Origin of the sequence: Cellulomonas sp. CW35, assembly GCF_052378485.1 — a bacterium.
GTDB lineage: Bacteria > Actinomycetota > Actinomycetes > Actinomycetales > Cellulomonadaceae > Cellulomonas > Cellulomonas uda.
In genome coordinates, this window is the sequence record NZ_CP199000.1 from 2,283,749 (window position 1) to 2,341,419 (window position 57,671).

Below are 57,671 nucleotides of genomic sequence, written 5' to 3' on the forward strand. Positions count from 1 at the left end.
GCAGGGCAGCCGGCCAGGCCGCGGGCGTCGGACGTCGGGGTCGGCTCGGGAACCCGCGGCGCCGTGGCATCAGCTCGGGTCGGACTCGGGCCGGGCGTCGAGGGCGTCCTTCCAGCCCTGGGCGTAGGCCTCGGCGCTGCCCTGGCGGAACATGTCCTGCTCCCCCGTGCGCACGAGCACCCGGGCGCCGGAGCCGTCGTCGTCGAGCACGTGCGCGGCCAGGCCGCGGACGATCGCGAGCGGGCGGCCCGCCGCCTTGCCCTTGACGAGCTCGGCGGCGGCCGCGACCTCGTCGGCCACAGCCGTCACGGTCATGGTCAGCGGACGGCCGAACGAGTCGGACTCGCCCCGCAGGTCGTCCAGGACCCGCACGCCGGCGGCGCCGATCGTGATGTCGGTGACGCCGTCGCGCCACGGCCGCCCGGCGGTGTCGGTCATGAGCACCCCGACCCGCACGCCGAACGCCGCCGCGATCCCGGCGCGCAGCGTGCGGGCGCTCGCGTCGGGGTCGAGGGGCAGCAGCAGGACCGTGCCCTCGGGGGTGTTGCTCGCGTCCACCCCGGCGGCGGCCATGACGAGCCCGAGCCGGTTCTCGACGATGCGCGTGACGCCCGTGGCGTGCTCGCGCGTCGCGACCACCCGCACGGTCTCGGCCGTGATCGCCTGCTCGCGGTCGTCGGCCGCGACGACGCGCCCCTCGGCCTTGGAGACGACCTTCGAGGTCAGCACCAGCAGGTCCCCGTCCGCGAGCGCACGGTCGGGGTGGGCGGCGGCGTCGTCGCGCAGGAGGCCGACGAGCAGGCCGACGAGGTCGTCGCCCGGGACGATCTCACGCAGGCCCGCGGGAGCCCACACCCGCAGCTCGTCCATGGTCACCGCGGGTTCACCGCACCAGCTTCGGCAGCACGTGCTCACCGAACACGTCGATCCACTCGCGCTGGTTGCGGCCCACGTTGTGCAGGTAGATGCGGTCGAAGCCGAGGTCGACGTACTTCTGGATCGCCGCGCGGTGCACGTCGGGGTCGGCGGAGATGACCATGCGGCCCTCGAAGTCCTCGGGACGCACGAGCCGCGCCATCTGCTCGAGCTCGAACGGCGAGCGGATGTCAGCCTTGGGGAACTTCATGCCCCCGTTGGGCCACTCGTGCATCGCGTTGGCGAGCGCCTCCTCGTCGGTCGGTGCCCACGACAGGTGCACCTGCAGGACCTTGGGCAGGTCCTCGGGGTTGCGGCCGGACTCGCGCACGCCGTCGTGGAAGCGCGAGAACAGGCCCTCGATCTTCTCGAGCGGCGCACCGACCGTGATGAGGCCGTCGGCGTGGCGACCCGCGCGCTTGGCGGTGATCGGGCCCGCGGTCGCGACGAGGATCGGCGGGGCCTCCTCGGGCATCGTCCACAGCCGCGTGGACTCCATCTTGTAGAACTCGCCGGAGTGCTTGACGTCCTTGCCCGCGAGCGACGCGTTGAACAGCTTCTTGATGATGTCGATGGCCTCGAACATGCGGTTGATCCGCTCGGGGGCCTCGGGCCAGTACTGCGCGGTGATGTGCTCGTTGAGCGCCTCGCCGGAGCCCAGGCCCAGCCAGTGCCGCCCCGGGTACATCGCCGCGAGCGTCGCGCTCGCCTGCGCGACCATCGCGGGGTGCCAGCGGAACGTCGGCGCGGTCACGCCGGGCCCCATGTCGCCGCTGGTCCGCTCGCCGATCGCCGTGAGCACGTTCCACACGAACGCGGCCTGCCCCTGCGCGGGGACCCACGGCTGGAAGTGGTCCGCGGCCATGACGCCCGAGAAGCCGTGCTCCTCGGCGTACGCCGACAGCGCGACCGCCTCGGTGGGGTGGAACTGCTCGAGCATCGCCGCGTACCCGACCGTCAGGCCGGATGCCGTCACACCAGTCACGTCGTCCTCGTTCTCGTCTCGCGGGTGGTCCGCAGCAGGTGCGTCCGTCCGCGCTCGACCCTAGTCCGCCGGTGTGACGATCGTGCGACGGTGGTCGCCGGCGACGCCCGTCGCGAGCCTCTACCGCGGCCCGGCCAGCGCACCCACCGGGACGTCCTGCGTCGACTCGGCGGCGTCGGCCGGCGCACCGCGGGTCGCCTCGTCCGACATCGGCGCCGGCGAGCCGGCGCGCAGCTCGCCGTCCGCCGCGGCGCCCGACCGCACGAGCGCGACCCCGCCGACGACGAGCACCGCGCCGACGAGCTGGATCACGAGCGGTGCCTCGTCGAGCAGCAGCCACGCGAGCAGGACGGCGAACAGCACCTCCATGAGCGCGAGGAACGACGCGAGCCGCTCGCCGAGCAGCCGCACGGACACCGCGCTCACGCCGTACGCGAAGGCGGTGGGCACGGCGCCGACGACCAGCAGCGGCACGAACCACTCGACGTGCGCGCCGAGCACGTCGACCTGCACGCGCGGCGCCTCGACCGGCAGGATCCCGACGAGCGCTACCACGCTGACGGTGAGCGCGCCGACGAGCATCGCGGAGCCGGCCAGGCTCACGGGCGGCAGCGCGATGGGCCGGGCGGTCAGCGCGAAGTACGCGGCGTTGCCGATCGCCGCGGCGAACGCGAACACCAGGCCGAGCGCATCGAGCTCGAGCGAGCCGGTCACGTCCAGCACGAGCACGAGCCCGCCCATCGCGAGCGCCGCGCCGGCCAGCGTCGCGCGTGACGGCATGCGCCGCGTGCGGGACCACGACCAGCCCAGCAGGAGCAGCGGTCCCGTGTACTCGACGAGCAGCGCGACGGCGACGGGTAGCCGGTCCACCGCGAGGAAGTAGAGCGTCGACGCCCCGGCCACACCCAGCAGGCCGAGCGCGACGACCGTGCGCCACTCACGGCGCAACGCCGTGCGACGCCCGCGCAGCGCCCACGCGGCGGGTCCCGCCAGGAGCACCGTCCCGAGCCACAGACGCACCAGGATCGCCGCGCCGGGCGTCCACCCCGCGGCGAGCAAGGGCTTGACGACGGGCCCGCTGGTGGCGAACGCGAGAGCGGCGACGAGGCCCGCGACGATCCCGGCGCTGCGCGCGCGTGTGCCCTGCATGACGTGCTCCTCGCGGTGAACTGTGGGCTGCGCCCTGCGCGTTGCCCGACGCGCGCGGCCTCCCGCATGCTCGGGTGCCCACGCACGCGACATGTCAGGGGTCAAAGGCTTCTATGCTCGTGACAGTAGGACCCGCGACCGTCAGGAGTCAATATGGTTTTCGCTCGTGACACCGAGGCCAACCTCCAGGCCGCGGTCGAGCTGGTCAACAGCGCACGGCGCCGCGACGGCCAGGACGCCCTCGCGAGCGTCGACGACCTCGACGCGTTCTACCGCCGCTGGGCCTACTCGGTCCGCCACGACGGCGACGACGCCGAGCTCGCACAGGTGCACGACGCGCGTGCCGTCCTGGGCAGGCTCTGGGACGTCGACCGCGACGAGGCCGCCGCGCTGGTCAACACGATCCTGCGCGATGCGTCCGCAGTGCCGTTCCTGACCCGGCACGACGGCATGGACTGGCACCTGCACGCGACCGTCCCGGACGCGCCGCTCGCGACCGTCATGCTCGTCGAGACCGCGATGGGCGTCGCCGACGTCATCCGGTCCGACGAGTACGACCGCCTGCGGCGGTGTGCGGGTGAGGACTGCACCGCGGTGCTCGTCGACCTGTCACGCAACCGCTCGCGCCGGTTCTGCGACGTCAACAACTGCGGCAACCGCGCGCACGTGGCCGCCTACCGCGCGCGGCAGAGCACCGACTGAGCCGGCGTTCAGTCGGGCAACGGGCCTCCGAGCGACGGCAGCGCGGCGGGGGTCCCGACCCACCGCAGCCCGGCACCCGGTGCGGGCTCGCCCAGGCACGTCGCGAGATCGACCGCGACCTGCGGGGCGCCGTCACGCACCGCGGCAGGCAGCAGGGCGGGGTCGTGCACGTCCTGCGGCGCGGCCGCGACGACCGCGACCCCCACGACCGTGGTGCCGCGCGCCGCGGGCAGGCCGAGCTCGTCGACGACCTCGCCGGTCACGGTCGCAGTGGCGGGCACGCCGTCGAGGACCTCGCGCACGAGGTCGACGCGCACCGAGTCCCGCGGGCCCGCGCACTGCGCGTAGACCGGCCTCCACCCGGCGGCGACGGCCGCGTCGACCTCGGCACCGACCGCGCGCCACGGCACGTCGTCGGACTCGACGCGCCCCGACGCCCGCGGTCGCTCGTACCGGCCGCCGCCGGGGTCCTTGCCGACCTCGACCTGCGCGCCGGCGGGCCACGGCTGGGCGCGCAGCGCGTCCAGCACGTCCCCCCGGCTCAGGTCGCGCGCGCAGGCACCCAGCCCGACGACGACGAGCGCGACACCCGCGAGCGCACCCACGACGAGCACGACCCCGCTGCGCGCACCCGTCCCCGCACGGACGCCGAGGGCGCCCGAGCCGCGACGACCCGTCACCGGTCGCCCCCGTCGCCGCCCTGCACGGCCGCGAGCAGGTCGTCGGGACCCACGCCCGCTCCCCCGGACCCGCCGAGGCAGCTCAGGGACTCGTACGCGACCGGCTCGGGGGGCACGTCGATCGTCAGGTCGTTCGTGTGATGCGGCGCGAACGCGGCCACGAGCACGCGGCGCGGCACCTCGCGCGCCGCGCGGTCGACCGCTGACCCGTCTGCTGACCCCTCTGCGGGCCCGTCTGCGGGACCTGCGGCGGACTGGTCCTGCTCGAGGCGCAGCTCACCCACCGCCACGGACCCGTCGGACAGCTCGCGCACGAGCTCGACGGTCACGGCGTCGGCCGCGGCGTCGTCGCACCGCGCCGCCGCGACGACCCAGCCCTGGTCGGCCGCCGCGGCGGTCTCACCCGCGAGCACGTGCGCCGCGGTGCCTGTCGTCGTGCGTGCGCTGCGTCCCGAGCCCGCCTCGAACTGCCGGTTCGTGCCGAACGCGTACCGCCCGACCGTCAGCGAGGTCGCCGCGAGCCACGGGTCGGCGGCCAGGTCCTGGTAGCGCGCGACGTCGACGCTCGTCGTCTGGTCGTCCGGCACGTCCGGCGTGCACGCGGCGAGCACGACGAGCGCCGCACAGCCCGCCGCGGCACGCGGCAGGGCGCGGTGCCATGCAGCGGGGGCGAGCGCGGCTCGCGGGACGGGACGCGTCACGGCGTGACGACGGCCCACGGCTTGGCCCACCCGCCCACGGAGAACTCACCGTTCACGAACTGCTCCTGCGTCACGACCACGCGCTCGCCGTGCCCGGGCTCGTAGATCTCGATCGTCCCGTCGCCGTGCGCGTAGACCAGCACGACGTGCCGGGGCGAGGTCTCGTCGCCCACGTACAGCACCGCGGGGTTGCCCTGGTCGGTGGCCTCGACGAGCTGCTGGTACGCGTCCTGCTTGTCGTCCGGCGAGGCCGGGTCGACCATGTCGACCTGGTAGCGCACGCCCTCGGGCGCCATCGCGTCGAGCTCCTCGGCGGCGGCCCACGGCGACGTGCCGAGCGCCGGGATCCACGGCATCGAGACGTTGCCGGGCCGCCAGCCGCGGTCCGGGTCGATGCGCGGGTCGTCGGTGCGGCGCTTCATCTCCGTCTCGAGCTCGGTGAACCGGTCTGCGGGCGTGCGCTGGGGGTCGTCGGACTGTCCCGTCGTCGCGTCGTAGCCGGTCAGGACGCGCAGCGCGAGGACCGGGTCGCGCAGCATGCTCGCGTAGACCAGGGACGACGAGCCGCACGTCGTCCCGGTGGTCTGCGTGAACGGCCCGTCGCGCCGCAGCGCGGACTCGGGGTCGAGCAGCGCGTCGGGGTCGGGCGCGCGGTTGATCCGCTCGGCGAACCGGCGCAGCGTCGAGATCGAGCTCCCGGCCGCGAGCGCGGCGAGCAGCCACGCCCGGTGCCGCTGCGAGGCGGCGCCGTCCATGAGCGCGTCGAACGCGGCCCGGTCCTGCGGCGACAGCGCGTCGTACGCGGCTCGGGCGCGTTCGAGCACACCGTCGACGAGCGGCGGTCGGCCCGAGCCGGGCGCGTGCTGCCCGAGCGTGTCGAGCGCGCGCATGCCGGGCGCCGCGCCGTCGGGGAACGGCATCGCGGCCTCGACCGCGGCGAGCTCGTTCGCGCACGCCTTCGCGGCGGCAGCCGCGTCGCGCCAGGACTCGAGCGCCGCGGTCACGGCGTCGCGCAGGTGACGCACCACGTCGTCGAGCTGGTCGAGCTCGCCGGGGTGCCGCGGGATGTCGTCGCGCGCACGGCGCAGCGACGCGCCGACGTCCGCGTGCCGACGCTGCGCGCGGGTGAGCGCCTCCGCGTGGTCCTCGAGCGCGACGACCGCGCGGCGGGCCGCGGCTGCGGCATCCGTGAGACGCGAGTCGAGCTCGCGCGCGGTCGCGTCGAACGCCGGCGCGGCTGTGCCCGTCCAGACCGTGCGCCGGTGCACGCGGTCGGCGTCCACCTTGTCGGTCGTCACGGTCAGGGCGCGCGCGAGCGTCGACCAGGCCTGCGCGGCGCGCGCGCTCGCCGCCGGGTCGCCCGGTGGCGGATCGGTCGCGATCGCGACGATCCGCTCGATGAGCCGGCGCGCCGCCGCCACGTTCTGCACGATGTCGAGCGGGTTGAGCGAGAACCCCGCCTCGTCGAGCGCGTCCATCGCGCGCCACAAGGACTGGATGACCTTGTCGAAGTCGACGTCCACGACGCCACGCCCGGTCACGGCCGGATCCCGCGAAACGTGGCGGCCGTCTGCTCGTCGCCGTCGGTCGTCGCGCGCACGCACGCGTCCAGCTCGGTCCCCACCTCGACGAGCGCCGCCGCCGCGACCCGCAGCCCCTCGGTCCACCGGTGCACCGCGCGCGCGTGCGCGCTCGCGACCGGGTCCACGGCCTCGTCGGCCGCTGCTGCGTGCGCGTCGCGTGCGCGCCCCAGCTCCATGCCGGAAGCCCGGAACCGCACGGCCATGGCGCTCACCGCCGCGGGCTGCAGCTCGACGTCGCTCACGCGTCCCCCCACCTCGTCGTCCTGTGCGCCTCGCCGCGCACCGGCCCGGGTCATCGTGGCAGACGACGGCCGACCGCGGCACCCGGACGACCATGCGTCGAGCTGCCCACGGGCTGCGCTCGGACGTGCCACGATCAGCGCGCCAACCCTCGCGCAGAAGGAGCGTCGTGGACACCCTCGGATACCAGGCACTCGTCCAGGAGCGGCTCGTCGCAGCGGGCTACACGTTGCGGATGACACCGCCGGCGGGCCTCGTCGGCCACCGCCGGAACTTCCGGCTGCGCTGGATGGCGACGACCGTGCACACGGTCGTCCACGTGACCACGACGCCCCACGTCACCGCGGACGGGCTCGCCGGCTTCACCCGGTCCGCGCTGAGCCACGCCGAGGTCGCGCACGGGCAGATGCGCGGGCTGCAGTCGGGCGTCGCGGTCGTCGCCGCCGTCATCGCGGAGTCGGCGGACGACGAGGCGCACGCCTACGCGATGCGCACGATCCCGAAGGACTTCGCCGCGTTCGCCTGGCCGGTCGTCGTCGACCTCGGCGCCGAGCTGCGGTCGAGCCACGCGGGCAGCCCGCTGGTCGGGGCGGTGTACTCGTCCTGGATGCGCCAGCAGATCGAGGCGCTCCTGCCACAGCCCGACGCGGTCGCGGCGACCGCCCGCGACTGAGCCGTCCGGCGCGCGAAAGCGGTGCAGGAACACCCTCGGAGTCTGGGAAGATGGGCGGTCATGAGCGACCTGACCTCCCGTACCGACGTCCCGACGACCTCCACCGGCCGCCGTGTACCGGACAAGGTCGGCCTCGAGGGGCTCGAGGAGTCGTGGTCGCAGCGCTGGGCCGAGCTCGGGACGTACTCGTTCGACCGCACGCGCTCGCGCGAGGAGATCTACTCGATCGACACCCCGCCGCCCACCGTCTCGGGCTCGCTGCACGTGGGGCACGTGTTCTCGTACACGCACACCGACGTCGTCGCGCGGTACCGCCGCATGCGCGGCGCGGAGGTGTTCTACCCGATGGGCTGGGACGACAACGGCCTGCCCACCGAACGTCGCGTGCAGAACTACTACGGCGTGCGCTGCGACCCGTCGCTGCCGTACGACCCGGACTTCACGCCGCCGCACGAGGGCACGGACAAGACCGTGAAGGCCGCCGACCAGGTGCCGGTCAGCCGACGCAACTTCGTCGAGCTGTGCGAGCGGCTCACGGTCGAGGACGAGCGGCAGTTCGAGGCGCTGTGGCGCCGCCTCGGACTCTCGGTCGACTGGTCGATGACCTACCAGACCATCTCGGCGGAGTCGCGCGCCGTCGCGCAGCAGGCGTTCCTGCGCAACCTCGCGCGCGGTGAGGCGTACCAGGCCGAGGCGCCGGGCCTGTGGGACGTGACGTTCCAGACCGCCGTCGCGCAGGCCGAGCTCGAGGCGCGCGACTACCCGGGCGCGTTCCACCGGGTCGCGTTCCACGGCGCCGACGGCCCGGTCCACATCGAGACGACGCGACCGGAGCTGCTGCCGGCGTGCGTCGCGCTCATCGCGCACCCCGACGACGAGCGCTACCAGCACCTGTTCGGCACGACGGTCACGACCCCGCTGTTCGGCGTCGAGGTCCCGGTGCTCGCGCACCCGGCCGCCGAGCCCGACAAGGGCGCGGGCATCGCGATGTGCTGCACGTTCGGCGACCTGACCGACGTGCAGTGGTGGCGCGAGCTGCAGCTCCCGACACGCTCGGTGGTGCAGCGCGACGGCCGCCTGCTGCGCGAGACGCCGGAGTGGATCACGTCGCAGCAGGGCCGTGAGGTGTTCGCACAGCTCGCGGGCAAGACGACGTTCTCGGCACGCGAGGCGGTCGTCGCCGGTCTGCGCGCCTCCGGTGACCTCGACGGCGAGCCGACGCCCACGCAGCGCAAGGCGAACTTCTACGAGAAGGGCGACAAGCCCCTCGAGATCGTCACGTCGCGCCAGTGGTACATCCGCAACGGCGGCCGCGACACGGACCTTCGCGCGGCGCTGCTCGCGCGCGGTGCCGAGCTCGACTTCCACCCCGAGTTCATGCAGGTCCGCTACGAGAACTGGGTCGGCGGCCTGAACGGCGACTGGCTCATCAGCCGCCAGCGGTTCTTCGGCGTGCCGCTGCCGGTCTGGTACGCGCTCGACGCCGACGGCGAGCCCGACTACGACAACCCGCTCGTCCCGTCCGAGGACCAGCTTCCCGTCGACCCGTCGTCGGACGTGCCCGCGGGCTACACCGCGGACCAGCGCGGTGTGCCGGGCGGCTTCGTCGGGGACCCCGACATCATGGACACCTGGGCCACGTCGTCGCTGACCCCGCAGATCGCCGGCGGCTGGCGCTCCGACCCGGACCTGTTCGCGCGCGTCTTCCCGATGGACCTGCGGCCGCAGGGCCAGGACATCATCCGCACGTGGCTGTTCTCGACGGTGGTGCGCTCGCACCTCGAGCACGGCTCGCTGCCGTGGACCGACGCCGCCATCAGCGGGTGGATCCTCGACCCGGACCGCAAGAAGATGTCGAAGTCCAAGGGCAACGTCGTCACGCCCATGGGCCTGCTCGAGGAGCACGGGTCGGACGCGGTCCGGTACTGGGCGGCCTCCGCGCGGCTCGGCACCGACGCGGCGTTCGAGGTCGGCCAGATGAAGATCGGCCGACGCCTGGCGATCAAGGTGCTCAACGCCTCCAAGTTCGCGCTGTCGTTCGGCGGCACCGACGAGGCTCCGTCGCTCGACCCGGCGCTCGTCACGGTCGCGCTCGACCGGGCGATGCTCGCCGGCCTGGCCGACGTGGTCGACCAGGCGACCGCCGCGCTCGAGTCGTACGACCACACGCGCGCGCTCGAGCTCACGGAGACGTTCTTCTGGACGTTCTGCGACGACTACCTCGAGCTCGTGAAGGACCGCGCGTACGGCGAGGGTGCGGGGGCGCGAAGCGCCCGCACCGCGCTGTGCCTCGCGCTCGACGTGCTGCTGCGCCTGCTCGCGCCGGTGCTGCCGTTCGCGACCGAGGAGGTCTGGTCGTGGTGGCGCGAGGGCTCGGTGCACCGCGCCGCGTGGCCGCAGTCCGCGCCGCTGCGCTCGGCGACGGGTGACGCGTCGTTCGCGACCGTGACCGCGGCCGGTGCCGCGCTCGCGGCGCTGCGCAAGGTCAAGTCCGAGGCGAAGGTGTCGATGCGCACGGAGATCCTCGCCGCGCGCCTCGAGGTCCCGGCCGCGCAGCTCGCCGACGTCGAGGTCGCGCTCGACGACGTGCGCGCCGCGGGCCGCGCCACCGGCACGCTGGAGCTCGTCGCGGGCGAGGTCGAGCAGGCCGTCGCGCACGACGCGCAGCTGGGCGAGCCGGTCAAGCGCGGCGCCTGACGCCCGACGGTGGGAGGCGAGCACCGACGTGCCCGTCTCCCACCTGCGGGCGTAGCGTGCTGGGCATGACCTCGACCTCGCCGAGCCGGCCGACCGCCCCCGAGGACGTCCCCACCCGCACGCTGGCCGACGGCCTGGTGCTGCCCGCCATCGGCTTCGGCACCTACCCGCTCAAGGGCTTCGCGGGCCGGGACGCGGTGGCCGACGCGATCGGCGCCGGGTACCGCCTGATCGACACCGCGTACAACTACGAGAACGAGGGTGCGGTCGGCGCGGGCGTGCGCCAGTCCGGTGTGCCGCGCGACGAGCTCGTGCTGCAGACCAAGCTGCCGGGCCGCTACCACCGGCACGACGACGCGGTCACGGCCGTGCAGGAGTCCCTGCTGCGCGCGGGGCTCGACCACTGGGACCTGGTCCTCATCCACTGGCCGAACCCCGGCCGCGGGCTGTACGCCGAGGCGTTCGCGGCGCTGCTCTCGCTCCGGGACGCCGGTCTGGTCCGGTCGGTCGGCGTCTCGAACTTCCTGCCCGAGCACCTCGACTCGCTGAAGCGCGTCACGGGTGAGCTGCCGACCGTGAACCAGGTGGAGCTGCACCCGCACTTCGCGCAGCCGGAGCAGCGGGGCGCCGACGAGGCGCGCGGCGTGCTCACGCAGTCGTGGAGCCCGCTGGCCCGCGGACCGCTGCTCGAGGAGCCGGTGATCCAGGAGGTCGCCCGCGCGCACGGCCGCACACCCGGCCAGGTGGTGCTGCGCTGGCACGTCGAGCTCGGTGCGGTGCCGCTGCCGAAGTCGGGCTCGGCCGAGCGCCGCAGGGAGAACCTCGCGGTGTTCGACTTCACGCTGTCGCCCGACGAGGTCGCGGCGATCAGCGGGCTGTCGCGGCCGGACGGTCGCACCAACGACCAGGACCCGGCGGTCTACGAGGAGCTCTGAGCGACGGCCGGCGGCACACCGCGGGCCGACGAGCGCGCGAGGCTACCGCCCGGTAACCGAGCGGTAGGGTCTCGTCGTACCCCCACGGAGAGAGACATGTCCCCCAGCACCTCGCCGTCGACGCTGCCCGCCGACGCCCCTCGTTCCATCCCCGGCATGCTCGCGCAGCGACTCGCGCGCGATCCCGACGGCACGTTCGCCGAGCGCTCGTCGGGCCTGGGCTCCGCGTGGACGCCCGTGACGGTCCGCGGGTTCGTCGCGGAGGTCACCGCGGTGGCCAAGGGCCTCGTGGCCCGCGGCATCGCACCGGGCGACCGGGTCGGCATCATGTCGCGCACCCGGTACGAGTGGACGGTGCTCGACTTCGCGGTGTGGTCCGCGGGCGCGGTCGGCGTGCCGGTGTACGAGACCGACTCCGCGGAGCAGGTGCGCTGGATCTGCGCGGACGCGGGCATCCGCCTGCTCGTCGCGGAGACCGAGGCGCACGCCGCCGTCGTCGAGAGCGTGCGTGACGACCTGCCCGGGCTGCGCGAGGTCCTCGTGATCGACGCCGGCGCGCTCGAGCAGCTCGTCGTGTCCGGCCACGACGTGCCCGACGCCGAGATCGAGCGGCGCAGCGCGCTCGCCGGCCGCGACGACCTCGCGACCGTGATCTACACCTCCGGCACCACCGGCCGCCCGAAGGGTGTCGAGCTCACGCACGGCAACTTCGTCGCGGTCTGCCTGCTCGGCATCGACGACCTCGGCGAGGTGTACGCGCAGCCGCACTCGCGCACGCTGCTGTTCCTGCCGCTCGCGCACGTGTTCGCGCGGTTCATCCAGGTGCTGTGCGTCCCGTCCGGCGCGGTGCTCGGGCACACGCCCGACACGCGCAACCTCCTGCCCGACCTCGCGTCGTTCCGTCCCACGTTCCTGCTGGCCGTGCCGCGCGTGTTCGAGAAGGTCTACAACTCGGCCGAGCAGAAGGCCGGCTCGGGCGCCGCGCTGCGGGTGTTCCGCTGGGCGGCGAAGGTCGCGATCCAGTACTCACGCGCCCTCGACACGCCCGCAGGACCGAGCGCCGCGCTGCGCACGCAGCACCGGCTCGCGGGGCGCCTCGTGCACGCGAAGCTCCGCGCGGCGCTGGGCGGCCATGTCGAGTGGGCCATCTCCGGTGGTGCGCCGCTCGGCGACCGGCTGGGGCACTTCTTCCGGGGGATCGGCGTGCGGGTCCTCGAGGGCTACGGGCTCACGGAGACGACCGCGCCCACCGCGGTCAACCTGCCGCGTCTCACCAAGGTCGGCACGGTGGGTCCCGCGTTCCCGGGGACCCGGGTGCGCGTCGACGAGGCGGGTGAGATCTGGGTCGCAGGTCCGCACGTCTTCCGCGGGTACCGGCACGACGAGGAGGCGACGAAGGCCGCGCTCGTCGACGGCTGGTTCCGCACGGGCGACCTCGGCTCGCTCGACGAGGACGGGTACCTGCGCATCACCGGCCGCTCCAAGGAGATCATCGTGACCGCGGGCGGCAAGAACGTGGCCCCGGCGGTGCTCGAGGACCGCCTGCGCGGGCACCCGATCGTCAGCCAGGTCGTGGTCGTCGGCGACCAGCGGCCGTTCATCGGGGCGCTCGTGACGCTGGACGCCGAGATGCTGCCCGGGTGGCTCGCGAACCACGGCCTGCCGGCCATGGACGTCGTCACCGCCGGTGAGCACCCCGCCGTGCTGGAGGCGCTCGACCGCGCGGTGGCCCGGGCCAACGAGGCGGTCTCGCGTGCCGAGTCCATCCGCAAGATCGCCGTGCTGCCGACCGACCTCACGGAGGCGAACGGCTACCTCACGCCGTCGCTCAAGGTGAAGCGCACCCGCGTGCTCGCGGACTTCGCCCCGCAGGTCGAGGAGCTCTACACGGACACCCGCGGGACCGCGCGGGACTGAGACGGCTCGGGCCGCGCGCCCTCGATGGGGACGCGCGGCCCGTGACGCCGCAGCCGAGCGCCTGCGCTACGGGATCGCGCGCACGCGCCGCGCGTCGGCCGACTGCGTGAGCAGCTGCTCGCTCGGTGTGGACTCGTCCGACCACCGCAGGAGCGCCCCGACGCCGTCCGCCAGCTCGGCCGCCCCGTCCGGGGCGAACGTCACGCCCGCGTCCTGCGCGAGCGCAGCCCGCACGAGCGCGACGACCGCCGGGTACCGTCGACCGTCCGCGACGCCCAGCGTGTCGAGGTCGGCCTGGTTGGTCGCGAGCTCGAGCGGCTGCAGGCCGACGAGCACCTCACGCTCCTGCAACGCGCCGAGCGCCCCGTCACCGAGCACCAGCTCGGCGACCTGTCCCCGGCGCAGCACCTCGACGACGTCGTCGAGGGAGGTCACCGCGGCCTCGCCGCGCCCCAGCGCCTGCCCGAACCGGTCCAGCACCGCGTGACGGCGACGCGCGCGCAGCTCGTCCACCGCGGCCCGCACGCGCTGTGCGAACGCGTCCGGCTTCGCCCCGGCGCCGCGCGCCCCGCCGGGCACCTCGACGACGAGCTCGCGGACCTGCTGGCCCACCTTCTCGCACACGAGCGCGACCGCACGCACGTCACCGGTGAGCACGACGAGCTCGGGGGTGCGTTCCGCGACGCGCTTGTCCAGGAACGCCGCCACCTCCTCGGCGTTGCGCTGCCACGAGTCCTCGGCCCGCGACTGGTTGCGCCGCGACAGCCCGTTCTCCCGGGTCTTGTGCACGTCGTCGTGACCGCCCTCGACGCTCTCGTGCAGCGGTTCGCCGTCCTCGCCCACGCCGGGGCGGGCACCGCCCGCGGACTTCCACACGAGGTCCGCACCCGTGCGGTCGACCGCGACGACGAGCAGCTCGACCGCCTCGTCGGCGGCCCGCACCGCGGGCAGCAGGTCGGGCACCGGTCCGAACGTCGCGATCGTCCGAGCGGGCGGCTCGCCCACGACGCGGTCGACCAGCACGCCCTGGCCGTCCGCCACGATCACGCGCCCGTGCGGTCCTCGCACGCCCGTCGGCACCGCGACCAGGTCGGCGATCTCGTCGAGCACGGCACCCGGCGCGCCCTCGCGCTCGAGCTCCCGCCGTGCCGCCTTCCAGCGGTCCGCCGCCTCCGACTCCCCCGCCGACTCTGCTCTCGTCGCGTCGAGGAACACGGTGACGAACGGCGACGTCCGGCCGAGCAGCGGCTTGAGCCAGTGCAGGTCCATGCGGCAACCTCCTTCGGCCCACGAGGTGGGCCGTGCAGTGGACGGTGCCCGGGACGCGGACGTCAGCGGTCGCGCGTCTCGAGCCTCGCTGACCACTCCTAACCAACCGCAGGTTGGCGCCCCACGCCACCCCTGGCGACGGCCCCACGGGAGGGCGCCGCGGGACGGTCACCCGGAGGCGTCACCACCTGCGGGTTCGCGCCCGCCGTCCTGCGCGATCGCCTCGTGGTGGCGGATGACCTCCTCGACGATGAACGCCAGGAACTTCTCCGCGAACACCGGGTCCAGGTCCGCCTGGTCCGCGAGCTCACGCAGTCGCGCGACCTGCCGGACCTCGCGACCCGGGTCCGACGGGGGCAGTCCGCGCTGCGCCTTCAGGACCCCGACCTGCTTGGTCGCCTTGAACCGCTCCGCGAGCAGGTAGACCAGCGCGGCGTCGATGTTGTCGATGCTGTGCCGCAGCCGGGCGAGCTCGGGCGGGATGTCCGTCGACTGCGCCGCCCCGGACGCTCCCCCGTGCTCGGGAGCGGGTTCGGCGGGGCGGATCGCGTCGGTCACGCCCGCGATCCTAGGCCGCGAACCGCGCGGTCAGGCGCTCTTCTCGCGGGGCGGGCGCTTCTCGCGCGGCACGAGGGTCGGGTTCACGTTCTCGAGCACCACGTCGCGCGTGATGAGCACGCGTGCGACGTCGTCGCGGCTCGGGACGTCGAACATCACCTGCTGGAGGACCTCCTCCATGATGGCGCGCAGACCGCGTGCGCCCGTCCCGCGCAGGAGCGCCTGGTCCGCGATCGCCGCGACGGCCTCCTCGTCGAACTCGAGCTCGACGCCGTCGATCTCGAACATCCGCTGGTACTGCTTGACGAGCGCGTTGCGCGGCTCCGTGAGGATCCGCACGAGCGCGTCCTGGTCGAGCCGCCCGACAGCCGCGACGACCGGCAGACGCCCGATGAACTCGGGGATGAGCCCGTACTTCTGCAGGTCCTCGGGGCGGACCTCGGAGAACAGGTCGCCCTCCTCGTGGTTGTCCACGAGCGGCGCGCCGAACCCGACGACACGCTTGCGTGCGCGGGCGGCGATGATGTCGTCGAGCCCTGCGAACGCCCCCGCCACGATGAACAGGACGTTCGACGTGTCGATCTGGATGAACTCCTGGTGCGGGTGCTTGCGACCGCCCTGCGGCGGGACCGAGGCCGTCGTGCCCTCGATGATCTTCAGCAGCGCCTGCTGGACGCCCTCGCCCGAGACGTCACGCGTGATCGACGGGTTCTCGCTCTTGCGGGCGATCTTGTCGATCTCGTCGATGTAGATGATGCCCTGCTCGGCCTTCTTGACGTCGTAGTCGGCGGCCTGGATGAGCTTGAGCAGGATGTTCTCGACGTCCTCGCCGACGTAGCCGGCCTCCGTCAGCGCGGTGGCGTCGGCCAGGGCGAACGGCACGTTGAGCATGCGCGCGAGCGTCTGGGCCAGGTACGTCTTGCCCGTGCCCGTGGGGCCGACGAGCAGGATGTTGGACTTGGCGATCTCGACCTGGTCGTCGGCGTTGCGCACGCCCTCGCCGGCCTGGATCCGCTTGTAGTGGTTGTACACCGCGACCGACAGGGCACGCTTGGCCGACTCCTGGCCGATGATGTACTGCTCGAGGAACGCGAAGATCTCGCGCGGCTTCGGCAGCTCGACCAGGCCCGTCTCGTTGGCCTCGGCGAGCTCCTCCTCGATGATCTCGTTGCACAGCTCGATGCACTCGTCGCAGATGTACACGCCGGGCCCGGCGATGAGCTTCTTGACCTGCTTCTGGGACTTGCCGCAGAAGGAGCACTTGAGCAGGTCGGCACCGTCCCCGATCCGAGCCACGTCTCGTCCCTTCCTCGCGCTGCGCCGCCCCTCGCGGCCTGCGTCCTTGCGATCGTCGGCTGCTGCCGACTGCGTGCTGTCGTGCTGCGGGCGTCGCCGCCGGTGTCCCATTGGACACTACGCCGCGCGCCGTGTCCCGCGTACCCCGCATCGTGTCGCGGCGTGTCCTCGCTCGTCCGGGCGGTCCGGGCCGTCTGAACCGTTTCGGCGTCCCGGATCTGGGATATGGGACGCGTCGGCGGCCCGGCCGCACCCGCCGTCAGGAGCGACGACGGCGGGTGCGGCCGGGCAGGATCACCCGTCCGCACCCGCCGAGGTCGTCACGCGCGGTACGTCGTCAGGACGGCTCGATGACCGTCGGGCGCGCGCCCTTGCGGCTCGCGAGCACCTGGTCGACGAGTCCGTACTCCAGCGCCTGCTGCGCCGTGAGGATCTTGTCGCGCTCGATGTCCTGACGGACCGCCTCGACGTCCCGCCCCGTGTGGTGGGCGATCGTCTCCTCGAGCCACTCGCGCATGCGGATGAGCTCGTTGGCGTGGATCTCGATGTCGGACGCCTGCGCGTACCCGCCGCCCTCCATCGCGGGCTGGTGGATCAGCACGCGCGCGTTGGGCAGCGCCAGGCGCTTGCCCGGCGTGCCCGCCGCGAGCAGCACGGCCGCCGCGGAGGCGGCCTGCCCGAGGCAGACGGTCGCGATCTGCGGCTTGATGTACTGCATCGTGTCGTAGATCGCCGTCAGCGCGGTGAACGAGCCACCGGGCGAGTTGATGTACAGCGTGATGTCGCGGTCCGGGTCGGTGCTCTCCAGCACCAGGAGCTGCGCCATGACGTCGTCGGCCGAGGCGTCGTCCACCTGCACGCCGAGGAAGATGATGCGGTCCTCGAACAGCTTGGTGTACGGGTCCTGCCGCTTGAAGCCGTAGGCCGTGCGCTCCTCGAACTGGGGCAGCACGTAACGGGCGGACGGCGCGGCGGCCGCCGGACGGCCGAAGCCGCCGGCCAGCGCGCCCGCGCGGGCGATGAACTGGGACTCGGTGCTCACTGGATCTCCTCGCGGTCTCGAAGGCTCAGGCGGTCCCGCCGCGGCCCGTGACGGAGCTCGCGGCCTCGACCACGTGGTCGATGAACCCGTACTCGAGCGCCTCCGGGGCGGTGAACCAGCGGTCACGGTCGGCGTCCGCGCTGATCTGCTCGACGCTCTTGCCCGTCTGCGCGGCGGTCAGCTCGGCGAGCACCGTCTTCATGTGCAGGATCAGCTGCGCGTTGATGCGCACGTCCGTCGCGGTACCGCCGATGCCGCCCGAGGGCTGGTGCATCATCACCCGCGCGTGGGGCGTCGCGTAGCGCTTGCCCTTGGCGCCCGACGAGAGCAGGAACTGCCCCATCGAGGCCGCCATGCCCATCGCGATCGTCGCCACGTCCGGCTTGATGTACTGCATGGTGTCGTAGATCGCCATGCCGGCCGTGATCGAGCCGCCGGGCGAGTTGATGTACAGCCAGATGTCCTTGTCCGGGTCCTCCGCGGCCAGGAGCATCATCTGCGCGCAGATCGCGTTCGCGTTCTCGTCGCGCACCTCGGAACCGAGCCAGATGATCCGCTCGCGCAGCAGCCGGTTGTAGATGTGGTCGTTCAGGCCGAGTCCGGGAGAGTCGGCCCGGGCCATGGCCGGGAAGTCGTTCACGAAGGCTCCTTGGTCGAAGCGGCATCCTTGCGTCGCAGTGACACTAACGCCCGGCCGCCGCAGATCCGGCCCGGCCACGGCCCGTTTCGCTGTCGGCGCAGCACGCGCGCGGCGGGTGCGGGCCGGGACGACGAGAGCCCCGTCACCGGCGTGCGGCGACGGGGCTCCCGGTGGAGCGGGGCGACCTCAGGCGGTCGCGTCCACGGCCGCGTCGGCGACCGCGGCGGCAGCGGCGGCGTCGTCCTGCGACTCGGCCGCGTCGTCCTCGTCGGTGCCGATGAAGTCGGACAGGTCCACCGCGGCACCCGACGGGTCCGTGACCGTCACCTGGCGCAGCGCGACGGCGATCGACTTGGAGCGCGCGACCTCGGCCACCATCGCCGGGATCTGGCCGCCCTCGTCGAGGGTCTTGATGAACGTGTTCGGGTCCATGCCGTACTGACGCGACGCCTGCACGAGGTACTCGACGAGCTCCTGCTGCGAGACCTTCACCTCGAGCTTCTCGGCGAGCGTGTCCAGCAGGATCTGGTTGCGCAGCGCGGTCTGCGCCTGCTCCGTGACCTCGGTGCGGTGCTCGTAGTCGTCCAGGCGGCCCTCGGACTCGAGGTGACGGTGCACCTCGGCCTCGACGACGCCCGACGGCACGGGGATCTCGATGCTCTCCACGAGCTTCTCGACGAGCAGGTCACGCGCCTGCACCGCCTGGTTGGAGACCTTGATGCGCGCGGCCTGCTCGCGCAGGTCCGCCTTCAGCTCGTCCAGCGTGTCGAACTCGGACGCGAGCTGCGCGAAGTCGTCGTCGGCGTCGGGCAGCTGACGCTCCTTGACGGTCGTCGCCGTCACCGTGACCTGGGCCTTCTCGCCCGCGTGCTCGCCACCGGCCAGCTCGGTCTCGAACGTCGTCGTCTCGCCCGCCGACAGGCCCGTCAGCGCCTCGTCCAGACCCTCGAGCATGTTGCCCGAGCCGATCTGGTAGCTCACGCCGGACACCGAGTCGACCTCGGCGTCGTCGATCTTCGCGACCAGGTCGATCACGACGAAGTTGCCGGCCTCCGCCGGGGCGTCCACGCCCACGAGCGTGCCGAAGCGCTCACGCAGCGCGTCGAGACGGCCCTCGACGTCCGCGTCCTCGACCTCGACGCCCTCGACCTCGATGGCCAGGCCGTCCAGCGCGGGGAGCTCGAGCTCGGGGCGCACCTCGACCTCGGCGGAGAAGTGCAGCTCGCCCTCCTCCTCGCCGGCCACGAGGCCGGGGACCTTGGTGACCTCGACCTCGGGCTGACCGAGGGGACGCAGCTTGTTCTCGCGCACCGCCTCGGCGTAGAAGCCGCCCAGACCCTCGTTCACCGCGTGCTCGATGACCGCCGGACGGCCGACGCGCTGGTCGATGATGCGCGGCGGCACCTTGCCCTTGCGGAAGCCCGGCACCGTCACCTGCTCCGCGATGTGCTGGTACGCGTGCTCGATGCTCGGGCGGAGCTCGTCGTACGTCACCTCGACGGTCAGCTTGACCTTCGTCGGCTCCAGGGTCTCGACGGCGCTCTTCACTTCGATGCTCTCCAACTGATCGGGGTGGTTTCGCCGTTCCCGGCGGCGGTGCGAGGGCGCGGGCGCGGCGACAGGCTCGAGGCCAGGTCCATGAGGTCGGGCTCAAGGGCTGAGGCGCTCAAGGGCTGAGGCGCGCACGGGCGACCCTCGATGGTACGTCACGCGCCGGAGCACGGACGAATCACAGCCCGGCCGCCACCTCGCGGCGGCCGGCCCCCGAGCGGTCGCCCCGGGACCTGACCCGGGGCGGTTCGGACGGACCGGAACGAGCCGGTACCCTTGACGCCGCCGGTCGCACCTGTGCGGCCTGTGCGGACGTAGCTCAATGGTAGAGCCCCAGTCTTCCAAACTGGCTACGCGGGTTCGATTCCCGTCGTCCGCTCCCCCGCCCGTCCACGCACGTCCTCCGGGCCTGCGCCGATCCACCCGCCCCGACCCGTCGAGCGGGCCCATGCGTCGTTCACGTGCTCGTCGTCGCCGCGCGCGTCGAGGAACGCGTGCACGGCGGAGCCGCGGTAGTGGCGCTCGGGGCGCTCACGGACCATGACCATGCGGAACCAGTACTGCTCGACCTCGGCGAGGTGGCGCACGATGCCGGGCAGGGACATGTCCGACGGCGGGACGGAGCGGCGCGCGAGCGTCGCGCAGTGCCTGTCGAACAACCAGATCGGCCGTCGGCTGTTCATCTCCGGCACGACCGTCTCGGTGCACGTGTCGAACGTGCTCGCGAAGCTCGGCGCGTCCGGCCGCGCGGAGGCGGTCGACGTCGCGCACCGTCGCGGCCTGATCGGCGCCCGGTGACCTGGTCGGGGTGGTCGGATTCGAACCGGCGACCTTCCGCTCCCAAAGCGGACGCGCTACCAACCTGCGCCACACCCCGTCGCGCGAGGGGGCCCGCGCGACGCCCAGCCTAGGGGACGCGTCGCTGTCACCCGTTCGGGTCAGGCTGTGGTGGGATGTGCGCGTGCCGACGTTCTTCACCCACGCCGACCGCGTCCTGTTCCAGGGCGACTCGATCACCGACTGGGGCCGGGACCGCCAGGACCCGCTGAGCCTGGGCCACGGGTGGGTGGCGATCGCCGCGGCGCTGGCCGGCGCGCGACGGCCGGACCTGGGACTCACGTTCCTCAACCGCGGCGTGGGCGGTGACACGGCCGCGATGGTGCGGGACCGCTGGGAGCGGGACACCCTCGCGCTCGAGCCGACGGTGATCTCGCTGCTCGTCGGGGTCAACGACACGTGGCGGCGCTACGACAGCGGGCAGCCGACGAGCACGCGCGAGTTCGAGGAGCACTACCGCGCGATGCTCGACTCGGCGCGCGAGCGCCTGGACGTGCGGTTCGTGCTCGTCGAGCCGTTCCTGCTCCCGCTCACGCCGGAGCAGGAGGCGTGGCGCGAGGACCTGGACCCGCGCATCGCGGTCGTACGGTCGCTCGCCCAGGAGTACGGCACGAGCCTGCTCGCGGCGGACCTGCTGTTCGCGGAGGCGATCGAGGCCGCGGGCGCGGCGCACTGGACGACGGACGGCGTGCACCTGACCGCCGCGGGCAACGGGCTGCTCGCCGAGGCGTGGCTCGACGAGCTCGGCATGCCCGCCTGAGCGCGCACGGACCGGCCGGCCCGGGGGGACGGCGCGGCGCGCGGGCACCTCGGGCGTGGGAGGCGTGCGGCAGGCTGCAGACGTGATCGTCGTCGTCGCCCGGCCGGCGGGCTCGTCCGCGTCGCCGGGCCCCGTGGTCGCGGTCCGTGAGAGCGACGCCGCGGTGCTCGGCCCCGAGCGCGCGGTGCGCTGGGCGTGGGCGGACACGCACGCGTGGTACCCGCGCCTGCTGGCGGACGGCGTGCGCGTCGAGCGGTGCCTGGACCTGCGCCTCACGCACCGGCTGCTGCGCGGCTCGGCGTCGTGCGCCGGGTCCGACCTCGCGCACGCGCCCGCGGGTCCGTTCGACGCGGCGGGGCCCGCCGACCCGGCGTCCGCGCGGCCCGCCTCGAGCGACCAGACGCTGTTCGACGCGATGCGCGACGACGACGCGGCCGCGTCCGACACCGCCGACCCGCACCCCGACGAGCGGGGCCCGGCGGGCACGCCCGACCTGGCCGCGTGCCTCGCGGAGCTGGACGCGCAGCACGCCGCGGTGGCGGGCAGCCCGTCCGCGGGGCGCCTGCGGCTGCTCGTGGCGGGCGAGTCGGCGGGCGCGCTCGTCGCGACGGAGATGCGTCACACGGGCCTGCCGTGGGACGCCGACGTGCACGACGAGGTGCTGCGCGACCTGCTGGGCGAGCGTCCTGCGCGCGGCGAGCGCCCGCCCGAGCTCGCGCGGCTCGCGGCGCGGGTTCGCGCCGAGCTCGACGCCCCCGGCCTCAACCCGGACTCCCTGCCCGACGTGCTGCGCGCGCTGCGCCGCGTGGGCCTCGCGGTGTCCTCGACCCGGCAGTGGGAACTCGAGGGCGTCGACCACCCGGCGGTCGCACCGCTGCTCGCCTACAAGAAGCTGTCGCGTCTGCACTCCGCGAACGGCTGGGCGTGGCTCGACCAGTGGGTGCCGGACGGCCGGTTCCGGCCGGAGTACGTGGTGGGCGGTGTGGTCACGGGCCGCTGGGGGTCGAGCGGTGGTGGCGCGCTGCAGATCCCCCGCCGCCTGCGCACCGCGGTGCGCGCGGACCCGGGGTGGCGGCTCGTCGTCGCGGACGCCGCACAGCTCGAGCCGAGGGTGCTCGCGGGGATGGCGCACGACGAGCGGATGGCGGCGGCCGGCGCGGGACGTGACCTGTACGGCGGCATCGTGGACGCGGGCGTGGTGCCCGAGCGCGCGCTCGCGAAGGTCGGGATGCTGGGCGCGCTGTACGGCGGGACGACGGGTGCGAGCGCGGCCGTGCTCCCGCGGCTCCTGCAGGCGTTCCCCGCGGCGGTGGGGCTCGTCGAGGACGCCGCGCGCGCGGGCGAGCGCGGCGAGGTCGTCTCCACGCTGCTGGGCCGCAGCTCCCCGCGTCCGGGCGAGACGTGGGCGCAGGCCCAGGCGGACGCGCTCGACCCGGACGCGACCGAGCGCGCGCAGTCGCGCGCACGGTCGGCGACGCGGTCGTGGGGCCGCTTCACGCGCAACTTCGTCGTACAGGGCACCGCGGCCGAGTGGGCGCTGTGCTGGCTCGCCGAGCTGCGCCGCCGGCTGTGGGCGCTGGGTGCCGACGAGGCCGCGCCGGGCCGGGTGCGTGCCCCGTTCGTGGGGCGTCCGCACCTCGTGTACTTCCTGCACGACGAGGTCGTGGTGCACACCCCCGCGTCGTGCGCGGACGAGGTCGCGGCGCAGGTCGCGGGCGCGGCGACGGCGGCGGGACGTCTGCTGTTCGGCGACTTCCCGGTCGACTTCCCGCTCTCGGTGGGCGTCGCGTCGACGTACGCGGACGCGAAAGAGGCGGCGCGCCTCGTCGTCGGCGTCCCGGGCGCGACCCGCCACCTCGGGTGAGTCGACGCCGGCGCGTGCGCCGCGAGCCCGTCCCGCAGGGCGGGAACCTTTGCGCGGGGCGTCGCGTTGGCGATAACGTCACCTGCGACTGCGGCCGTCCTGGCCGCCTCTGGAGGAGAGCGATGAGCGAGCGGACGTCCGCCCCCGCCTCCTTCCGCCGTGCCCTCGTGGCGCGGTGTTGTCGCTGTCGGTAGAGCGCTGGCTCCCGCGCGCGACGGCACCGTGACCCGGACGGGCCGTGCCAGGTCCGCCAGCGCTCGCCCCGGCGGCCCGCCCCTACCCGGGCGCCGACCGCACCCACCCCGCACCCACCCCGCACCGTCAGCCGGGGTGGCCGCAGCACCCGCAAGGCACGTCCCCCGTATCCGCCGCCACCCGGCGGCTCGACCGAAGAGGAACCATGGCACGCATCTACGACGACGCCACCGCGCTGATCGGCAACACCCCGCTGGTCCGCATCAACAAGATCACCGACGGCGCCCCCGCGACCGTGGTCGGCAAGCTCGAGTTCTACAACCCGGCGAACTCGGTCAAGGACCGCATCGGCGTGGCGATCATCGACGCCGCGGAGGCGTCGGGCGAGCTGCAGCCGGGCGGCACGATCGTCGAGGCGACGTCCGGCAACACGGGCATCGCGCTCGCGTTCGTCGGCGCGGCCCGCGGCTACAAGGTCGTCCTGACCATGCCGGAGACGATGTCGAAGGAGCGGCGCGCTCTGCTGCGCGCGTTCGGCGCGGAGCTCATCCTCACGCCCGGCTCCGAGGGCATGAAGGGCGCGGTGAACCGCGCGAACGAGGTCGTGGCCGAGCGCCCGGGCGCGATCCTCGCCCGCCAGTTCGCCAACGAGGCCAACCCTGCGATCCACCGCACGACCACGGCCGAGGAGATCTGGGCCGACACGGACGGCAAGATCGACATCCTCGTCGCCGGCATCGGCACGGGCGGGACCATCACGGGCGTCGGCCAGGTGCTCAAGGAGCGCAAGCCCGACGTCAAGATCGTCGCGGTCGAGCCCGCCGAGTCGCCGATCCTCAACGGCGGCCAGCCCGGCCCGCACAAGATCCAGGGCATCGGCGCGAACTTCGTGCCGGAGATCCTCGACACGTCGGTGTACGACGAGGTCATCGACATCGACGCCGACACCGCCGTCGCGTACGCGCGCCGCGCCGCCGCCGAGGAGGGGCTGCTCGTCGGCATCTCGTCGGGCGCCGCGCTCGCGGCCGCGAAGCAGCTCGCGGAGCGCCCCGAGAACGCGGGCAAGCTGATCGTCGCGATCATCCCGTCGTTCGGCGAGCGCTACCTGTCGACGGTGCTGTACGCCGACCTGCTCGACTGACCCGCACGCCGTGCCCCGGGCCGCGCGAGCACCCGGGGCACGGCGCCCGGTCCTGGACCGCCGCGGCGGCGGTCGTCCCCCGTTCGAGAGCCCCTCGAGAGCCAGGTCCCATGCCTTCCCTGCAGCACTTCATCGCCACGTTCCGCGAGGACCTCGAGGCCGCGCGTCGTCGTGACCCCGCGGCCCGGTCGCGGCTCGAGGTGGCGCTCGCCTACCCGGGGGTGCACGCGGTGTGGACCTACCGCGTGGCCCACGCGATGTGGCGCGAGCCGGGCCTGCGCCTGCCCGCGCGGCTGCTGTCGCAGCTCGTGCGGTTCCTCACGGGCATCGAGATCCACCCCGGCGCACGCCTCGGGCGCCGGCTGTTCATCGACCACGGCATGGGCGTGGTCATCGGCGAGACCGCCGAGGTCGGTGACGACGTGGTGCTGTTCCACGGCTCGACGCTCGGCGGCAAGTCGATGCGGCACGGCAAGCGGCACCCCACGCTCGGCGACCACGTCGTGGTCGGCGCGGGCGCGAAGATCCTCGGGCCGGTGTGGATCGGCGACGGGGTGCAGGTCGGGGCCAACGCCGTCGTCATCCACGACGTCCCGGCCGGCGCGATCGCGGTGGGGGTACCCGCGCAGATCCGCCTGCGCCCGGCCGCGGCACCGTTCGACATCGAGGTCGACGACCCCGCGATCTACATCTGACCGGTCCGTCCGGCCCGCGCTCGCTCCGCGCTGTCCTCCTGCGCCCCGCGCAACTAGCCTGGCGCCGTGCTCTGGACCGTGGACCCCGAGCGCGACGAGCCGCTGTTCGCGCAGATCGCCGCGCAGGTGCGCGGCGCGGTCGCGAGCGGTGAGCTGCGCACGGGCGACCGGCTGCCGTCGGCCCGGGTGCTCGCGACGTCCCTCGAGGTCAACCTGCACACCGTGCTGCGCGCGTACCAGGACCTGCGCGACGAGGGTCTGCTCGACCTGCGCCGGGGGCGGGGTGCCGTGATCGCCGGGCACGCCGACTACGCGGCGCTCGACGAGCCCGTCGCCGCGCTGGTCGACGCCGCGCGCCGTGCGGGTGTGCCTCCCACCGCCGCGACCGCGCTCGTGCAGGCCGCGTTCGCCCGCGCGACGACCCCGGAGGGCCGATGACGACGACGTCCACCACCCCGGCGGGCGCCCGGGGCGACGAGCGGACCGCGCCCCCGCACCGCCGCTCGACCACGCTGCTCGCGCTCGTGCTGCCGCTCGCACTCATGGCCGTCCCGGCGCTCGCCGCGCTGGGCTGGCGCGACGAGCTGCCGGAGCGGATCGCGAACCACTGGGGCGCCGACGGGCCGGACGGGTTCTCGTCGTTCGCGGGCGCCTTCGTCCCGCTGCTCGTCGGCACGGGGCTGTGCGTCGCGCAGTGGGCGTTCGCGTTCTGGCGCGGGCACGACGGCGTGACCCGACGCGGGCTGGTCGCGACGTCCGCCGGCCTGGGGGCGCTGTACGCGGTCGTCGTGACCGGCACGCTCGCGAGCCAGCGCGGCCTCGCCGACGGCGCGCTCGCACCGGGCGGCGGCCCGACCGTGGTCCTCGGTCTCGCGGCCGCCGTCGTCGTGGCCGGGGTCGCGTTCCTCCTCGCCCCCGCCGACGCGCGGCTGCCGGCGCGCGGACCCGTCGACGCCGACGCCCGCCGCGTGCCGCTGTCCCGCACGCAGCGCGCGGCGTGGACCCGGACCGTCGGCTCACCGTCGGCGCTGCTCCCGGCCGGCGCGGTCGTCGCGGCGACGACCGTGCTCGCCGCGGTGCTCGACGAGTGGATGGCGCTGCTGGTCCCGGTGGGCCTGAGCGTGCTGCTCGCCGCGATGCTCCTGTGGCGGGTGACGGTCGATGCGCGTGGGCTCGAGGCGCGCTCCGTGCTCGGGTGGCCGCGCGTGCGGGTGCCCGTGGACGAGGTGCTGCGCGCCGACGTGGTCGACGTGCGCCCGCTGCGCGAGTTCGGCGGCTGGGGCTACCGGCTCGGCCGCGGCGGGCGGGCAGGGCTCGTGCTGCGCGCGGGCGAGGCGATCCAGGTGCGGCGGACCGGGTCCCGCGTGCTCGTCGTGACCGTCGACGACGCCGCGACGGCGGCCGCGCTGCTCAACACGCTCGCGGACCGCCGCCGCCCGCGCGACGACCGCGCGGAGCGCGGGACCCCGCGAGCTACCGCCGGGTAACCTGACCGCGCCGCGGCCGACCGGGCCGCCGCGCGACGACGACGTCACGGAGGCCGGCATGCGACTGGGGTACTCGCTGGGTTACTGGTCCGCCGGCCCGCCGCCGGGCGCGCTCGAGACCGTGGTCGCGGCCGAGCGCCTCGGCTTCGACTCGGTCTGGACGTCCGAGGCGTACGGCTCCGACGCGTTCACGCCGCTCGCGTGGTGGGGATCGCGCACGTCGCGCGTGCGACTCGGCACGGCGATCGCCCAGATCTCGGCGCGCACCCCCACCGCGACCGCCATGGCCGCCCTCACGCTCGACCACCTGTCGGGCGGGCGGTTCGTGCTGGGCCTCGGCGCGTCCGGCCCGCAGGTCGTCGAGGGCTGGTACGGCCAGCCGTACCCGCGGCCGCTCGCCCGCACGCGCGAGTTCGTCGCGGTCGTGCGCCAGGTGCTCGCACGCGAGGCGCCCGTCACGTTCGACGGCGACTTCTACCGCCTGCCGCTGGGTCCCGACGAGGGCGCCGGGCTCGGCAAGGCGCTGCGCCCGACCGTGCACCCCCTGCGCACCGACCTGCCGATCCACCTCGCCGCGGAGGGCCCGCGCAACGTCGCACTCGCGGCCGAGATCGCCGACGGCTGGTTGCCGATGTTCTACTCGCCCCGCATGGACGACGAGTACCGCGCGCTGCTCGCCGAGGGCTTCGCCGCGCGCACCGACGACCGCTCCCCCGCCCGCTTCGAGGTGGTCGCGCCCGTGCCCGTGGTGCTGGCCGAGAGCATCGACGCCGCCGCCGAGCAGATCCGGCCGTTCGTCGCGCTGTACGCGGGCGGCATGGGCGCGAAGGGTGCGAACTTCCACCGCAACGTGCTCGACCGGCTCGGGTACTCCGCGGTGTGCGACGAGATCCAGGCGCACTACCTCGCGGGCGACAAGCAGCGCGCGGCCGCGGCGGTGCCCGTGGAGCTCGTGCGCGACGTCGCGCTCGTCGGCACGCCCGACGACGTGCGCGCGCAGCTGCCGGCGTGGCGCGCGACCGCGATCACGACGCTCGTCGTGCAGGGCGACCCGCGCACGCTGCCCGCCGTCGCGGCGGTCCTCGCGCCGGAGGTCGACGCCGCCTGACCGCTGCGCCCTCCCCCGAGCCACGGCACGCTGCGGCACACTCGTCGTCGTGGACGACGCGTACCTCGAGGCGGTGCTCGACCTGGTGGAAGCCATCCCCCCGGGGCGCGCGATGACCTACGGGACGGTCGCCGAGGTCGTCGCGGACCGGTTCGCGGCCGCGGGCGACCGTCCGCGCGGCGGCCCGCGCCAGGTGGGTCAGGTCATGGCCCGAGCCGGTTCGGGCGTGGCGTGGTGGCGCGTCGTCGACGCGTCGGGCGCGCCGCCCGCCCGGCACCTGCACCGCGCGCTCGACGAGCTGCGCGCCGAGGGCACCCCGCTCGTGGCGGACGGGACGCGGGTCGCCCTGCGCCGGGCGATCTGGTTCCCTGACGACGTCCCGACGGCCGACTGAGCGACGCCGGCATATGCGCTGGTGACATGCGCCTGGCGGGGGTGACCATGGCGCCATGACACCTCTGCCCGACGGGTACCGCACTGTCGCGGTGCCGCACGACCGCAAGACCGAGTTCCTCGCCGTCGACCACCTCGCGTTCGCGTTCGAGCCCGACGAGAAGACCAGCGAGATCGTCCCCGACACCCTCGAGTGGGACCGCACGGCGGGCGTCGAGCGGCCCGACGGGACCCTGGGCGGCGTCCACGGCTCGTTCGACTTCGACCTGCCCGTCCCGGGCGGTGCGGTCCCGTGCGCGGGGCTCACGTTCGTGGGCGTCCGGCCCGACGAGCGTCGCCGGGGGCTGCTGTCCGCCATGATCGACGCCCACTTCGCGCGCTCCCTCGAGCGCGGCGAGCCGGTCTCCGCGCTGTTCGCCGCGGAGATGGCGATCTACGGCCGGTTCGGCTACGGCTCGGCCTGCGACGACGTCCGCCTCAAGGTGCCGCGGGGAGCCGCGCTGCGCGACGTGCCGGGCAGCGACGCGCTCACGGTGCGCATCGACACCGCGGACGTCGAGCGGCACGCCGACCTCGTGCAGGCGGTCAACACCGCGGCCGGCGTCGGCCGCCCGGGCTGGGTCCTGCGGGCGTCCGACGCGCACCGCCGCTCCCGGCTCGCCGACCCGCCCGCGTGGCGTGACGGCGGCGAGCCGCTGCGCATCGTGACGGTGCACGACGAGGTCGGCGACCCTCGCGCCTACGCGCTGCTGCGACGCAAGGAGACGTGGGGCGATGCAGGCCCCGCGTACCCCGTCACGGTGCGCGACTCCGCGGCCGTCGACGCGGCCGCGGCGCACCGGCTGTGGTCCTTCGTCCTCGACCTCGACCTCACGGGCGAGGTCGCGACGAACATGCTCCCGGTCGACGACCGGCTCCTGTCGCTCCTGGTGGACCGGCGCGGCGCCCAGCCGCGCCTGACCGACAACCTGTGGGTGCGCCTGCTCGACCTGCCGGTCGCGCTCGCCGGGCGCCGGTACAGCGCCCCGGTCGACGTCGTCCTCGAGGTCAGCGATGCGCGGCTGCCGGCGAACGCGGGCCGGTGGCGCGTGGCGACGACCGACGAGGGCGCGCACGGGTGGGCCGCCGAGGTGACCCGCACCGACGACGAGCCGGACCTGCGCATCGACGTGCGCGAGCTCGGCGCGGCGTACCTGGGCGGCAGGTCGCTGTCCGCCTACGCGGACGCCGGTCTCGTCACCGAGCTCACGCCCGGGACCCTGCACCCGACGGCCGCCGCGTTCTCCTGGCCGGTGGCCCCGCTGTGCCCCTGGGTCTTCTGAACCGGCGACCACCGCCCCGCCGAGTGCGGACGGTCCGGCGCGAGTGCGCACGCTCGTCGTACGCACTCGCGCACGGACGTGCGCACTCGGCGGACGGGTGGGTCAGCGGGACTCGTACTCGGCCAGGAGGTCAATGCGACGCTGGTGGCGCGCGTCGCCGCTGAACGGCTCCGCGAGGAACGCGTCGACCAGCGCGAGCGCCTCGTCGACCGAGTGCTGGCGCGCGCCGATCGCGACGACGTTCGCGTCGTTGTGCTGACGCGCCAGCGTGGCGGTCTCGAGGTTCCACGCGAGTGCGGCACGCACCCCCGTGACCTTGTTCGCGGCGATCTGCTCGCCGTTGCCCGACCCGCCGAGCACGATGCCGAGCGAGCCCGGCTCGGCGACCACGGCCTCACCGGCCGCGAAGCAGAACGGCGGGTAGTCGTCGAGCGCGTCGTAGGAGTGCGCCCCGTGGTCGACGACGTCGTGCCCTGCGGCCTGCAGGTGCTCGACGAGCGCGACCTTGAGCTCGTAGCCGGCGTGGTCGGAACCGATGTGGATGCGCATGGGCCCATCCTGCCGCAGCGCGCGGGTCGCGCCGCACGCTGTCCGTAGGCTGTGGCCATGACGCGCAGCGGCCTCGACCTGACCGACCTCGACCCCACCGTCCGTCCGCAGGACGACCTGTACCGCCACGTGAACGGGCGCTGGTACGCCCAGCACGTCATCCCCGCGGACCGGGCGATGGACGGCACGTTCCGCACGCTGCACGACGCGGCCGAGGCCCAGGTCCGCGACATCATCGCCGACCTGGGCGCGCAGGCCGCCGACGAGGACGGTTCGGCGAGCGCGGGCGCGAAGGTCGGCGCGGTGTTCGCGAGCTTCATGGACACCGACGCGATCGAGGCGGCCGGGCTCGCGCCGCTGCAGGTGGACCTCGCGCTCGTCGCGGGCGCGGCCACGCAGGCCGAGCTGACCGGCGTGCTCGGGGCGCTGCAGCGCACGGGCGCGGGCGGCGCGGTCGGTCTGTGGGTCGACAACGACGCGGACGACCCCGAGCGCTACGTCGTCTACCTGCACCAGGGCGGCCTCGGCCTGCCCGACGAGGCCTACTACCGGGAGGAGCAGTACGCCACCGTGCTCGCGGCGTACGCACCGCACGTCGCCCGCATGCTGCGCCTCGCGCAGGTCGCCGCGGACGAGGCGGAGGCGAGCGCGCTCGCCGCGCGGGTCGTCGCGCTCGAGACGAAGCTCGCCGCGCACCACTGGGACGTCGTCAAGGACCGCGACGCCGACCTCACGTACAACCCGACCACGCTCGCGGACCTCGCGACGAGCGCGCCCGGCTTCGACTGGCACGCGTGGGCGCTCGCGCTCGGCGCACCCGCGGGTGCGCTCGACCAGCTCGTCGTGCGCGAGCCGCAGTTCGCCGAGGGCTTCGCGCAGCTGTGGGCGTCCGAGCCGCTCGAGGACTGGCAGGCGTGGCTCGCGTACCACGTCGTCTCCGACCGGGCCCCGTACCTCACGCAGGAGCTCGTCGAGGCGAACTTCGACTTCTACGGCCGCACGCTGACGGGCGCGCAGGAGCTGCGTGACCGGTGGAAGCGCGGCGTGTCGCTCGTGCAGGGCGTGCTGGGCGAGGCCGTCGGGGAGGTCTACGTCGCGCGGCACTTCCCGCCGTCGCACAAGGAGCGCATGGACGAGCTCGTCGCGCACCTCGTCGAGGCGTACCGCGAGTCGATCACGTCGCTCGAGTGGATGGGCGAGGAGACGCGCGCGAAGGCGCTCGCGAAGCTCGACGCGTTCACGCCGAAGATCGGCTACCCGGTGCGGTGGCGCGACTACTCGGCGCTCCAGGTCGACGCGACCGACCTGCTCGGCAACGTGCGTGCGGCCAACGCGTTCGAGCTCGACCGCGAGCTCGCGAAGATCGGCAGGCCGATCGACCGCGACGAGTGGTTCATGACGCCGCAGACCGTGAACGCCTACTACAACCCGGGCATGAACGAGATCGTCTTCCCCGCGGCGATCCTGCAGCCGCCGTTCTTCGACGCCGACGCGGACGACGCCGTGAACTTCGGCGCGATCGGCGCGGTCATCGGCCACGAGATCGGGCACGGGTTCGACGACCAGGGCAGCAAGTACGACGGCACCGGCCGGCTCGAGGACTGGTGGACCGCGGACGACCGCGCCGAGTTCGAGCGCCGCACGAGCGCGCTCGTCGAGCAGTACGACGCGTTCTCCCCCGCGCAGCTCGACGGCTCGCACCACGTCAACGGGGCCCTGACCATCGGCGAGAACATCGGCGACCTCGGCGGGCTCTCGATCGCCCTGAAGGCCTACCGCATCGCGCTGGGCCGTCCGCTCGAGGAGGCCCCGGTGCTCGACGGGCTCACCGGCGTGCAGCGGTTCTTCCTCGGCTGGGCGCAGGCGTGGCGCACCAAGGGCCGCGACGAGGAGGTCGTGCGTCGGCTCGCGACGGACCCGCACGCGCCCGACGAGTTCCGCTGCAACGGCGTCGTGCGCAACGTCGACGAGTTCTACGCGGCGTTCGACGTCCAGCCGGGCGACGGGCTGTACCTCGCCCCCGAGGAGCGCGTGCGCATCTGGTGAGCGACCCGTGACGCAGGGGGCGTCGGGGTCAGGGCAGCTCGCGCCAGGCGGCGCGGGCGAGCTGGAACCCGACGCCGTCGGCGTCGGTGCAGCGCACGCCGTTCGTCGCGCTCACGCACGTGAAGTCGCCGGCGGTGGCCTTCGACCCGTACTCGAGGGTCGGGACGTCACCGCCCGCGACGGTGGGCGCCGGACCGTCGACGCAGTCGAACGCGAACCCGTCGGCGTTGAGCACGACCACGTGACCGGTCGTGCCGGAGCACCCCGCGACCGCCGGCGGGTCGTACGTGATGGACGCAATCGTGCAGGTCACGCCGCGGGCGGACATCGTGCACGCGATGTTCCCGCTCGGCAGCTTGAACGCCGCACGGTCCCCCTCGGGCGTCGTCGGGCCGCTGACCTGGACGGTGGTGGTCGCCGACGGCTGGGCCGCGCCGCCGCCGCCGGCGTCCCCGGAGAGCCGCACCGCGAGCAGGACCACGAGCGTCAGGACCAGGACCGCGTCGACCGCCATCCACGTCCGGACCGCCCGCTGCGTCGTCATCGTCCCTGTTCCCACCCTCTCGTCACCGCCGTCCGGTTCGCACGACCGGGACAGCATCACATCCCCTCGGCGCGACGTGCCACTCGCCCGGCGCGCCGAGGGCGACGGGCGAGCGGCACGTGGTCGGCGGGGTCCCGGCCGCGGGGACGGTCAGAAGGACGGGCCTGCGCTGCGCGTCCGCTTGAGCTCGTAGAAGCCCGGCACGTGCGTCATGAGCACGAGCCCGTCGAACAGGTCGAGAGCCGCCTGCCCCGTGGGCGCGGGGGTCACGACCGGGCCGAAGTAGCCGACGCCGTCGATCGCGACGACGGGCGTGCCGACCTCGTCGCCGACGAGGGCGATCGCCTCCCCGTGCGACGCGCGCAGCAGGTCGTCGACCTCGTCGGTGCCGGCGACCGCCGCGAGCTGCGCGGGCAGCCCGACCTCCGCCAGCGACTCGGCGATGATCGCGTCGGTGTCCGAGCGACCACCCGGGTGCCGGCGCGTGCCCATCGCGTCGTACAGCGGCTTGATGACGCCCTCGCCGTGGTCGCGCGCGGCCGCGACGATGACGCGGACCGGCCCCCAGCCCTCGTCCATGAGGCGGCGGTAGCGCTCGGGCAGCTCGTCGCGGCCCTCGTTGAGCACCGACAGGCTCATGACGTGCCAGCGCACGTCGACGTCGCGGTGCGCCGCGACCTCGTCCATCCAGCGGGACGTCATCCAGGCCCACGGGCACGCGGGGTCGAACCAGAAGTCGACGACGGGACGCGAGTCGGTCACAGCAGCTCCGATCGGTGGACGCGGGGTGCGGGCGGGTGCACGCAGCGCGCGGGTGGCGGACGGTTCGTGCTCGGCACAATCTCGCACGACGCACGGACATTCCCGCCCGCCGCAGCGTGAGACGGCGGGCGCGTCGGTGCCGCGTGGGATGATCGGGCAGGCCCGGCACCCCGGGCCTCGTGCCCGCCGCCGCGCCTGACACAGCGACCGACGCAGCGACTGACGCAGCGACCGACGCAGCGACCGACGCAGCGACCGACTACAGCCACGCGCGGCCGGGCCCGACAGCACCGAGCACGACACCAAGGAGCACTGTGCCCGCCGAGAACCTCACGCGTGCCGAGGCGCGCGACCGCGCCGCCACCGTGACGACGCACGCGTACGACGTGACGCTCGACCTGACGACGAGCCCGACGACGTTCGCGTCCCGCACCGTCCTGTCGTTCTCGGCGATCCCGGGCTCGAGCACGTTCGTCGACCTGATCGCGCCGACGGTCCACGAGGTCACGCTCAACGGCACGCCGCTCGACCCCGCGCAGGTCGTCGCCGACTCGCGCATCCGGCTCGACGACCTCGCGGCCGAGAACGAGCTCGTCGTCGTCGCGGACTGCGCGTACATGAACACGGGCGAGGGTCTGCACCGCTTCGTCGACCCGGTCGACGACGAGGTGTACCTGTACTCGCAGTTCGAGGTCGCGGACTCGCGACGCGTGTTCGCGGTGTTCGAGCAGCCCGACCTCAAGGCGACGTTCACGTTCACCGTCACCGCGCCCGCGCACTGGGTGGTCGTGTCGAACTACCCGCAGGTGGGCGAGCCCGTGCCGGTCGAGGGCGGGGTCAACCACAACGGCGGCCGTGACGAGGGCACGGCGACGTGGACGTTCGAGACGACGCCGCGCCTGTCGTCGTACGTCACCGCCGTCGTCGCGGGCCCGTACCACCACGAGCACGGCTCGCTCACGAGCTCGGACGGCCGCGAGATCCCGCTCGGCGTGTACTGCCGCGGGTCGCTCGCCCAGTACCTCGACACGGACGAGATCCTCGACGTCACGCGCCGTGGCTTCGCGTTCTACGAGGAGAAGTTCGCCGCACCGTACCCGTTCGCGAAGTACGACCAGCTCTTCGTGCCGGAGTTCAACGCGGGCGCGATGGAGAACGCGGGCGCGGTGACGTTCCTCGAGGCGTACGTGTTCCGCTCCAAGGTCCCCGAGGCCACGGTGGAGCGGCGCGCGGTGACGATCCTGCACGAGCTCGCGCACATGTGGTTCGGCGACCTCGTGACGATGCGCTGGTGGGACGACCTGTGGCTGAACGAGTCGTTCGCCGAGTACGCGTCGACCCTCGCGACGGCCGAGGCGACGCGCTGGACGAGCGCGTGGACCACGTTCTCCTCGCTCGAGAAGTCGTGGGCGTACCGCCAGGACCAGCTGCCCTCGACGCACCCCATCGTCGCGGACATGCGCGACCTGGAGGACGTCGAGGTCAACTTCGATGGCATCACGTACGCCAAGGGCGCGAGCGTGCTCAAGCAGCTAGTCGCCTGGGTCGGCCAGGACGAGTTCTTCGCGGGGGTGCAGGCGTACTTCGCCAAGCACGCGTGGGGCAACACCGAGCTGCGTGACCTGCTGACCGAGCTCGAGGCGACCTCGGGCCGCGACCTCGGGCCCTGGTCCGCGCTGTGGCTCGAGAAGGCCGGCGTGACGCTGCTGCGCCCGCAGGTCGAGCTCGACGAGCACGGCACCGTGACGTCGTTCGCGGTCCTGCAGGAGGTCCCCGACGAGCACCCCACGCAGCGTCCGCACCGCCTCGCGATCGGCGGGTACGACCTGGTCGACGGTCGGCTCGCGCGGACCCTGCACGTCGAGCTGGACGTCGACGGCCCGCGCACGGAGGTGCGCGAGCTGCTCGGCCGGCACCGCCCGCTGCTGATCCTGCTCAACGACGACGACCTCGCGTACGCCAAGGTCCGGCTCGACGAGCTGTCGATGTCCGCGGCGATCGAGCACCTGGGCGAGTTCGACTCCTCGCTCCCCCGCACGCTCGTGTGGGCCGCGGCGTGGGACGCGACGCGTGACGGGGAGACCCCGGGCCGCGACTACGTCGACCTGGTGCTCGGCAACATCGCGCACGAGACGGACTCGACGGTCGTGCTCGTCCTGCTGCGCCAGCTCACGACGACGCTCGACCTGTACGTCGCGCCCGAGCACCGCGCGGCGACCGCCGCCTCGGCGGCCGACCGCCTGCTCGCGCTCGCGCAGGACGCGCCCGCGGGCTCCGACCTGCAGCTGCAGCTCGTCAAGGCGTTCGCGGCCCGGGCCACGACGCCCGAGCAGCTCGACGTCGTCGTCGAGGTCCTGGACGACCGGACGTCGTTCGAGGGCCTGACGCTCGACACCGACCTGCGCTGGGAGCTGCTCACGGCGCTCGTCGCGGGCGGGCGCGCCGACGAGACGCAGATCGCCGCGCAGCTGGCCGCCGACCCGACGGCGACGGGCGAGCGCGCCGCCGCCCAGGCGCGCGCCGCGATCCCGACCCCGGCCGCGAAGGCCGCGGCGTGGGCCGCCGCGGTCGAGGGTGACCTGCCCAACGCGATCCAGGCGGCGACCATCGCGGGCTTCGCGCGCGTGCACGACCGGGGCCTGCTGCTCCCGTTCGTCGGGCCGTACCTGGAGGGTCTGACCACCGTCTGGGCCGAGCGCACCAACGAGATGGCGCAGAACGTCGTCGTCGGCCTGTACCCGACGGCCCTCGCCGACGACGCGCGGGCCGACGTCCTGGCGTCGACCGACGCGTGGCTCGAGGCGCACGCCGACGCGGCGCCCGCGCTGCGCCGGCTCGTCGTCGAGTCGCGGGACGGTGTGCGCCGCGCGCTCGCCGCGCAGGAGGCGGACCGCCGCCGCGCCTGACGGCCTCACCGGCGGGCCCCTCAGTCCGGGGGCCCGCCGGGAGCCGGCGGCTCGATCGCGGCGAGCCACGCCGCCGCCTCGCGGCGGCTGCCGATCCGCACGACGCGCGCGTCACGGTCCGCGAGCGCGCCGTACTGCTCCCGGTAGCGCTCGAAGTGCGTCCAGGACCACCGCACGATGTTCCTCTCGGGGTCGCGGCGCAGGAGGCTGAGGACGTTCTCGCGGTTGCCGTGCCACAGCTCGGTGCGCGTGACGCCGCGGCGCACGGTGCGCAGCACGAGCTGCGTGACGACGACGCGACGCGGCGGGTCGAGCCACACCACGACGTCCGCCACGTCACCCAGGCCGTGACCCCGGCTGTTCCAGTTGCCGTCGGCCACCCACCCGAGGGCACCCGCCCCGCCGAGCAGCTGAGCCAGCCGGGCGCGCGCCTCGTCCTGGTCGCGGTGCCGCCAGCCCGCGTCCCAGTACACCTCGTCGAGCTCGACGTGCGGCACCCCGAGCCGTGCGGCAGCCGCGCGCGCGAACGTGGTCTTGCCCGCGCCGCTGCTCCCGACGACCCAGACGCGGCGCGGCCGCCCCGTCACCGACCGGCGTCGAGCACGGCCGCGAGGCTGCGCAGACGCGCGTTGGTGAACAGGTCGTCCACGAGCACGACCTGCCCCGCCGAGTCGGCGAGCGGCACCTTCCAGTTGGGGTACTCCTGGTCCGTGCCGGGCTGGTTCTGCGCGCGGCGCTCCCCCACGGCGTCCGCGAGCGCGACGCCGACGAGCACCGCGGGCGTCGCCATGACGTAGCGGTGCATCGCCTCGACGACCTCCCGCTCCGAGGGGTCGGCGCCGACGAGGCCGCGCGAGCGCAGCGCCGCGAGCATGCGGTCGCGCTCGGCCTCGGCCTGCGCGCGCACGACCGGCACGGGGTCCGTCAGCAGCCCGAGGCGCTCACGGATGGCGACGTGCTCGCCCGCGAGGTAGCCCGCGGTGGGCGGCAGGTCGTGCGTGGTCACGGTCGCCAGGACGAGCGGGCGGTAGTGCTCGGGCGGCAGCGGGTTGCCGTCGTCGCCGTTCTCGAACCACAGCACCGACGTCCCGAGGACACCCCGCTCGGACAGGTAGTCGCGGACCCACGGCTCGACGGTGCCGAGGTCCTCTCCGATGACGACCGCACCGGCGCGGTGCGCCTCGAGCGCGAGGATGCCGACGAGCGCCTCGTGGTCGTAGCGCACGTACGCGCCCTCGCCGGGCGCCGCGCCGTCCGGGATCCACCACAGCCGGAACAGGCCGATGACGTGGTCGATCCGGATCGCGCCTGCGTGCCGCAGCACCGTGCGCAGCATGTCGCGGTACGGCAGGTACCCGGCGCGCGCGAGCTCGTCGGGCCGCCACGGCGGCTGCGACCAGTCCTGACCCTGCTGGTTGTACATGTCGGGCGGCGCGCCGACGGTCGCGCCGCGTGCGAGGACGTCGCCGAGCGACCAGACGTCCGCGCCGGCCGGGTGCACGCCCACCGCGAGGTCGTGCATGATCCCGATGCTCATGCCTCCCTCGCGCGCGGCGCGCTGCGCCGCGGCGAGCTGCTCGTCGGCCACCCACTGCAGCCACGTGTGGAACGCGACGCGGTCCGCGAGCTCCTCGGCCTGCGCCGCGACGGCGGGTGAGGCCGGGTCGGCCAGCTCGGGCGGGATCGTCTCGGCGCCGTACCTCTCGGCGAGCGCGCTCCACAGCGCGAACGTGCGCAGCCCCGGTCCCTGCTCCTCGACGAACGCGTCGAAGACGGCCTGGCGCGGCGCCGAGCGCGGGTGCGCGAAGATCACGTCGAGCGCGGTGCGCTTGGCGGTCCAGGCGGCGTCGCGGTCGATCGGCCCGGCGTCCAGGTCGAGCGGGAGCACGGACTCGGCGGCCCACTCGACGAGCGAGCGGTCGGCCGCGGCGAGGTAGGCGGCCTCGGGGATCGCCTCGGGCCGGATGTAGATCGGGTTGACGAAGCGGCGGGTGCTCGGCAGGTACGGCGACGGCGTGAGCGGCGCGACGGGTTCCGCGGCGTGCAGCGGGTTGATGAGCAGGAAGTCCGCGCCGGTCTCGTGCCCGGCGAGCCAGCCGATGTCCGCGAGGTCGGACAGGTCCCCGACACCCCACGAGCGCTCGGAGCGCACCGAGTAGAGCTGCGCCATGTAGCCCCAGGCACGTCCGCCGTCCCGCAGCTGCGCGGGCAGCTCGAGGCGGTCGGGCGTCACGACGACGACGCCGCGGGCGGCGGCCGACGGGCCGGACGCGTGGATCGAGTGCCAGCCGAGCGGCAGGTCGCCGGGCACGACGAACGTCGCGCGCCCGACGAGACGCCCGTCGACCGTGCGCGGCTCGACGTACACGTCGGCCTGGTGCAGGTCCCGGCGTCCGCCCCCGACCTCGGGGTCGAGCTCGAGCCACACGTGCACGGGGTCGCCGTGCGTGACGTGGACGGGCACGTGCCGCTCGTGACCGGCGCGCAGGACGGTCGTCGGCGGGACGACGCGGCGCCACGGCATGTCGTCGACGTGCGCGAGCGCGAGCTCGACGCGCTCGGGTGAGCTCGCGTCGACGCCCAGGGCGGCGAGGACCGCGCGCAGCGTCCCGGCGGACGCCCGCCGCAGGTCGCCGTGGAACCCCCAGTGGTCGGGCACGACCCCGTACGCCGCGGCGAGCCGCAGCAGGGAGTCCGACGGAGCGGTGAAGTCGGCGACCACATGTCGATCCTGCCAGAGCGACGCGACCCGGACGCAGCCGAACGTCATGGGCGGGTCGGCTGCTCGTCGTAGCCTTGCGGACCATGACGCCCCCCGCGACGTACCCGCCCGCGCACCGCGACGACCTCGTCGAGGACCTGCACGGCCACGAGGTGCCCGACCCTTACCGGTGGCTGGAGGACGCCGACGCGGCGGCGACCCAGGCGTGGTCGCACGCGCAGGACGAGCTGTACCGGGCCGTCCGGGAGGACGACGCTCGGGCGCTGGCGGGTTCCCCGTTCGCGGGCGACGCGCTCACGGCGCGCCTGCAGGCGCTGCTGGGCGCGGGGTTCGTCAGCGCGCCCGCGTGGCGCGGCGCACGGCGCTTCGTCTCGCGGCGCTCGGGCGACCAGGAGCACGCGGTCGTCGTGGTCGTCGAGCCGGACGGGCACGGCGGCGAGGTCGAGCGCGTGCTCGTGGACCCGGTCGCGATCGACCCCGCGGGCACGACGACGCTCGACTCGTGGCAGCCCTCGAAGGAGGGCGCGCTGCTGGCGTACCAGACCTCGACGGGCGGCACGGAGGAGTCGGTGCTGCGCGTGCTGGACGTCGCGACGGGTGAGGTCGTCGACGGTCCCGTCGACCGCGCGCGGTACTCGCCCGTGGCCTGGCTGCCGGGCGGCGAGGCGTTCTTCTACGTGCGGCGACTCGCGCCCGAGCTGGTGCCGCAGGACGAGCGGCAGTACCACCGCCGCGTGTGGCTGCACCGCGTCGGCACGTCGCCCGACGAGGACGTCGAGGTGTTCGGTGCGGGGCAGCCGGTCACGAGCTACTACGGCGTGACCGTCTCCCGTGACGGCCGCTGGCTCGTGGTGTCGGCCGCCGCGGGGACGGCGCCGCGCAACGACGTGTGGATCGCGGACCTGACGGCGTCGTCGCCGCAGGCGCCGGTGTTCGTCGAGGTGGCGGTGGGCCTCGACGCGCAGACGGGTGCGTGGGTGGGCCGGGACGGACGCCTGTACGTGCACACCGACCTCGACGCCCCGCGCGGGCGCCTGGCGGTGGCCGACCCGGGCGACCCGGGCGCGGACCGCTGGCGCACGCTCGTCGCGCAGGACGGCACGGCCGTGCTGGAGGACGTCGCGCTGACCGACGGCGGGGGCGACGACACGACGCCTCGCCTGCTGCTCGCGTCGTGGCGACGCCACGCGGTCTCGTCGGTGACGGTCCACGACCCGGCGACGGGCGAGCGCCTGCCCGGTGCCGCGGGGACGGTGCCGCTGCCCGGTCTGGGCTCGGTGTCCGGCCTGGTCACGCGTCCCGAGGGCGGGCCCGAGGTGTGGTTCTCCTACACCGACCACACGACGGTGCCGGGCGTGCACCGGTTCGACGCCACGACGGGCGCGCTCACGCTGTGGGCGTCGCCGCCGGGTGTCGTCGCGGACGTGCCCGAGGTGCGCGTGCGTCAGGTCGAGGCGACGTCCGCCGACGGGACGACCGTGCGCGCGTTCGTCGTCGCGCGCGCCGACCTGGTCGACGACGAGGGGCGCCCGACGACGCCGCGGCCGACGATCCTGTACGGGTACGGCGGCTTCCAGATCTCGCTCGACCCCGGCTACTCGGCGTCCACGCTCGCGTGGGTCGAGGCGGGCGGCGTGTACGTCGTGGCGAACCTGCGCGGCGGCGGCGAGGAAGGCGAGGACTGGCACCGCGCGGGCATGCGCGAGCACAAGCAGCACGTGTTCGACGACTTCCACGCGGTCGCCGAGCTGCTCGTGGCGCAGGGGTGGACGACGCCCGGGCAACTCGCGTGCTGGGGCGGCTCGAACGGCGGCCTGCTGGTCGGTGCCGCGCTCACGCAGCGCCCCGACCTGTTCGCGGCCGCCGTGTGCTCGGCACCGCTGCTCGACATGGTCCGTTACCAGCGGTTCGGCCTCGGCGTCACGTGGACGGAGGAGTACGGCGACGCCGACGACCCCACCGAGCTCGGCTGGCTGCTCGGCTACTCGCCGTACCACCGTGTGGTCGAGGGCACGCGCTACCCCGCGACGCTGTTCACCGTGTTCGAGGGCGACACGCGCGTCGACCCGCTGCACGCCCGCAAGCTCGCCGCCGCGCTGCAGCACGCGACCGCCGCACCGCTCGCGCAGGCACCGGTGCTGGTGCGCCGCGAGACCGGCGTCGGCCACGGCGGGCGCGCCCTGTCCCGCTCGATCGCGCTGAGCGTCGAGCAGCTGCAGTTCGTCGCCCGGCACACCGGGCTCGTCGCGCAGCCCGCCCCCGCCACGCAGGAGGCCGAGTGACCGTGCACCTTCTCCCGACCGCCGCGACGCCCGCGCCGTCGCCGACCCCGACCGACGACGTGCTCGTCCCGCAGGACCTGGGCTCGCCCACGTCGTGGTGGCAGTGGTTCACGGGGGTCCCGCTGACGATCCTCGTCATCGTCGCGGTGTCCTGCGTCGTGCTGGTCCTGCTGCAGGCGCTGATCCGCCGTGTCACCGACCACATCGCCGAGGGCACGCCCGTCACGGAGCGCGGCGTGCTCCGTCCGCTCGCGGACCGGGGCGTCGCGCAGACGCTGCTCAAGGTCGACCCGCTCGCCACGGCGCGCCGCGCACAGCGCGCCCGCACGCTCGGCTCGGTGCTGCGCTCGACCGCGGCGGTCCTGGTGGGCGGCATCGCGGTGTTCCTCGTGCTGGACGCGCTCGGGGTGAACATCGCGCCGTTCATCGCGTCCGCCGGGATCGTGGGCGTCGCGCTGGGCTTCGGTGCGCAGAGCCTCGTCAAGGACTTCCTGACCGGCACGTTCATGCTGCTCGAGGACCAGTACGGCGTGGGTGACGTGGTCGACCTCGGGCCCGCGACGGGCACGGTCGAGGCGGTCACGCTGCGCGTCACGAAGGTCCGCGACGCCGACGGCACGCTCTGGTACGTCCCCAACGGCTCGCTGGTGCGCGTCGGCAACAAGACGCAGGGCTGGGCGACGGCCGTCGTCGAGGTCGACGTGGACTACTTCGCCGACCTCGATCAGGTGGAGCGCCTGCTCGCGGAGGCAGCGGCGCACGTCGCGGCCGAGCTCGGCGACGCCGTGCAGGGTGAGCCGACGATCACCGGGATCGAGCGGCTGACCGCCGAGGCGATCACGCTGCGCATGCGCGTGCGGACGTCGCCGGCGCGGCAGTGGGAGGTGGCGCGCGCGCTGCGTGTCGCGGCGAGGCGCGTGCTCGAGGAGGCCGCCGTGCCGCTCGCGGGTCAGCGCGACGCGCTCACCGCGCACCGTGCGGCGCTCGCCGAGGTCGCCGACGACGAGGCGCAGGGCGCCGACGGCGAGGCGCGCGTGGACGCGAGCGACCCTGACCCGCACGACACACCGGTCGACGACGTGGTGCGCCCGCCCAAGCCCTGACGGGGGGCTCAGCGCCAGGTCAGCAGCGGGTCGCCCGCGGCGACGCGCGAGCCCGGCTCCGCGTCGAGCACGACGAGCGCCGGGTCGGCCTGCAGGGCGACGACCGGGCAGACGGTGGACATGCCCGACGCGGCGACGTCGACGGGCGAGAACGTGACGAGCCGCTGCCCCGCGCGCACGGCCTCGCCGCGCCGCACGTGCAGCGTGAAGCCCAGACCGGCGAGCCGCACGGTGTCGATCCCGAGGTGGACGAGGACGGAGCGTCCGCCGTCGACCTCGAGGGCGAACGCGTGCGGGTGCAGCGCGCCGACGACCCCGTCGCACGGGGCGACGACGTCCAGGCGCGCGACGTGGTCGGGCGCGATCGCGATGCCGGGGCCGACGATCTGCTCGGCGAACACCGGGTCCGGGACCTGCCCGATCGCGTGCACGACCCCGGGCACGGGCGCGACGACGCGCAGCTCGCTCATGTCCGGCGGGCCGGGCGGGTCAGCGCAGGGAGTCGAGCTCGGCGGCCAGGTTGTCCGCCTCGGGGCCGACGATGACCTGCACGATGCGGCCCGAGCGCACGACGCCGAACGCGCCGGAGGCCTTGAGCGCCTGCTCGTCGACGAGCTGGGCGTCGCTCACCTCCACGCGCAGACGCGTGATGCACGGCTCGAGGTCGACGACGTTGGCGTCGCCGCCCAGTGCGGCGAGGATCTGCTCTGCCTTGCTCAATGCCACTCCCGGAGGTTCTCGCGACGACCATCTCGCGACGGGGTTCTCGCGACCGGTCGTCGCGGCCAGCCCAGCCTAACGCGCCCCGCACGTGACGCCTTGCGCGTGTCCGGCTGGCGGCGCGGGTCCGGCGCGGGCCAGACTGACGACGTCTGACGAGGAGGTCGTCCCACGTGAGCCCCACCCCGCCGCCCCCCACGGTGGTGCACGGTCTCGGTGTGAGCCCCGGTCGCGTGGTCGCGCCCGCGGTGCTCATGCCGCCGCCGATCACCGAGCCCCCGTCCGGGCGGCGCCTGCCGCCCGGCGCGGACCACCGGTCGGCCGCCGACCGCGTCGGCGAGGCCTCGCGTCGCGTGTGCGCGGCGCTCGACGCCGCAGCGGACGCGGCCGAGGGGGACGCGGCCGACCTCCTGCGCGCGACCGCCGCGATCGCGGCCGACCCGACGCTCGTCGCCGACGCCGTGCAGCGCGTGATGACCGAGCACCTCGTGCCCGAGCGTGCGGTGTGGGAGGCGGCCGAGTCCGTCGCGGCGCAGTTCGAGGCGCTGGGCGGCCTGTTCGCGGAGCGCACGCGCGACATCCACGACGTGCGCGACCGGCTGGTCGCCGACCTGACCGGACGACCGGCCCCCGGGGTCCCGCAGCGCGACGAGCCGTTCGTGCTGGTCGCGCCGGACCTGGCCCCCGCGGTGGTCGCGACGCTCGACACCGCGCGCGTGCTCGCCATCGCGACGTCGGCCGGTGGCCCGACCGCGCACACCGCGATCCTGGCCCGCGCGCGGGGCATCCCCGCCGTGGTCGCGGCGCGCGGCCTCGACGCGCAGGTCACCGACGGCGACGTCGTCGTCGTGGACGGCGGCGCGGGCACGGTCACGCTGCACCCCGACGACGAGCAGGTCGCGCGCACCCGGGCGCTCGCCGCGGTCGAGCGGACGTTCGACGGCGACGGGCGCACGGCCGACGGTCACCGGGTCGAGCTGCTCGCCAACGTGGGCGCACCGGCGGACGCGCACGCCGCGGCGGCCGCGGGGGCGCAGGGCGTGGGGCTGTTCCGCACCGAGTTCGAGTTCCTCGACCGCGACGAGGCGCCCGGTGTCGACGAGCAGGTCGCGGCGTACCGCGAGGTGTTCGCGCAGTTCCCCGGCCGCAAGGTGGTCATCCGCACGCTCGACGCGGGCGCGGACAAGCCGATGCCGTTCCTGACGGCCGACGACGAGGCGAACCCCGCGCTCGGTGTGCGTGGTCTGCGCACCGCCGCGACGCACCCCGAGGTGCTGGAGGACCAGCTCACCGCGATCGCGCGCGCGGCGCGGGCCGAGTCCGCGCTCGTGTGGGTCATGGCGCCGATGGTCGCGACCGTCGAGGAGACCGAGGAGTTCGTCGAGCGGTGCGCCGCGCACGGTCTGACGACCGCGGGCGTCATGGTCGAGGTGCCGAGCGCCGCCCTGCTGGCGGACCGCATCCTCGCGCACGCCGCGTTCGCGAGCATCGGCACCAACGACCTCACGCAGTACGCCATGGCGGCGGACCGGCTCCTCGGCAGCGTCGCGCACCTGTCGGACGCGTGGCACCCGGCGGTGCTGCGCCTCGTCGCCGAGACGTGCCGCGGTGGCGCCGCGCAGGGCCGACCGGTCGGGGTGTGCGGCGAGGCCGCCGCGGTCCCGGCGCTCGCGGTCGTGCTCGTCGGGCTGGGCGTCTCGTCCCTGTCGATGACGCCGCGCGCGCTCGCCGACGTCGCGGCGGTGCTGCAGGCCACGTCGCTCGACGAGTGCCGGCGTCTGGCGCAGCTCGCGCTCGGCGCGCAGTCCGCGGCGGACGCGCGCGAGCGGGTGCGCGCGGGGCTGCCCGTGCTCGGCGACCTGGGGCTGTGACGCGCGTGTGAGGATGGGCGCGTGAGGGACACGTTCTACGAGGCCGTGGGCGGTCACGACACGTTCGTCGCGCTCGTCGACCGCTTCTACGAGGGGGTCGCGGGCGACCCGGTGCTCAAGCCGATGTACCCCGAGGAGGACCTGGCCCCGGCCGCCGCGCGGCTCACCGCGTTCCTCGAGCAGTACTGGGGCGGGCCGACGACGTACTCGCAGGAGCGCGGGCACCCGCGCCTGCGGATGCGCCACGCGCCGTACAAGGTCAATCCGGACGCGCGCGACCGGTGGCTCGCGCACATGCGGGACGCGGTCGACTCGCTCGACCTGGCGCCGCTGCACCGCGCCGAGCTGTGGGACTACCTGGAGCGCGCAGCGCACTCGATGATCAACACGTTCGAGGACTGAGGGCGACGTCACGGCCGACCCGTCCCGGCGCGGGGCGCCCGGCGTGAGATTCTGCGGGGCATGACGACGCCCGACCGGGTCGACGCGGTGCTCGAGGCACTGCGCCTGCGGCCCGTCCCCGACCAGCCCGACACGTTCACCGCGACCAGCCTCCCGCAGCCCGGCGGACGCGTGTTCGGCGGGCAGGTGCTCGCGCAGGCGCTGCTCGCGGCGGGCGCGACGCTCGACGACGACCGGCTCCCCCACTCGCTGCACGGCTACTTCCTGCGCGCGGGTGACGTCGCCGAGCCGATCACGTTCGCGGTCGAGCGGCTGCGCGACGGGAGGTCGTTCACGGCCCGCCGCACGCACGCGCTGCAGAACGGCGCACCGATCCTGTCGATGATCGCGTCGTTCCAGACCGAGCAGGACGGGATCGAGTACGCCGACGAGATGCCCCCGGACGTACCGACGCCGCAGGACGTGCCGTCGGTGTTCGACGTGCTCGGCCCGATCGACCACCCCGTGGCGCGGTTCTGGACGCAGGAGGCCGCGTTCGACGTCCGCCACGTCGAGGGTTCGCTGTACCTGGGCCCCGCGCCGGAGCGCACCGGGCAGCAGATGGTCTGGTTCCGCTCGCGCTCGCCGCTGCCGGACGGGCAGCTGCTGCACCGTGCGCTGCTCGCGTACGCCTGCGACCAGGTCATGCTCGAGCCGGTGCTGCGCCGCGCGGGCCGCTCGTGGGTGACGCCCGGCATGTCGATCGCGAGCCTCGACCACGCGATCTGGTGGCACCGCGACGTCCGGGTCGACGACTGGCTGCTGTACGTGCAGGCGTCGCCGAGCGCGCAGAGCGGGCGAGGGCTGGGCACGGCGCGCGTGTTCACGCAGGACGGGGCGCTCGTCGCGACCATCGCGCAGGAGGGCATGGTCCGGGTGCCCTGACCGGTCCCGGCGGGGCACCGCCGGGCGCACGTCGTGCCTGGTCAGACCCGCCGCGGGCCCGGCGTGACGCGCACCACGCACGGATCATCCGGACACTTCGTCCGCTCGGCGCGCGCACGCGGCCGTCGTGCCTCAGTATTCGGGCATGCCGTCGCGTCGCCCCGCCCTCGTCCGTGCCGTCCTGGTGGCCGTCAGCATCGTCGTCTGGATGGCGATCGCGTCGTTCGGCGGTCAGGCGCAGGGCAAGCTGTCCCAGGTCCAGACGAACGACACCGCGGCATTCCTGCCGTCGTCGGCGGAGTCGACCCTCGCCGCGGAGGCTGGCCGCGAGTTCGTCGAGGCACCCGCGCTGCCCGCGCTCGTCGTCCTGACGCCCGCGGCGGGCGGTCAGGTCACCGACGCGCAGGTCGAGCAGGTCACGGCCGTCGCACAGGCCGTGCCACAGCACGCCGTCCCCGGCACGGACGCCGTGTGGGCGGACTACCTCACGGCCGACCCGGTCGTCACGCCGTCGCAGGACGGCGAGGCGATCCTCGTCGTCTACTCCCTCGACGCGGACAGTGCGGAGGAGCTCGTCGGCGACGAGGAGTCGGTCACCGGGGCGTTCGTCGGCGACCTGCGCGCGACGCTCGACGACGAGCTCGGCGCGACCGCGAGCTCGGCCGGTGAGGCCGGGCTGAATGCGTGGGTCACCGGTCCCGCGGGCTTCGTCGCGGACCTCGTCACGGCGTTCGGCGGCATCGACGGCATCCTGCTCGTCGTGGCGCTCGTCGCGGTGCTGCTGATCCTCGTGGTCGTGTACCGCTCCCCGCTGCTGCCGTTCGTCGTGATCCTGACGGCCGTGTTCGCACTGACGCTCGCGGGGCTCGTCGTGTACCTGCTCGCGGACTCTGGCACGCTCGTCCTCAACGGCCAGGCGCAAGGCATCCTGTCGATCCTCGTCGTGGGTGCGAGCGTCGACTACGCGCTCCTGCTCGTCGCGCGCTACCGCGAGGAGCTGCGCCACCACGAGCACCCGGCCGCCGCGATGCGCCGCGCGTGGCGCGCGTGCCTCGAGCCGATCGCTGCCTCCGCCGGCACCGTCGTCGCAGGCGTGCTGTGCCTGCTGCTGTCCGAGCTGGGCTCCAACCGCAGCCTCGGGCCGGTGGCCGCGATCGGCATCGTGTCCGCGTTCCTCGCGGCGCTGACCCTGCTGCCCGCGTTCCTGCTGATCGGGGGCAGGCGCTCGCGGTTCTACTTCTGGCCGCGCACCCCCCGGTACGTCGAGACGTCGGCGACGTCGGCCGACGCCACGCCCGCCGAGCTCGCGGGCGTGTGGGGCCGGCTCGCACGCTGGGTCGGCCGGCACGCGCGTGCGGTGTGGGTCTCGACCGCCGCGGTGCTGGTCGCGTTCGCCGCGTTCCTCCCGACGTTCTCCGCGGAGGGCACCAGCGAGACCGACGTGTTCCGCACCGAGGTCGACGCGGTCGCGGGCGAGGAGGTCCTCGCGGCGCACTTCCCCGCGGGTTCGGTCGACCCCGTCACCGTGATCGTCGCGCAGGGCGACGCGGACGCCGCCGCCCGGGCCGCGCAGGGCGTCGACGGTGTCGCGTCCGTCGCGCCGTACACCGGGACCCCCGCGGGCGCGCCGACGGGCGAGCAGGCCGAGCCGCTCGTCGTCGACGGTCGCGTGCGGCTCGACGTCTCGACGGACGCCCCCTCCGACTCGCGCGCCGCGCAGGACACGGTGCGCGACGTGCGCACCGCCGTGCACGACGTCGCACCGGACGCGCTCGTCGGTGGTGCCGCCGCCGAGACGGTCGACTCGGTCGACGCCGCGCAGCGCGACCTGCGGGTCATCGTGCCGGTCGTGCTCGTCGTGATCGTCCTGATCCTCACGCTGCTGCTGCGCGCGGTCACCGCCGCGCTCGTCCTGCTCCTCGCCAACGTGCTGTCGTTCGCGGCGACGCTCGGGGTGGCCGCGATCCTGTTCGAGCACGTCTTCGACTACCCGGGCGCGGACCCGACCGTCCCGCTGTTCGCGTTCGTGTTCCTCGTCGCGCTCGGGGTCGACTACTCGATCTTCCTCATGACCCGCGTGCGCGAGGAGTCGCTGCGTGACGGCACACGGGTCGGGGTGGTCCGCGGGCTCGCGGTGACCGGCGGCGTCATCACGTCCGCCGGGGTCGTCCTCGCGACCACGTTCGCCGCGCTCGCCGTCATCCCGCTGCTGTTCCTCGCGCAGCTCGCGTTCCTCGTCGCGTTCGGCGTCCTGCTCGACACGTTCGTCGTGCGCACGCTCCTGGTCCCGGCCCTGGTGCACGACCTCGACCACCGCACGTGGTGGCCGTCGCGGCTCGCCCGTCCGCGCGTGCCCGCCCGGGAGCGGTGAGGCACCCCTCGTGGTGCGGCTGCGCCGGGTGCGCATCGACTCGCCGGGGTGGACGCGCCGCCGCGCGGGCCGCGGGTTCGTGTACCTCGACCACGACCGCCTGCGGATCACCGACGCGGAGCACCTGACCCGGATCGTCGGGCTCGCGATCCCGCCCGCGTGGCAGGACGTGTGGATCTGCCCGCTGCCCCACGGTCACATCCAGGCCGCCGGTCTCGACGACGCGCAGCGCCGCCAGTACCTGTACCACGCGCAGTGGCGGGTGCGCCGCGACCGGCTCAAGCACGACCACGTGCTCGACGTGGCGCGGCGCCTGCCGGCGGCTCGCCGCCACGTGCGCCGCGACCTGCGGCTCGAGGGCTTCCCGCGCGACAAGGCGCTCGCGCTCGCGTTCCGTCTGCTCGACCTCGCGTACCTGCGGGTGGGCGGGGAGGGCTACGCCGCGCGGCACGGGTCGTACGGCCTCGCGACGCTGCGCAAGGACCACGTGCGCGTGCTGCCGCCGCAGACGGAGTCCGACCCGGGCCGCGTCCACCTGCACTTCCCCGCCAAGTCCGGCCAGGTGCGGGACACGGTCGTCGAGGACGACGACGTCGCCGCGCTCGTGCGCACGCTCGTCCGTCGCCGCGACGACTCCCCCGAGCTGCTCGCGTGGCGCGACGAGGCCGCGGGCGTCTGGCGCGACGTGACCAGCGCCGACGTCTCGGCGTACGTCAAGCGTCGCCTCGGCGCCGACGCGACGCCCAAGGACTTCCGCACGTGGCACGCGACCGTGCTCGCGGCGCGCGGTCTCGCGGCGGCCGGCCCCGCACCCGCGTCCGACCGTGCGCGGCGGCGCGTGGTCACGCAGGTCGTGCGCGACGTCGCCGAGGAGCTCGGCAACACGCCGGCGGTGTGCCGGGCGTCCTACATCGACCCACGCGTCGTCGACCTCTGGGAGCGCGGGGAGACCATCCGCCCGACGCGCTCGCAGGCCGTCGCGGAGCGCGAGACGCTCCGCCTGCTGGGCTGAGCGCGCCGCGCACCTCCCGCCGTGCGGCCACCGGGCCCGTGCCGCAGACTGCCACGGTGACGACCGACGACGACCTGGCGCCCGAGCCCGTCGCGCACAGCCTCCCGGGGCTCGTGCCGGGCCTCGACGACGACGGCCGGCCCCGCCCCGACGCGCCGCTCGCGGTCGTCACGGGTGTGACGGGCTACGTCGGCGGGCGGCTGGTGCCCGAGCTGCTGACCGCCGGCTACCGCGTGCGCGCCGTGGCCCGCACGCCCGACCGGCTGCGTGGGCGTCCGTGGTACGACGACGTCGAGGTCGTGCAGGCGGACGCGGCCGAACCCGACGAGATCGGGCCCGCGCTGCGCGGGGCGCACGTCGCGTACTACCTCATCCACTCGCTCGGCACGGGGCGCGAGTTCGCGGAGCGCGACCGGCGTACCGTGCAGGCGTTCGCGGACGCGGCCGCCGCGGAGCGCGTCGGGCGCATCGTGTACCTGGGCGGCCTCACACCCGACGACGAGGTCCTCTCGGAGCACCTCGCGTCGCGTGCCGAGGTCGGCGAGATCCTGCTGCGCAGCGGCGTGCCGACCACCGTCCTGCGCGCCGCCGTGATCCTCGGGTCCGGCTCCGCGTCGTTCGAGATGATGCGCTACCTCACCGAGCGGCTGCCCGCGATGACCGTGCCGCGCTGGGTCGGCAACCGCATCCAGCCGATCGCGGTGCGCGACGTGCTGCGCTACCTCGTCGGCGCGGCCGCGATGCCGCCCGACGTGAACCGCGGGTTCGACATCGGCGGCCCGGACGTCCTGACCTACCGCGACATGATGCAGGGCTACGCGCAGGAGGCCGGGCTGCGGCGACGGGTCATCGTCGGCGTCCCGCTGCTCACGCCCCGCCTGTCGAGCCTGTGGGTGTCGCTCGTGACCCCCGTGCCCGGTGGGCTCGCGCGCCCCCTCGTCGGGTCGCTCGTGCACGAGGTCGTGTGCCGCGAGCACGACATCGCCCGGTACGTGCCCGACCCGCCCGAGGGTCTCGTGGGGTTCCGCCGAGCGGTCCGGCTCGCGCTGCGACGCGTGCAGGAGGCGTCGGTGTCGACCCGCTGGTCGTCGGCGTCCGTGCCCGGCGCGCCGTCCGACCCCCTGCCGAGCGACCCCGACTGGGCGGGCGGCTCGCTGTACGTCGACGAGCGACGCGTGCAGGTCGACGCCTCCCCCGCGGCGCTGTGGCGCGTCATCGAGGCCGTGGGCGGCGAGCGCGGCTGGTACTCGTGGCCGTTCGCGTGGCACGTGCGCGGGCTGCTCGACCGGCTCGCGGGCGGCCCGGGGCTGCGTCGCGGTCGGCGCGACCCGGGGCGCCTGCTCGTCGACGACGCGGTCGACTGGTGGCGCGTCGAGGCGATCGAGCCCGGTCGCCTGCTGCGCCTGCGCGCGGAGATGCGCGTGCCGGGGCTCGCGTGGCTCGAGCTGCGGGTCGAGCCCGTGACGCAGGACACGGGCGACGGGGACCCCTGGACGACCGCGCCGGTGGTGTTCTCCCAGCGCGCGCTGTTCCACCCCAGCGGTCTCGCGGGCCAGCTCTACTGGTGGTCGGTCGCACCGTTCCACGGCGTCGTGTTCGGGGGCATGCAGCGCAACATCGCGGCCGCGGCGAGCAGCGCGCAGCGCTCGATGCGTGCGCCGGTCAGCGGCGACGCCACCACCGGCGGGGCGGGTCGTCCGGCGCCAGGGTCGTGAGCACGCGCTCGACCGCGGCGCGCTGGTCGTCGTCCGCCGCGAGCGCGGTCACCAGGACGACGTCGTGGCCGCGGCACAGGGCGGCGGCGAGGTGCCAGCCCTCGTCGTGCTCCCAGCGCACGCCGGCGCGCTCGGCGGTCGGCTCGTCGTCGCCGTGCAGCGGGAGCGCCGCCACGTCGTCCGGTGCGCCCTGCGCCCGCGCGTGGGCCAGCACGGTCGCGCGCGCGTCGGGCGCCGGGCGCGGCCCGCGGTGCACCGAGACGTCGAGCGTCACCCCCTCGCCGCGCACGCGGTACCGGTGGCCCTCCAGGCCGGTGGCCGCCCAGCCCGCGGGCACGCGCAGCGCGAACACCCCCGCGTGCGCGAGCACCTGCCCGGGCACCGGGACCTCGGCGTCCGACGCGCTCACCGCGCGCCCCGTCGGCGGATCGCGACCGGCTCCTCGAGGTACGGCTGCCACGCCGCGCGCTCGTCGGGACCGATGCGGGTGGGCGCACCCGTCGTGGAGTCGACCAGCACGATCGTCGTGACGGCCCGGGCGTACACGACCGACGCCGGGTCGGCCGCGGGCAGGTCACGCACCTGGTAGCAGACGTCGAGGCTCGCACCGCCGAGGTGGCCGATCCACAGCTCGACGACCACCGGGGAGCGCCGGTACCCGAGCGGCCTGACGTACTGGATCTCCTGGTGCGCGATGAACGTCGACACGCGCGTGCCCGGTCCGGCGTCGAGCACGGCGGTGGAGCGCGTCTCGGGCCGCACGCCGTCGGGGCCCACGGGGTGCTGCCAGAACACCTCGATGCGGGCCTCCTCGAGCAGGCGCAGCATCTCCACGTTGTTGACGTGCGCGTACGCGTCCATGTCCGACCAGCGCAGCTGCACCGGCACCTCGAGCCTCGCCATGCGTGTCCCTCCTCGTCGCGCGGACACCTCTCCCCGCCCGTCGCATCCTCCCCCGTCCGCCGGTCCGCCGAGCGCGACGTCCGTCCCGTGGTGCGCCGCCGGGGGGCGTCTCAGCGCGCCGCGGCGCGCGCCGCCTGCGACCGGCAGCGCTCGAGCGCGGCCGTCTCCTGGGCGAGCGGGTCCACGACGAGCGCGTCCGCGACCTGCGCGACGGCCGCGCGCAACCGCCTGCCGGCCGCGCGTGCCCGACGCCGCGCACCCAGCCGCGCCGCGACGCCGGCGAGCAGCGCGACGAGCACCCCGGCCAGCACACCGCCGACGAGGAGCGCGGTCGGCACGGGGACCGGCCCCCACTGCGGCACGTCCGGCTCGGGGAGCCGCAGGTAGCCCATCGGCGCGAGCCCGGCGAGCCACAGCCCGCCGACGACAGCGGCCGTGAGCAGCAGCCACTGCAGCCCTGCGACGACCCGCCACCACCACGCCGGGCGCTGCGGGACCAGCGGTGTGCGCGCGATCGCGTGGTCGAGCGCGTCGGGCAGCGCGCCGGTCCGCGCGTCGGTCAGGGCGGCGGGGTCGAGCCGCGCGCGCGCCGCGAGCACCCACGCGTCGGGTGCACCCGCGAGCGCGGCGTCCGCGTGGTCACGCACGGCGGTCGCCGCCCGTGCGCGCTGCGCGGCGCCCAGAGGCGGCAGCGACGTGCGCGCGAGCTCGGCCTGCGGCGCGGGCCGGGGCGCGAGCCCGAGGCGCCGCAGCGGGTCGGGGCGCAGGCCCGCGACCCAGCGCACGGGCGGCCAGCCGGTCCGCGCGGTCGCGGCGCGCACGGTCGCGCGCCGCACCGCGTCGACGACGGTCGGGACGCCGGCGGCGTCCGCGAGTGCGTCCACGAGAGCGCGGGAGTCGGGGGTGCGGCCGCGCACCGGGGGGCCGCACGCGTCGAGCACCACGGCCGCGGCGTTCCGCAGGTCCGCACCGAACCGCCGCGTGCTCGCCTCGCGCCGCCGCACGGCGTCCGCGACGAGGGTGCGCAGCGCGTCGACACCCGCACCCGTCGCGGCCGAGAGGCCCAGGGCACGCGCCGCGCCGATCCCGTCGGCGGTGGCGAGCCGCCGCAGGTCCGCGAGCACCGCCGCCGCGTCGTCCGGGGTCAGGCGGTCGACCTGGTTGAGCGCCAGCACGACGACGTCGTCGTGCCCGACGAGCGTGCGCAGGAACCCCTCGTGCAGCGCGGCGTCCGCGTACTTCTGCGGGTCGACCACCCACACGAGCAGGTCGGCGCGCGCGACGAGCCGCTCCGCGCGCACGCGGTGCTCGACGACGACCGAGTCGTGGTCGGGCAGGTCGAGCAGCACCAGGCCGGGCGGCAGCGCGGTCGTCGCCGCGGGCAGCACGTGGCGCCGGTCGACCTCGAGCCAGTCGAGCAGCGCGGACGGGTCCTGGCCGCCGTCCCCGGCCGGGACCACGAGGGCGAGCGGGTGGGACGTCGTCGGCCGCTGAACGCCCGTCGCGGCGAGGTCGGCGGCCGCGAGCGCGTTGAGCAGCGAGGACTTGCCCGAGCCGGTCGCCCCGGCGAGCGCGACCACCGTGTGCTCGGCGGACAGCCCCGCACGCTCGCGCACGCGCGCGACGAGCGCGCGGGTGTCCTCGACGAGGTCGGGTGCGAGCCGGCCGTCGCCCGCGTCGAGCGCCGCGGCGAGCGCGTCGGCGCGCTGCTCGAGCGTGAGGCTCATGCGCGTTCCTCGTCGGTCCCGGCCGCGCGCCGCCCGAGCAGCCGCTGCCACAGCCCTCGACGCGGGGGCTGCGCGACCGCGTCGCCGCGGGTCGGCTCGTCGGCCGCCGCGTCGGCACCGCGCAGGCGCCGGCCGCTGCCCGCGGGCGCGGGCGTGGCGGCGATCGTCGGGCGGTCGCGCCGCTCGTCGCGGGCCGCACGCGCCACGTCGTCCGCGGCCGCCCGCAGCGCGCCGCCTGCGGCATGGGCGGCACCGAGCGCGTCGAGCTGGGCCGTGAACCGGGCCGACTCCGCGTCGAGGAGCCGCGCGGCGCGCGCGTCGAGGAGCTCACGCGCCTGCGCCGCCAGACGCCGCACCGCGTCGTCCCCGAACACGGCCTCGAGCACCTTCTGCGCGACGAGCGCCGTGCCCCCCGCGATGCCGACCTCCACGCCGGTGATCCCGCCCGTGGAGGCGAACGCGAGCACCATGAGGCTCACCCCGAGCGCGTTGACCCCGAACGACAGCCCGCGTGCGGTGCCGCGCCGGGCCGCGCCCTGCTCGCGCACCAGCTCCAGGACGTCGGCCTGCCAGCCGCGCACCTCGGCGTCGACCGCGGCGCGCAGCCCGGCCGACCCGCGCGACAGCTCGAGGCCGACGAGCGCCGCACCGGCCGCGTCCGCACGCCACGCCGCGTGGCTGCGGGCGGCCGCGGCGTCCGCGGCGTCGAGCAGCACGACCTGCAGGCTCGTCGCGATCGCCTGCTCGACCTGCGGCGCGGGCGCGGGCCGTCCGCGCAGGAACCGCCCGACCGCGTCCCGGACGCGCCCCACGCCCGCCTCGACCGAGCGCAGCAGGTCCCCCGTGCCCACCAGGTCCTGCCATCGCGCGAGGACCTCCCCACGGAGCATCGCGCCCTGCGACGTCGCCTCGGACACCGTGCGTGCCGCCTCGTCGTAGGCGAGCGCGACCGCCGCGCGCAGGCGCGTGTCGGCGGCCACCTGCGCGTCACCGGCATCGGCGATGCCCCCTGCCCGCCGCACCAGGTCGTCCACCACGCCGTCGCGCGTCGCGAGCGCGACCGCCTCGCGCGTCGGCGCGTCGGCGCCGAGCGCGGTCAGCCACGCGGCGACCGGACCGACCGCGTGCTCCGGGAGCAGCCCGTCGACCAGCGGGGTCTCCGGCACGACGAGCAGCGGCGCGTCCTCGAGGCCGTTGCCGTCCATGAGCCGGCGCAGGTCCGCCGCCACGGCCTGCGCCCCGGCGTCCACCCGGTCGACGACGAGCGCGACCTGCGTGTGCCGCCGCGCAGCGCGGTGCAGCAGCTCCCAGGGCACCGCGTCCGCGTACCGCGCCGCGGTGGTGACGAACAGCCACAGGTCCGCCGCGTCGAGCAGCTGGCCCGCGAGCCGGCGGTTCGTGTCGTCGACCGAGTCGACGTCCGGTGCGTCGAGCAGGGCGAGCCCGGGCGGGAGCACCTCGGACGCGACGAGCCGCAGCGCCCGCCCCTCGCCGGCGGCACCGGCGTCCGAGACCACGCGCGCGAGTCCGGGCAGCACGCGGTCCGTGGAGAACCAGCGCTCGTCGAGCGGGTGGTGCACGAGCACGGGTGCGCGGGTGGTCGGCCGCAGCACGCCGGGGGCGGAGACCTGCACGCCGAGCAACGAGTTCACGAGCGTCGACTTGCCCGCCCCGGTCGAGCCGCCGACCACGACGAGCAGGGGCGCGCTGTGCGCCCGCAGGCGCGGCAGCAGGTAGTCGTCGAGCTGGTCGAGCGCCGCCGCACGGTCGCCGCGGGCCTCGGCGACGCGGGGCGTCTCGAGCGGGAGCTCGAGCGCCACCAGGCGGCTGCGCAGGCGCTCGAGCGCCTCGACGAGCGGGCCCTGGTGGCCGCCCGTCGTGCCTGCGACCTCGGATCCCGTCACGCTCGACAGTCTGCCCGAGCACGCGCGCCCCGGCCCGACGAGGCGGACCGGGGCACGCGTGGCGCGGCGGGCGTCGCTCAGTCGCGGCGCAGCTTGCGGTAGGTGACGCGGTGCGGGCGCGCGGCGTCCGCACCCAGACGCGCCACCTTGTTCTCCTCGTAGGAGGCGAAGTTGCCCTCGAACCAGTACCAGTTCGCGGGGTTCTCCTCGGTGCCCTCGTACGCCAGGATGTGCGTCGCGACCCGGTCGAGGAACCACCGGTCGTGCGAGACCACGACGGCGCAGCCCGGGAAGTCGAGCAGCGCGTTCTCGAGCGAGCCCAGCGTCTCGACGTCGAGGTCGTTGGTCGGCTCGTCGAGCAGGAGCAGGTTGCCGCCCTGCTTGAGGGTGAGCGCCAGGTTGAGGCGGTTGCGCTCACCGCCCGACAGCACGCCCGCCGGCTTCTGCTGGTCCGGGCCCTTGAACCCGAACGACGCGACGTACGCGCGCGAGGGGATCTCGACGTTGCCGACCTTGAGGAAGTCGAGGCCGTCCGAGACGACCTCCCACAGCGTCTTCTTCGGGTCGATGCCGCCGCGCGACTGGTCGACGTACGAGATCGACACGGTCTCGCCGATCTTCAGCTCGCCGCCGTCGAGCGGCTCGAGGCCGACGATCGTCTTGAACAGCGTCGTCTTGCCGACGCCGTTCGGGCCGATCACGCCGACGATGCCGTTGCGCGGCAGCGTGAAGCTCAGCCCGTCGATCAGCTGTCGGCCGTCGAAGCCCTTGCTCAGGTCCTTCGCCTCGAGGACGAGGTTGCCCAGACGCGGGCCCGGCGGGATCTGGATCTCCTCGAAGTCGAGCTTGCGCGTGCGCTCGGCCTCGGCGGCCATCTCCTCGTAGCGGGCCAGGCGCGCCTTCGACTTGGTCTGGCGGCCCTTGGCGTTCTGCCGGACCCAGTCGAGCTCGTCCTTGAGTCGCTTGGCGAGCTTCGCGTCCTTCTTGCCCTGGACCTGGAGGCGCTCCTGCTTCTTCTCCAGGTACGTGGAGTAGTTGCCCTCGTAGGGGTAGAGGCGGCCGCGGTCGACCTCGCAGATCCACTCGGCGATGTTGTCGAGGAAGTACCGGTCGTGCGTGACGGCCAGGATGGCGCCCTGGTACGCCTTGAGGTGCTGCTCGAGCCACTGCACCGACTCGGCGTCCAGGTGGTTGGTGGGCTCGTCGAGCAGCAGCAGGTCCGGCTTCTCGAGCAGGAGCTTGCACAGCGCGACGCGGCGGCGCTCACCACCGGAGAGCACCTTGACGTCCGCGTCCGGCGGCGGGCAGCGCAGCGCGTCCATCGCCTGCTCGAGCTGCGCGTCCAGGTCCCACGCGTCGGCCGCGTCGATGGCCTCCTGCAGCTGGCCCATCTCGGCGAGCAGCGCGTCGAAGTCCGCGTCGGGCTCGGCCATGAGCGCCGAGATCTCGTTGTACCGGTCGAGCTTCGCCTTGATCTCGCCCACACCCTCCTCGACGTTGCCGAGGACGGTCTTGTCGTCGTTGAGCGGCGGCTCCTGCTGCAGGATGCCGACCGTGAACCCGGGGCTCAGACGCGCCTCGCCGTTCGACGGCTGGTCCAGGCCGGCCATGATCTTCAGGATCGTCGACTTGCCGGCGCCGTTCGGCCCGACGACGCCGATCTTGGCGCCGGGCAGGAAGTTCAGCGAGACGTCGTCGAGGATGACCTTGTCTCCGTGCGCCTTGCGCGCCTTGTACATGGTGTAGATGAACTCAGCCACGGGCTCGGTTCTCCGCCTCACGTGCTCGGGGATGCTGGGGGTCGCGGGACGCGACCGGCGACCACCCGCCGACGCCGGCCGCGCGCGTGCAGCGGCCGGTCGTCGTCGGGATC

At 74.7% G+C, this 57,671-nt stretch carries 50 protein-coding genes, 2 tRNA genes and 1 pseudogene; 26 read left to right on the forward strand and 27 right to left on the reverse strand.

Annotated elements, in window-relative coordinates; translation table 11 throughout:
- Positions 1-69: 69 nt before the first annotated feature.
- The 3 genes from cofE to ACT17Q_RS10455 form a co-directional block, all read right to left on the reverse strand.
- Positions 70-870, reverse strand: a complete 801-nt coding sequence (gene cofE, locus ACT17Q_RS10445) for a coenzyme F420-0:L-glutamate ligase (protein WP_444665385.1) — start codon at positions 868-870, stop codon at positions 70-72.
- A 13-nt stretch (positions 871-883) separates the two neighbouring features.
- Positions 884-1,855, reverse strand: coding sequence for a TIGR03557 family F420-dependent LLM class oxidoreductase (locus tag ACT17Q_RS10450; protein ID WP_094182079.1), 972 nt, complete (start codon positions 1,853-1,855; stop codon positions 884-886).
- Between the two features lie 165 nt (positions 1,856-2,020).
- The gene (locus tag ACT17Q_RS10455) at positions 2,021-3,049 is read right to left on the reverse strand and encodes an EamA family transporter (RefSeq protein ID WP_444662307.1); all 1,029 of its coding nucleotides are present in this window, start codon (positions 3,047-3,049) and stop codon (positions 2,021-2,023) included.
- Between the two features lie 153 nt (positions 3,050-3,202).
- Between ACT17Q_RS10455 and ACT17Q_RS10460 the strand changes: the two genes are divergently transcribed.
- Entirely contained in the window at positions 3,203-3,751 is a 549-nt protein-coding gene (locus ACT17Q_RS10460) for a CGNR zinc finger domain-containing protein (protein WP_444662309.1), read from the forward strand.
- Positions 3,752-3,759: 8 nt separating this feature from the next.
- On the opposite strand, the gene ACT17Q_RS10465 is transcribed toward ACT17Q_RS10460, so the two are convergent.
- Genes ACT17Q_RS10465 through ACT17Q_RS10480 form a run of 4 tightly spaced genes read right to left on the reverse strand, consistent with a single transcriptional unit; the run spans position 3,760 to position 6,957 of the window.
- Positions 3,760-4,431: a hypothetical protein gene (locus ACT17Q_RS10465; protein WP_146804663.1), complete on the reverse strand. Its 672-nt coding sequence runs from the start codon at positions 4,429-4,431 to the stop codon at positions 3,760-3,762.
- Positions 4,428-5,132, reverse strand: coding sequence for a hypothetical protein (locus ACT17Q_RS10470; protein WP_444662311.1), 705 nt, complete (start codon positions 5,130-5,132; stop codon positions 4,428-4,430). Before ACT17Q_RS10470 ends, ACT17Q_RS10465 begins: the two co-directional genes overlap by 4 nt.
- Entirely contained in the window at positions 5,129-6,673 is a 1,545-nt protein-coding gene (locus tag ACT17Q_RS10475) for a hypothetical protein (protein WP_444662313.1), read from the reverse strand. The genes ACT17Q_RS10470 and ACT17Q_RS10475 overlap by 4 nt, the downstream gene beginning before the upstream one ends.
- A complete protein-coding gene (locus tag ACT17Q_RS10480; protein WP_444662315.1) occupies positions 6,670-6,957 on the reverse strand; it encodes a hypothetical protein in 288 nt (95 codons plus the stop codon). The genes ACT17Q_RS10475 and ACT17Q_RS10480 overlap by 4 nt, the downstream gene beginning before the upstream one ends.
- Before the next feature lie 167 nt (positions 6,958-7,124).
- Here ACT17Q_RS10480 and ACT17Q_RS10485 point away from each other — a divergent pair, with 167 nt between their 5' ends.
- The 4 genes from ACT17Q_RS10485 (at position 7,125) to ACT17Q_RS10500 (ending at position 13,177) form a co-directional block, all read left to right on the forward strand.
- Entirely contained in the window at positions 7,125-7,628 is a 504-nt protein-coding gene (locus ACT17Q_RS10485; protein ID WP_444662317.1) for a hypothetical protein, read from the forward strand.
- A gap of 60 nt (positions 7,629-7,688) precedes the next feature.
- Complete coding sequence (valS, locus tag ACT17Q_RS10490) at positions 7,689-10,325, forward strand: valine--tRNA ligase (protein ID WP_444662319.1); 2,637 nt, start codon at positions 7,689-7,691, stop codon at positions 10,323-10,325.
- 65 nt (positions 10,326-10,390) lie between these two features.
- Entirely contained in the window at positions 10,391-11,260 is an 870-nt protein-coding gene (locus ACT17Q_RS10495) for an aldo/keto reductase (protein ID WP_141318522.1), read from the forward strand.
- A gap of 96 nt (positions 11,261-11,356) precedes the next feature.
- Entirely contained in the window at positions 11,357-13,177 is a 1,821-nt protein-coding gene (locus tag ACT17Q_RS10500) for an AMP-dependent synthetase/ligase (RefSeq protein ID WP_268533954.1), read from the forward strand.
- Between the two features lie 66 nt (positions 13,178-13,243).
- Here ACT17Q_RS10500 and ACT17Q_RS10505 read toward each other — a convergent pair whose 3' ends face one another.
- The 6 genes from ACT17Q_RS10505 to tig all read right to left on the reverse strand — a co-directional run bounded on the left by ACT17Q_RS10505 (position 13,244) and on the right by tig (position 19,530).
- Complete coding sequence (locus ACT17Q_RS10505; protein WP_141318526.1) at positions 13,244-14,446, reverse strand: baeRF2 domain-containing protein; 1,203 nt, start codon at positions 14,444-14,446, stop codon at positions 13,244-13,246.
- A gap of 168 nt (positions 14,447-14,614) precedes the next feature.
- The gene (locus ACT17Q_RS10510; protein ID WP_232514738.1) at positions 14,615-14,929 is read right to left on the reverse strand and encodes a chorismate mutase; all 315 of its coding nucleotides are present in this window, start codon (positions 14,927-14,929) and stop codon (positions 14,615-14,617) included.
- 105 nt (positions 14,930-15,034) lie between these two features.
- Complete coding sequence (clpX, locus tag ACT17Q_RS10515) at positions 15,035-16,300, reverse strand: ATP-dependent Clp protease ATP-binding subunit ClpX (protein ID WP_094179690.1); 1,266 nt, start codon at positions 16,298-16,300, stop codon at positions 15,035-15,037.
- Positions 16,301-16,637: 337 nt separating this feature from the next.
- Entirely contained in the window at positions 16,638-17,342 is a 705-nt protein-coding gene (locus tag ACT17Q_RS10520; protein WP_094179689.1) for an ATP-dependent Clp protease proteolytic subunit, read from the reverse strand.
- Between the two features lie 25 nt (positions 17,343-17,367).
- On the reverse strand, positions 17,368-17,964 hold the full coding sequence (locus tag ACT17Q_RS10525) for an ATP-dependent Clp protease proteolytic subunit (RefSeq protein ID WP_444665386.1): 597 nt from the start codon (positions 17,962-17,964) through the stop codon (positions 17,368-17,370).
- A 204-nt stretch (positions 17,965-18,168) separates the two neighbouring features.
- The gene (tig, locus tag ACT17Q_RS10530; protein WP_444662323.1) at positions 18,169-19,530 is read right to left on the reverse strand and encodes a trigger factor; all 1,362 of its coding nucleotides are present in this window, start codon (positions 19,528-19,530) and stop codon (positions 18,169-18,171) included.
- 311 nt (positions 19,531-19,841) lie between these two features.
- Between tig and ACT17Q_RS10535 the strand changes: the two genes are divergently transcribed.
- Positions 19,842-19,912 (forward strand) — tRNA-Gly (locus ACT17Q_RS10535).
- Here ACT17Q_RS10535 and ACT17Q_RS10540 read toward each other — a convergent pair.
- Complete coding sequence (locus ACT17Q_RS10540) at positions 19,884-20,138, reverse strand: mycothiol transferase (protein ID WP_444662325.1); 255 nt, start codon at positions 20,136-20,138, stop codon at positions 19,884-19,886. The two genes, ACT17Q_RS10535 and ACT17Q_RS10540, sit on opposite strands and share 29 nt — an antisense overlap.
- 31 nt (positions 20,139-20,169) lie before the next feature.
- Between ACT17Q_RS10540 and ACT17Q_RS10545 the strand changes: the two are divergent.
- Positions 20,170-20,331: pseudogene (locus tag ACT17Q_RS10545) on the forward strand (response regulator transcription factor); the annotation flags it as partial.
- Between the two features lie 2 nt (positions 20,332-20,333).
- On the opposite strand, the gene ACT17Q_RS10550 reads toward ACT17Q_RS10545, so the two are convergent.
- A tRNA-Pro gene (locus ACT17Q_RS10550) sits at positions 20,334-20,410 on the reverse strand.
- 84 nt (positions 20,411-20,494) lie between these two features.
- Between ACT17Q_RS10550 and ACT17Q_RS10555 the strand changes: the two genes are divergently transcribed.
- The 9 genes from ACT17Q_RS10555 (at position 20,495) to ACT17Q_RS10595 (ending at position 29,335) form a co-directional block, all read left to right on the forward strand.
- The gene (locus ACT17Q_RS10555; protein ID WP_444662327.1) at positions 20,495-21,130 is read left to right on the forward strand and encodes an SGNH/GDSL hydrolase family protein; all 636 of its coding nucleotides are present in this window, start codon (positions 20,495-20,497) and stop codon (positions 21,128-21,130) included.
- A gap of 82 nt (positions 21,131-21,212) precedes the next feature.
- On the forward strand, positions 21,213-22,994 hold the full coding sequence (locus tag ACT17Q_RS10560) for a bifunctional 3'-5' exonuclease/DNA polymerase (protein ID WP_444665387.1): 1,782 nt from the start codon (positions 21,213-21,215) through the stop codon (positions 22,992-22,994).
- A 400-nt stretch (positions 22,995-23,394) separates the two neighbouring features.
- The gene (cysK, locus tag ACT17Q_RS10565) at positions 23,395-24,330 is read left to right on the forward strand and encodes a cysteine synthase A (protein WP_444662329.1); all 936 of its coding nucleotides are present in this window, start codon (positions 23,395-23,397) and stop codon (positions 24,328-24,330) included.
- 110 nt (positions 24,331-24,440) lie between these two features.
- A complete protein-coding gene (epsC, locus tag ACT17Q_RS10570; protein ID WP_094179670.1) occupies positions 24,441-25,025 on the forward strand; it encodes a serine O-acetyltransferase EpsC in 585 nt (194 codons plus the stop codon).
- A gap of 66 nt (positions 25,026-25,091) precedes the next feature.
- A complete protein-coding gene (locus tag ACT17Q_RS10575; protein ID WP_094179669.1) occupies positions 25,092-25,463 on the forward strand; it encodes a GntR family transcriptional regulator in 372 nt (123 codons plus the stop codon).
- Positions 25,460-26,512 (forward strand): DUF1648 domain-containing protein, encoded by a 1,053-nt coding sequence (locus ACT17Q_RS10580; protein WP_141322489.1) that lies wholly within the window; start codon positions 25,460-25,462, stop codon positions 26,510-26,512. Before ACT17Q_RS10575 ends, ACT17Q_RS10580 begins: the two co-directional genes overlap by 4 nt.
- A 58-nt stretch (positions 26,513-26,570) precedes the next feature.
- Entirely contained in the window at positions 26,571-27,620 is a 1,050-nt protein-coding gene (locus ACT17Q_RS10585; RefSeq protein WP_444662332.1) for an LLM class F420-dependent oxidoreductase, read from the forward strand.
- Positions 27,621-27,669: 49 nt separating this feature from the next.
- Positions 27,670-28,014: an MGMT family protein gene (locus tag ACT17Q_RS10590; RefSeq protein ID WP_141322487.1), complete on the forward strand. Its 345-nt coding sequence runs from the start codon at positions 27,670-27,672 to the stop codon at positions 28,012-28,014.
- Between the two features lie 55 nt (positions 28,015-28,069).
- Positions 28,070-29,335, forward strand: coding sequence for a GNAT family N-acetyltransferase (locus tag ACT17Q_RS10595; protein WP_268531332.1), 1,266 nt, complete (start codon positions 28,070-28,072; stop codon positions 29,333-29,335).
- Positions 29,336-29,437: 102 nt separating this feature from the next.
- Here ACT17Q_RS10595 and ACT17Q_RS10600 read toward each other — a convergent pair whose 3' ends face one another.
- Positions 29,438-29,884: a ribose-5-phosphate isomerase gene (locus ACT17Q_RS10600; protein WP_141322482.1), complete on the reverse strand. Its 447-nt coding sequence runs from the start codon at positions 29,882-29,884 to the stop codon at positions 29,438-29,440.
- Between the two features lie 57 nt (positions 29,885-29,941).
- Between ACT17Q_RS10600 and ACT17Q_RS10605 the strand changes: the two genes are divergently transcribed.
- Positions 29,942-31,930: a M13 family metallopeptidase gene (locus tag ACT17Q_RS10605; RefSeq protein WP_444662335.1), complete on the forward strand. Its 1,989-nt coding sequence runs from the start codon at positions 29,942-29,944 to the stop codon at positions 31,928-31,930.
- A gap of 28 nt (positions 31,931-31,958) precedes the next feature.
- On the opposite strand, the gene ACT17Q_RS10610 is transcribed toward ACT17Q_RS10605, so the two are convergent.
- Together ACT17Q_RS10610 and ACT17Q_RS10615 are read right to left on the reverse strand one after the other, a co-directional pair.
- The gene (locus ACT17Q_RS10610; protein ID WP_444662337.1) at positions 31,959-32,474 is read right to left on the reverse strand and encodes a hypothetical protein; all 516 of its coding nucleotides are present in this window, start codon (positions 32,472-32,474) and stop codon (positions 31,959-31,961) included.
- A 150-nt stretch (positions 32,475-32,624) separates the two neighbouring features.
- Positions 32,625-33,176 (reverse strand): mycothiol-dependent nitroreductase Rv2466c family protein, encoded by a 552-nt coding sequence (locus tag ACT17Q_RS10615; protein ID WP_243861149.1) that lies wholly within the window; start codon positions 33,174-33,176, stop codon positions 32,625-32,627.
- Between the two features lie 374 nt (positions 33,177-33,550).
- On the opposite strand from ACT17Q_RS10615, the gene pepN reads away from it, so the two are divergent.
- On the forward strand, positions 33,551-36,142 hold the full coding sequence (gene pepN, locus ACT17Q_RS10620) for an aminopeptidase N (protein WP_444662339.1): 2,592 nt from the start codon (positions 33,551-33,553) through the stop codon (positions 36,140-36,142).
- Between the two features lie 20 nt (positions 36,143-36,162).
- On the opposite strand, the gene ACT17Q_RS10625 is transcribed toward pepN, so the two are convergent.
- Positions 36,163-36,729, reverse strand: coding sequence for a toxin (locus ACT17Q_RS10625; RefSeq protein ID WP_094179659.1), 567 nt, complete (start codon positions 36,727-36,729; stop codon positions 36,163-36,165).
- Complete coding sequence (malQ, locus tag ACT17Q_RS10630) at positions 36,726-38,864, reverse strand: 4-alpha-glucanotransferase (protein ID WP_444662342.1); 2,139 nt, start codon at positions 38,862-38,864, stop codon at positions 36,726-36,728. Before malQ ends, ACT17Q_RS10625 begins: the two co-directional genes overlap by 4 nt.
- A gap of 83 nt (positions 38,865-38,947) precedes the next feature.
- Here malQ and ACT17Q_RS10635 point away from each other — a divergent pair, with 83 nt between their 5' ends.
- Both ACT17Q_RS10635 and ACT17Q_RS10640 read left to right on the forward strand, forming a co-directional pair.
- Positions 38,948-41,146 carry a prolyl oligopeptidase family serine peptidase gene (locus ACT17Q_RS10635; RefSeq protein WP_444662344.1) on the forward strand — a complete coding sequence of 733 codons (2,199 nt, stop codon included), beginning with the start codon at positions 38,948-38,950 and terminating at the stop codon, positions 41,144-41,146.
- Positions 41,143-42,249 carry a mechanosensitive ion channel family protein gene (locus ACT17Q_RS10640; RefSeq protein WP_444662346.1) on the forward strand — a complete coding sequence of 369 codons (1,107 nt, stop codon included), beginning with the start codon at positions 41,143-41,145 and terminating at the stop codon, positions 42,247-42,249. Before ACT17Q_RS10635 ends, ACT17Q_RS10640 begins: the two co-directional genes overlap by 4 nt.
- Before the next feature lie 8 nt (positions 42,250-42,257).
- On the opposite strand, the gene ACT17Q_RS10645 is transcribed toward ACT17Q_RS10640, so the two are convergent.
- Both ACT17Q_RS10645 and ACT17Q_RS10650 read right to left on the reverse strand, forming a co-directional pair.
- A complete protein-coding gene (locus ACT17Q_RS10645) occupies positions 42,258-42,719 on the reverse strand; it encodes a PTS sugar transporter subunit IIA (RefSeq protein ID WP_141322394.1) in 462 nt (153 codons plus the stop codon).
- Between the two features lie 19 nt (positions 42,720-42,738).
- Positions 42,739-42,969, reverse strand: coding sequence for a glucose PTS transporter subunit EIIB (locus ACT17Q_RS10650; RefSeq protein WP_094179655.1), 231 nt, complete (start codon positions 42,967-42,969; stop codon positions 42,739-42,741).
- A 254-nt stretch (positions 42,970-43,223) separates the two neighbouring features.
- On the opposite strand from ACT17Q_RS10650, the gene ptsP reads away from it, so the two are divergent.
- The 6 genes from ptsP to ACT17Q_RS10680 all read left to right on the forward strand — a co-directional run bounded on the left by ptsP (position 43,224) and on the right by ACT17Q_RS10680 (position 51,264).
- Positions 43,224-44,840, forward strand: coding sequence for a phosphoenolpyruvate--protein phosphotransferase (gene ptsP, locus ACT17Q_RS10655; RefSeq protein ID WP_444665388.1), 1,617 nt, complete (start codon positions 43,224-43,226; stop codon positions 44,838-44,840).
- Positions 44,841-44,861: 21 nt separating this feature from the next.
- Positions 44,862-45,242, forward strand: coding sequence for a globin (locus tag ACT17Q_RS10660; RefSeq protein ID WP_094179653.1), 381 nt, complete (start codon positions 44,862-44,864; stop codon positions 45,240-45,242).
- Positions 45,243-45,302: 60 nt separating this feature from the next.
- Positions 45,303-46,166: an acyl-CoA thioesterase gene (locus ACT17Q_RS10665; RefSeq protein WP_444662349.1), complete on the forward strand. Its 864-nt coding sequence runs from the start codon at positions 45,303-45,305 to the stop codon at positions 46,164-46,166.
- Between the two features lie 145 nt (positions 46,167-46,311).
- Positions 46,312-48,537, forward strand: a complete 2,226-nt coding sequence (locus ACT17Q_RS10670; protein ID WP_444662351.1) for an MMPL family transporter — start codon at positions 46,312-46,314, stop codon at positions 48,535-48,537.
- A gap of 10 nt (positions 48,538-48,547) precedes the next feature.
- On the forward strand, positions 48,548-49,549 hold the full coding sequence (locus ACT17Q_RS10675) for a DNA topoisomerase IB (protein ID WP_094179650.1): 1,002 nt from the start codon (positions 48,548-48,550) through the stop codon (positions 49,547-49,549).
- A 56-nt stretch (positions 49,550-49,605) separates the two neighbouring features.
- Entirely contained in the window at positions 49,606-51,264 is a 1,659-nt protein-coding gene (locus tag ACT17Q_RS10680; RefSeq protein WP_444662354.1) for an SDR family oxidoreductase, read from the forward strand.
- Here ACT17Q_RS10680 and ACT17Q_RS10685 read toward each other — a convergent pair.
- The 5 genes from ACT17Q_RS10685 to ettA form a co-directional block, all read right to left on the reverse strand.
- Complete coding sequence (locus ACT17Q_RS10685; RefSeq protein WP_268531343.1) at positions 51,212-51,673, reverse strand: hypothetical protein; 462 nt, start codon at positions 51,671-51,673, stop codon at positions 51,212-51,214. The genes ACT17Q_RS10680 and ACT17Q_RS10685 overlap by 53 nt on opposite strands.
- Positions 51,670-52,167, reverse strand: a complete 498-nt coding sequence (locus ACT17Q_RS10690; protein ID WP_141320376.1) for an acyl-CoA thioesterase — start codon at positions 52,165-52,167, stop codon at positions 51,670-51,672. The genes ACT17Q_RS10685 and ACT17Q_RS10690 overlap by 4 nt, the downstream gene beginning before the upstream one ends.
- A gap of 110 nt (positions 52,168-52,277) precedes the next feature.
- Complete coding sequence (locus ACT17Q_RS10695; protein ID WP_444662357.1) at positions 52,278-53,894, reverse strand: GTPase; 1,617 nt, start codon at positions 53,892-53,894, stop codon at positions 52,278-52,280.
- Positions 53,891-55,798 carry a dynamin family protein gene (locus ACT17Q_RS10700; protein WP_444662359.1) on the reverse strand — a complete coding sequence of 636 codons (1,908 nt, stop codon included), beginning with the start codon at positions 55,796-55,798 and terminating at the stop codon, positions 53,891-53,893. The genes ACT17Q_RS10695 and ACT17Q_RS10700 overlap by 4 nt, the downstream gene beginning before the upstream one ends.
- 77 nt (positions 55,799-55,875) lie before the next feature.
- On the reverse strand, positions 55,876-57,558 hold the full coding sequence (ettA, locus tag ACT17Q_RS10705; protein WP_094179644.1) for an energy-dependent translational throttle protein EttA: 1,683 nt from the start codon (positions 57,556-57,558) through the stop codon (positions 55,876-55,878).
- Between the last annotated feature and the right edge of the window lie 113 nt (positions 57,559-57,671).

Coding starts and splice junctions, on each gene's coding strand:
- cofE (WP_444665385.1), bottom strand. CDS start 870: ATGGACGAGCTGCGGGTGTGGGCTCCCGCGGGCCTGCGTGAGATCGTC.
- ACT17Q_RS10450 (WP_094182079.1), bottom strand. CDS start 1,855: ATGCTCGAGCAGTTCCACCCCACCGAGGCGGTCGCGCTGTCGGCGTAC.
- ACT17Q_RS10455 (WP_444662307.1), bottom strand. CDS start 3,049: ATGCAGGGCACACGCGCGCGCAGCGCCGGGATCGTCGCGGGCCTCGTC.
- ACT17Q_RS10460 (WP_444662309.1), top strand. CDS start 3,203: ATGGTTTTCGCTCGTGACACCGAGGCCAACCTCCAGGCCGCGGTCGAG.
- valS (WP_444662319.1), top strand. CDS start 7,689: ATGAGCGACCTGACCTCCCGTACCGACGTCCCGACGACCTCCACCGGC.
- ACT17Q_RS10495 (WP_141318522.1), top strand. CDS start 10,391: ATGACCTCGACCTCGCCGAGCCGGCCGACCGCCCCCGAGGACGTCCCC.
- ACT17Q_RS10500 (WP_268533954.1), top strand. CDS start 11,357: ATGTCCCCCAGCACCTCGCCGTCGACGCTGCCCGCCGACGCCCCTCGT.
- ACT17Q_RS10505 (WP_141318526.1), bottom strand. CDS start 14,446: ATGGACCTGCACTGGCTCAAGCCGCTGCTCGGCCGGACGTCGCCGTTC.
- ACT17Q_RS10525 (WP_444665386.1), bottom strand. CDS start 17,964: ATGGCCCGGGCCGACTCTCCCGGACTCGGCCTGAACGACCACATCTAC.
- ACT17Q_RS10540 (WP_444662325.1), bottom strand. CDS start 20,138: ATGTCCCTGCCCGGCATCGTGCGCCACCTCGCCGAGGTCGAGCAGTAC.
- cysK (WP_444662329.1), top strand. CDS start 23,395: ATGGCACGCATCTACGACGACGCCACCGCGCTGATCGGCAACACCCCG.
- epsC (WP_094179670.1), top strand. CDS start 24,441: ATGCCTTCCCTGCAGCACTTCATCGCCACGTTCCGCGAGGACCTCGAG.
- ACT17Q_RS10580 (WP_141322489.1), top strand. CDS start 25,460: ATGACGACGACGTCCACCACCCCGGCGGGCGCCCGGGGCGACGAGCGG.
- ACT17Q_RS10585 (WP_444662332.1), top strand. CDS start 26,571: ATGCGACTGGGGTACTCGCTGGGTTACTGGTCCGCCGGCCCGCCGCCG.
- ACT17Q_RS10595 (WP_268531332.1), top strand. CDS start 28,070: ATGACACCTCTGCCCGACGGGTACCGCACTGTCGCGGTGCCGCACGAC.
- ACT17Q_RS10600 (WP_141322482.1), bottom strand. CDS start 29,884: ATGCGCATCCACATCGGTTCCGACCACGCCGGCTACGAGCTCAAGGTC.
- ACT17Q_RS10605 (WP_444662335.1), top strand. CDS start 29,942: ATGACGCGCAGCGGCCTCGACCTGACCGACCTCGACCCCACCGTCCGT.
- ACT17Q_RS10610 (WP_444662337.1), bottom strand. CDS start 32,474: ATGACGACGCAGCGGGCGGTCCGGACGTGGATGGCGGTCGACGCGGTC.
- ACT17Q_RS10615 (WP_243861149.1), bottom strand. CDS start 33,176: ATGACGTCCCGCTGGATGGACGAGGTCGCGGCGCACCGCGACGTCGAC.
- ACT17Q_RS10635 (WP_444662344.1), top strand. CDS start 38,948: ATGACGCCCCCCGCGACGTACCCGCCCGCGCACCGCGACGACCTCGTC.
- ACT17Q_RS10645 (WP_141322394.1), bottom strand. CDS start 42,719: ATGAGCGAGCTGCGCGTCGTCGCGCCCGTGCCCGGGGTCGTGCACGCG.
- ptsP (WP_444665388.1), top strand. CDS start 43,224: ATGCCGCCGCCGATCACCGAGCCCCCGTCCGGGCGGCGCCTGCCGCCC.
- ACT17Q_RS10665 (WP_444662349.1), top strand. CDS start 45,303: ATGACGACGCCCGACCGGGTCGACGCGGTGCTCGAGGCACTGCGCCTG.
- ACT17Q_RS10670 (WP_444662351.1), top strand. CDS start 46,312: ATGCCGTCGCGTCGCCCCGCCCTCGTCCGTGCCGTCCTGGTGGCCGTC.
- ACT17Q_RS10690 (WP_141320376.1), bottom strand. CDS start 52,167: ATGGCGAGGCTCGAGGTGCCGGTGCAGCTGCGCTGGTCGGACATGGAC.
- ACT17Q_RS10695 (WP_444662357.1), bottom strand. CDS start 53,894: ATGAGCCTCACGCTCGAGCAGCGCGCCGACGCGCTCGCCGCGGCGCTC.